This is a genomic window from Candidatus Thiodiazotropha endoloripes (genome assembly GCF_001708965.1).
In the GTDB taxonomy this organism is placed as follows: Bacteria; Pseudomonadota; Gammaproteobacteria; order Chromatiales; family Chromatiaceae; genus Thiodiazotropha; species Thiodiazotropha endoloripes.
The window spans coordinates 1,529,970-1,587,640 of the sequence record NZ_LVJW01000006.1 but is presented as its reverse complement, the minus strand read 5'-3'; the positions used below and the strand labels follow the sequence as shown (position 1 = coordinate 1,587,640).

At 53.9% G+C, this 57,671-nt stretch carries 49 protein-coding genes, 1 pseudogene and 1 riboswitch (1 of these 51 only partly in view); of the genes and pseudogenes, 23 read left to right on the top strand and 27 right to left on the bottom strand.

Annotated features, from left to right (window positions below; translation table 11 throughout):
• The 5 genes and pseudogenes from A3193_RS17810 to A3193_RS21155 all read left to right on the top strand — a co-directional run.
• Positions 1 to 818, top strand: the 3' portion of a protein-coding gene (locus A3193_RS17810; protein WP_069015420.1) for a ThiF family adenylyltransferase. It extends 70 nt beyond the left edge of the window; the window shows 818 of its 888 coding nt (coding positions 71-888); its start codon lies off the left edge, out of view; it ends in the stop codon at positions 816 to 818.
• Positions 819 to 903: 85 nt separating this feature from the next.
• Entirely contained in the window at positions 904 to 1,614 is a 711-nt protein-coding gene (locus A3193_RS17805) for an SIMPL domain-containing protein (RefSeq protein WP_083218110.1), read from the top strand.
• Between the two features lie 340 nt (positions 1,615 to 1,954).
• The gene (locus tag A3193_RS17800; protein ID WP_069015419.1) at positions 1,955 to 4,285 is read left to right on the top strand and encodes a PhnD/SsuA/transferrin family substrate-binding protein; all 2,331 of its coding nucleotides are present in this window, start codon (positions 1,955 to 1,957) and stop codon (positions 4,283 to 4,285) included.
• A 152-nt stretch (positions 4,286 to 4,437) separates the two neighbouring features.
• Positions 4,438 to 5,100: pseudogene (locus A3193_RS21160) on the top strand (methyl-accepting chemotaxis protein); the annotation flags it as partial.
• Entirely contained in the window at positions 5,074 to 5,565 is a 492-nt protein-coding gene (locus A3193_RS21155) for a CZB domain-containing protein (protein WP_479686397.1), read from the top strand. The pseudogene A3193_RS21160 and the gene A3193_RS21155, both read left to right, overlap by 27 nt.
• 98 nt (positions 5,566 to 5,663) lie before the next feature.
• Here A3193_RS21155 and A3193_RS17790 read toward each other — a convergent pair whose 3' ends face one another.
• From A3193_RS17790 to A3193_RS17755, 9 genes are all read right to left on the bottom strand, one after another.
• Complete coding sequence (locus A3193_RS17790) at positions 5,664 to 6,104, bottom strand: SufE family protein (protein WP_069002926.1); 441 nt, start codon at positions 6,102 to 6,104, stop codon at positions 5,664 to 5,666.
• A 104-nt stretch (positions 6,105 to 6,208) separates the two neighbouring features.
• Complete coding sequence (locus A3193_RS17785; RefSeq protein WP_069015417.1) at positions 6,209 to 6,535, bottom strand: HesB/IscA family protein; 327 nt, start codon at positions 6,533 to 6,535, stop codon at positions 6,209 to 6,211.
• Positions 6,536 to 6,604: 69 nt separating this feature from the next.
• On the bottom strand, positions 6,605 to 6,964 hold the full coding sequence (locus A3193_RS17780; RefSeq protein ID WP_069002928.1) for an SUF system Fe-S cluster assembly protein: 360 nt from the start codon (positions 6,962 to 6,964) through the stop codon (positions 6,605 to 6,607).
• Positions 6,948 to 8,285 (bottom strand): Fe-S cluster assembly protein SufD, encoded by a 1,338-nt coding sequence (gene sufD / locus A3193_RS17775; RefSeq protein WP_083218836.1) that lies wholly within the window; start codon positions 8,283 to 8,285, stop codon positions 6,948 to 6,950. Before sufD ends, A3193_RS17780 begins: the two co-directional genes overlap by 17 nt.
• Positions 8,282 to 9,034, bottom strand: a complete 753-nt coding sequence (gene sufC, locus A3193_RS17770) for a Fe-S cluster assembly ATPase SufC (RefSeq protein ID WP_069002929.1) — start codon at positions 9,032 to 9,034, stop codon at positions 8,282 to 8,284. Before sufC ends, sufD begins: the two co-directional genes overlap by 4 nt.
• Positions 9,035 to 9,099: 65 nt before the next feature.
• The gene (gene sufB, locus A3193_RS17765; RefSeq protein WP_069002930.1) at positions 9,100 to 10,545 is read right to left on the bottom strand and encodes a Fe-S cluster assembly protein SufB; all 1,446 of its coding nucleotides are present in this window, start codon (positions 10,543 to 10,545) and stop codon (positions 9,100 to 9,102) included.
• A gap of 12 nt (positions 10,546 to 10,557) precedes the next feature.
• Entirely contained in the window at positions 10,558 to 10,737 is a 180-nt protein-coding gene (locus A3193_RS20475; RefSeq protein WP_139116864.1) for a hypothetical protein, read from the bottom strand.
• 303 nt (positions 10,738 to 11,040) lie between these two features.
• Positions 11,041 to 11,796 carry a hypothetical protein gene (locus A3193_RS17760; RefSeq protein WP_069015416.1) on the bottom strand — a complete coding sequence of 252 codons (756 nt, stop codon included), beginning with the start codon at positions 11,794 to 11,796 and terminating at the stop codon, positions 11,041 to 11,043.
• A 132-nt stretch (positions 11,797 to 11,928) separates the two neighbouring features.
• Positions 11,929 to 13,305 carry an L-serine ammonia-lyase gene (locus tag A3193_RS17755; protein WP_069015415.1) on the bottom strand — a complete coding sequence of 459 codons (1,377 nt, stop codon included), beginning with the start codon at positions 13,303 to 13,305 and terminating at the stop codon, positions 11,929 to 11,931.
• A 263-nt stretch (positions 13,306 to 13,568) separates the two neighbouring features.
• Between A3193_RS17755 and A3193_RS17750 the strand changes: the two genes are divergently transcribed.
• Entirely contained in the window at positions 13,569 to 14,264 is a 696-nt protein-coding gene (locus A3193_RS17750; protein WP_069015414.1) for an HAD family hydrolase, read from the top strand.
• A 195-nt stretch (positions 14,265 to 14,459) separates the two neighbouring features.
• On the opposite strand, the gene A3193_RS17745 is transcribed toward A3193_RS17750, so the two are convergent.
• The 3 genes from A3193_RS17745 to A3193_RS17740 all read right to left on the bottom strand — a co-directional run bounded on the left by A3193_RS17745 (position 14,460) and on the right by A3193_RS17740 (position 16,008).
• Positions 14,460 to 14,900, bottom strand: coding sequence for a Spy/CpxP family protein refolding chaperone (locus tag A3193_RS17745; protein WP_139116865.1), 441 nt, complete (start codon positions 14,898 to 14,900; stop codon positions 14,460 to 14,462).
• A 255-nt stretch (positions 14,901 to 15,155) separates the two neighbouring features.
• Positions 15,156 to 15,527, bottom strand: coding sequence for a hypothetical protein (locus A3193_RS20190; RefSeq protein WP_139116866.1), 372 nt, complete (start codon positions 15,525 to 15,527; stop codon positions 15,156 to 15,158).
• 70 nt (positions 15,528 to 15,597) lie between these two features.
• A complete protein-coding gene (locus tag A3193_RS17740; RefSeq protein ID WP_069002935.1) occupies positions 15,598 to 16,008 on the bottom strand; it encodes a hypothetical protein in 411 nt (136 codons plus the stop codon).
• 223 nt (positions 16,009 to 16,231) lie between these two features.
• On the opposite strand from A3193_RS17740, the gene A3193_RS17735 reads away from it, so the two are divergent.
• Both A3193_RS17735 and A3193_RS17725 read left to right on the top strand, forming a co-directional pair.
• Entirely contained in the window at positions 16,232 to 17,035 is an 804-nt protein-coding gene (locus A3193_RS17735) for a peptidoglycan-binding domain-containing protein (RefSeq protein WP_162272424.1), read from the top strand.
• Between the two features lie 337 nt (positions 17,036 to 17,372).
• On the top strand, positions 17,373 to 17,900 hold the full coding sequence (locus A3193_RS17725; RefSeq protein ID WP_069015411.1) for a DVUA0089 family protein: 528 nt from the start codon (positions 17,373 to 17,375) through the stop codon (positions 17,898 to 17,900).
• Between the two features lie 231 nt (positions 17,901 to 18,131).
• Here the strand turns inward: A3193_RS17725 and A3193_RS17720 are convergent, their stop codons facing one another.
• Positions 18,132 to 19,028 carry a LysR family transcriptional regulator gene (locus A3193_RS17720; RefSeq protein WP_069015410.1) on the bottom strand — a complete coding sequence of 299 codons (897 nt, stop codon included), beginning with the start codon at positions 19,026 to 19,028 and terminating at the stop codon, positions 18,132 to 18,134.
• A gap of 103 nt (positions 19,029 to 19,131) precedes the next feature.
• Here A3193_RS17720 and metE point away from each other — a divergent pair, with 103 nt between their 5' ends.
• Positions 19,132 to 21,429 carry a 5-methyltetrahydropteroyltriglutamate--homocysteine S-methyltransferase gene (gene metE, locus A3193_RS17715; RefSeq protein WP_069015409.1) on the top strand — a complete coding sequence of 766 codons (2,298 nt, stop codon included), beginning with the start codon at positions 19,132 to 19,134 and terminating at the stop codon, positions 21,427 to 21,429.
• 229 nt (positions 21,430 to 21,658) lie between these two features.
• Positions 21,659 to 22,618, top strand: coding sequence for an aldolase catalytic domain-containing protein (locus tag A3193_RS17710; RefSeq protein ID WP_069015408.1), 960 nt, complete (start codon positions 21,659 to 21,661; stop codon positions 22,616 to 22,618).
• A 32-nt stretch (positions 22,619 to 22,650) separates the two neighbouring features.
• On the opposite strand, the gene A3193_RS17705 is transcribed toward A3193_RS17710, so the two are convergent.
• Both A3193_RS17705 and A3193_RS17700 read right to left on the bottom strand, forming a co-directional pair.
• Positions 22,651 to 23,226 (bottom strand): DUF2057 domain-containing protein, encoded by a 576-nt coding sequence (locus A3193_RS17705; protein WP_069002942.1) that lies wholly within the window; start codon positions 23,224 to 23,226, stop codon positions 22,651 to 22,653.
• Positions 23,227 to 23,331: 105 nt separating this feature from the next.
• Positions 23,332 to 24,495, bottom strand: coding sequence for a DcaP family trimeric outer membrane transporter (locus A3193_RS17700; protein ID WP_083218113.1), 1,164 nt, complete (start codon positions 24,493 to 24,495; stop codon positions 23,332 to 23,334).
• A gap of 736 nt (positions 24,496 to 25,231) precedes the next feature.
• Here A3193_RS17700 and A3193_RS17695 point away from each other — a divergent pair.
• From A3193_RS17695 to A3193_RS17685, 3 genes are all read left to right on the top strand, one after another.
• Positions 25,232 to 27,823 carry an EAL domain-containing protein gene (locus A3193_RS17695; RefSeq protein ID WP_162272425.1) on the top strand — a complete coding sequence of 864 codons (2,592 nt, stop codon included), beginning with the start codon at positions 25,232 to 25,234 and terminating at the stop codon, positions 27,821 to 27,823.
• 532 nt (positions 27,824 to 28,355) lie between these two features.
• Positions 28,356 to 29,180, top strand: coding sequence for an HAD-IIB family hydrolase (locus tag A3193_RS17690; protein WP_162272426.1), 825 nt, complete (start codon positions 28,356 to 28,358; stop codon positions 29,178 to 29,180).
• A complete protein-coding gene (locus A3193_RS17685) occupies positions 29,180 to 30,391 on the top strand; it encodes a glycosyltransferase family protein (protein WP_069015406.1) in 1,212 nt (403 codons plus the stop codon). The genes A3193_RS17690 and A3193_RS17685 overlap by 1 nt, the downstream gene beginning before the upstream one ends.
• 119 nt (positions 30,392 to 30,510) lie before the next feature.
• Here A3193_RS17685 and A3193_RS17680 read toward each other — a convergent pair whose 3' ends face one another.
• Entirely contained in the window at positions 30,511 to 32,247 is a 1,737-nt protein-coding gene (locus tag A3193_RS17680; RefSeq protein ID WP_069002945.1) for a sugar phosphorylase, read from the bottom strand.
• A gap of 382 nt (positions 32,248 to 32,629) precedes the next feature.
• Between A3193_RS17680 and A3193_RS17675 the strand changes: the two genes are divergently transcribed.
• From A3193_RS17675 to A3193_RS17665, 3 genes are all read left to right on the top strand, one after another.
• A complete protein-coding gene (locus tag A3193_RS17675; protein WP_069002946.1) occupies positions 32,630 to 33,019 on the top strand; it encodes a TusE/DsrC/DsvC family sulfur relay protein in 390 nt (129 codons plus the stop codon).
• Positions 33,020 to 33,335: 316 nt separating this feature from the next.
• Positions 33,336 to 33,836 carry a CreA family protein gene (locus A3193_RS17670; RefSeq protein WP_069002947.1) on the top strand — a complete coding sequence of 167 codons (501 nt, stop codon included), beginning with the start codon at positions 33,336 to 33,338 and terminating at the stop codon, positions 33,834 to 33,836.
• Positions 33,833 to 34,384: a hypothetical protein gene (locus A3193_RS17665; RefSeq protein WP_235615034.1), complete on the top strand. Its 552-nt coding sequence runs from the start codon at positions 33,833 to 33,835 to the stop codon at positions 34,382 to 34,384. Before A3193_RS17670 ends, A3193_RS17665 begins: the two co-directional genes overlap by 4 nt.
• A gap of 307 nt (positions 34,385 to 34,691) precedes the next feature.
• Here the strand turns inward: A3193_RS17665 and A3193_RS17660 are convergent, their stop codons facing one another.
• From A3193_RS17660 to A3193_RS17650, 3 genes are all read right to left on the bottom strand, one after another.
• Positions 34,692 to 36,230, bottom strand: coding sequence for a GGDEF domain-containing protein (locus tag A3193_RS17660; RefSeq protein ID WP_069002948.1), 1,539 nt, complete (start codon positions 36,228 to 36,230; stop codon positions 34,692 to 34,694).
• Between the two features lie 30 nt (positions 36,231 to 36,260).
• A complete protein-coding gene (locus A3193_RS17655; protein ID WP_069002949.1) occupies positions 36,261 to 37,064 on the bottom strand; it encodes an endonuclease/exonuclease/phosphatase family protein in 804 nt (267 codons plus the stop codon).
• Positions 37,065 to 37,343: 279 nt separating this feature from the next.
• Positions 37,344 to 37,955, bottom strand: coding sequence for a c-type cytochrome (locus A3193_RS17650; protein ID WP_069002950.1), 612 nt, complete (start codon positions 37,953 to 37,955; stop codon positions 37,344 to 37,346).
• Between the two features lie 393 nt (positions 37,956 to 38,348).
• Here A3193_RS17650 and A3193_RS17645 point away from each other — a divergent pair, with 393 nt between their 5' ends.
• Complete coding sequence (locus A3193_RS17645; protein ID WP_069002951.1) at positions 38,349 to 38,579, top strand: hypothetical protein; 231 nt, start codon at positions 38,349 to 38,351, stop codon at positions 38,577 to 38,579.
• 9 nt (positions 38,580 to 38,588) lie between these two features.
• Here A3193_RS17645 and A3193_RS17640 read toward each other — a convergent pair whose 3' ends face one another.
• The 5 genes from A3193_RS17640 to A3193_RS17620 form a co-directional block, all read right to left on the bottom strand.
• Positions 38,589 to 39,620 (bottom strand): GDP-D-glucose phosphorylase 1 family protein, encoded by a 1,032-nt coding sequence (locus tag A3193_RS17640; protein ID WP_069015405.1) that lies wholly within the window; start codon positions 39,618 to 39,620, stop codon positions 38,589 to 38,591.
• 190 nt (positions 39,621 to 39,810) lie between these two features.
• The gene (locus tag A3193_RS17635) at positions 39,811 to 40,287 is read right to left on the bottom strand and encodes a copper chaperone PCu(A)C (protein WP_235615033.1); all 477 of its coding nucleotides are present in this window, start codon (positions 40,285 to 40,287) and stop codon (positions 39,811 to 39,813) included.
• A gap of 322 nt (positions 40,288 to 40,609) precedes the next feature.
• Positions 40,610 to 40,933: a c-type cytochrome gene (locus tag A3193_RS17630; RefSeq protein ID WP_305782050.1), complete on the bottom strand. Its 324-nt coding sequence runs from the start codon at positions 40,931 to 40,933 to the stop codon at positions 40,610 to 40,612.
• Between the two features lie 130 nt (positions 40,934 to 41,063).
• The gene (locus A3193_RS17625; RefSeq protein WP_162272427.1) at positions 41,064 to 41,480 is read right to left on the bottom strand and encodes a GIY-YIG nuclease family protein; all 417 of its coding nucleotides are present in this window, start codon (positions 41,478 to 41,480) and stop codon (positions 41,064 to 41,066) included.
• A 113-nt stretch (positions 41,481 to 41,593) separates the two neighbouring features.
• On the bottom strand, positions 41,594 to 42,118 hold the full coding sequence (locus A3193_RS17620; RefSeq protein WP_083218116.1) for a YqhA family protein: 525 nt from the start codon (positions 42,116 to 42,118) through the stop codon (positions 41,594 to 41,596).
• 145 nt (positions 42,119 to 42,263) lie between these two features.
• On the opposite strand from A3193_RS17620, the gene rapA reads away from it, so the two are divergent.
• Complete coding sequence (rapA, locus tag A3193_RS17615; protein WP_069015403.1) at positions 42,264 to 45,143, top strand: RNA polymerase-associated protein RapA; 2,880 nt, start codon at positions 42,264 to 42,266, stop codon at positions 45,141 to 45,143.
• Positions 45,144 to 45,181: 38 nt separating this feature from the next.
• Here the strand turns inward: rapA and A3193_RS17610 are convergent, their stop codons facing one another.
• The 3 genes from A3193_RS17610 to thiC all read right to left on the bottom strand — a co-directional run bounded on the left by A3193_RS17610 (position 45,182) and on the right by thiC (position 50,273).
• The gene (locus A3193_RS17610; RefSeq protein ID WP_083218832.1) at positions 45,182 to 47,317 is read right to left on the bottom strand and encodes an EAL domain-containing protein; all 2,136 of its coding nucleotides are present in this window, start codon (positions 47,315 to 47,317) and stop codon (positions 45,182 to 45,184) included.
• A gap of 380 nt (positions 47,318 to 47,697) precedes the next feature.
• Positions 47,698 to 48,387: a 16S rRNA pseudouridine(516) synthase RsuA gene (gene rsuA / locus A3193_RS17605; protein WP_069015402.1), complete on the bottom strand. Its 690-nt coding sequence runs from the start codon at positions 48,385 to 48,387 to the stop codon at positions 47,698 to 47,700.
• Positions 48,384 to 50,273: a phosphomethylpyrimidine synthase ThiC gene (gene thiC / locus A3193_RS17600; RefSeq protein WP_069002957.1), complete on the bottom strand. Its 1,890-nt coding sequence runs from the start codon at positions 50,271 to 50,273 to the stop codon at positions 48,384 to 48,386. Before thiC ends, rsuA begins: the two co-directional genes overlap by 4 nt.
• Before the next feature lie 37 nt (positions 50,274 to 50,310).
• Positions 50,311 to 50,412, bottom strand: a riboswitch (TPP riboswitch).
• A gap of 343 nt (positions 50,413 to 50,755) precedes the next feature.
• Here thiC and A3193_RS17595 point away from each other — a divergent pair.
• From A3193_RS17595 to A3193_RS17575, 5 genes are all read left to right on the top strand, one after another.
• Positions 50,756 to 51,424 carry a protein-L-isoaspartate O-methyltransferase family protein gene (locus tag A3193_RS17595; protein ID WP_069002958.1) on the top strand — a complete coding sequence of 223 codons (669 nt, stop codon included), beginning with the start codon at positions 50,756 to 50,758 and terminating at the stop codon, positions 51,422 to 51,424.
• Between the two features lie 202 nt (positions 51,425 to 51,626).
• Complete coding sequence (locus A3193_RS17590; RefSeq protein ID WP_069004043.1) at positions 51,627 to 52,205, top strand: isochorismatase family protein; 579 nt, start codon at positions 51,627 to 51,629, stop codon at positions 52,203 to 52,205.
• Positions 52,206 to 52,549: 344 nt separating this feature from the next.
• Positions 52,550 to 54,205, top strand: coding sequence for a HAMP domain-containing methyl-accepting chemotaxis protein (locus tag A3193_RS17585; RefSeq protein ID WP_162273754.1), 1,656 nt, complete (start codon positions 52,550 to 52,552; stop codon positions 54,203 to 54,205).
• Between the two features lie 235 nt (positions 54,206 to 54,440).
• Positions 54,441 to 56,378 carry a propionyl-CoA synthetase gene (locus tag A3193_RS17580; RefSeq protein ID WP_083218118.1) on the top strand — a complete coding sequence of 646 codons (1,938 nt, stop codon included), beginning with the start codon at positions 54,441 to 54,443 and terminating at the stop codon, positions 56,376 to 56,378.
• Positions 56,379 to 56,537: 159 nt separating this feature from the next.
• Complete coding sequence (locus A3193_RS17575) at positions 56,538 to 57,227, top strand: GntR family transcriptional regulator (RefSeq protein ID WP_069002961.1); 690 nt, start codon at positions 56,538 to 56,540, stop codon at positions 57,225 to 57,227.
• Positions 57,228 to 57,671 lie beyond the last annotated feature (444 nt).

The window sequence follows — 57,671 nt, the reverse complement described above, 5'->3', positions numbered from 1 at the left end:
AACTCGGCAAAGCCCGTGTTGCCATAGCAGGCTTGGGGGGTGTGGGCGGCAGCCACCTACTTACCCTGACCCGACTTGGAATAGGTCAATTCAATCTGGCCGATTTCGATCATTTTGCAGTTGAAAACTTCAATCGCCAATCAGGAGCAAATCTCAACACAATTGGTAAACCTAAGCTCGACACCATGATTGATGCTGCCCTGGCAATCAATCCGCAGCTTGATATCAAGCCTTTTCCCCGAGGTGTGAAAGCGGATCAGGCAGAAGCGTTTTTACAGGATTGTGACATCTACCTGGATGGCCTCGATTTCTTTGCCATGACAGCAAGACGGGCTGTGTTTGCCGCCTGTTATGAGATGGGTCTGCCTGGGGTAACAGCAGCACCATTGGGAATGGGTTCGGCTCTGCTCTGCTTCTTGCCCGGCGAGATGAGTTTCGAATCCTACTTCCAGCTTCAGGATGTCGATGAGTATCAGCAATATCTGCGATTCCTGGTCGGCCTGGCCCCGGCGAGATTGCACCAGGCTTACCTGGTTGAACCACAGCGCATCGATCTGCTGGCAAAGCGTGGCCCCTCTACCGCCATGGGCTGCGAAATCTGCGCTGGATTCGCCGCCAGTCAGGTATTGAAACTGCTGCTCGGACGAGGAGCCGTTACGGCGGCCCCTTGGGGATTGCAGTTCGATGCCTACCAAAACCGGCTCGCCAAAACCTGGAGACCCGGCGGGAATCGTCATCCTCTGCAGCGTCTGGCAATCTGGTTCGGCAGCCGCCAATTAATCGCTGCCGCGAAACAGGCTGAAACCAGCACCACCTAAACCCTGCAAACAGTGATCTTCGAATTGCCGTAACAATAAGCTGGAGATTGATAACTATACTGAAAGGTTAATCCCCGGAGGACTCATGCACCATACAGATTTTCGCCAAAATCTATACTTAGCCCTGATCGTCATGCTGATCTCGATCAGCCCACTTAAAGCGGAGGAATCAGCCCTTCACTACGACCTGGTAGAGTTGAATGCCTACGCTACCATGGAGGTGGATAACGACACCCAGACTGCCGTCCTCTACGCACAAAGGGAAGGTACCGACCTGAAGCAGCTTACTGACCAGATCAACCGTCTGATCGCGGAAGCTGTAAAAACAGCAAAACAGCGCAATGAAATCAAGGTCAGCACGCTGGGCTATCGAACCTCCCCCCGCTATCAACAGCAACAGCTTATCGGCTGGAGGGTTCGCCAATCGATTCGGCTGGAGAGCCAAAACAACCATGCGATGAGCAATCTGTTGGGCAGTCTGCAATCCAAATTGGCTCTGGAATCCCTCAGCTACTCCATCTCTGCAAATCAGCGTCAGACCGCTGAGGAGACCCTTACCGCACAGGCGATCAGCGCTTTTCGCAAACGAGCCGAACAGATCACTGAGCATATGGGGCGCAGCAGGTATCGCCTGGTTGAGTTGACGCTTCAAACCATTGATCACTCCCCTGGGCCCTACCCGATGCGCGCCAACATGATGGCCATCGAGGGACGGGCATCCTCCCCCACTCTCGAAGGAGGCAGCCAGACTCTGAGAGTGGATGCGAATGGAAAGATCGAACTACAACTGGAGTAACTATCGACTCAACAGGGGTAGGAAAAAATCAGTCCTTTGTATCCTACATGAGGTTACCGGCAGCCCCACTGCCTCAAAAAATAGGAATGGCAATCACAGAGAACACCCTGAGCAGTAAAAAAAACCACACCGACGACGCTACATTATTTAGCAACACCGCAAAGCAGCGTTCAAACTCTATCTATCAGTGGCAATATACGTGAGTTAAGAGTCATCCTGTCAACGCCGTTCTCCCTATGAACCCTTTGCTGACTGCTTGTGGATGACAGATATTAATTACGTGATACAAACACAGATTTAAACTCTTGAAGAGCCTATGGGTATCCAATCCAGGGCAAGGATGCTATCAGTACTGCTGATCTTGGTCTTAAGCGGTCAATTGACTGCTGGCACTGCAGAAGAGGGGTCAACATACGCTATCGGTGTTCTGGCCAAACGGGGGGAGTCGATCACCCTGCAGCGCTGGTCAGAAACCGCAGACTACCTGACACAGAAGATAACCGATGCCCGGTTTCGAATCGTGCCTCTGCCGTTTGAAGAGATCGAACCGGCAATCCAATCCAAACAGATCGATTTTTTACTCGCCAACTCCGGAATCTACATCAAAGCCGAACATGATTTCCGAGCCTTCCGCATTGCCACCCTGATCAACAAAGTCGGCGGTCATGCCGAGGAGCGTTTTGGCGGTGTCATTTTCACCCGCAAGGACAACCAGACAATCCAGGCTTTATCTGATCTGAATGGCATAACATTCGGCGCAGTCAATCCGACCTCGCTTGGCGGTTTTTTAATGGCCAAACGAGAACTGCAACGCCATAATATCGACTTGGACAAGCAGACAACACTGCACTTCTTCAATACCCATGACGCCGTGGTCGATGCCGTGATAAACGGTAAGGTAGATGCTGGAACGGTACGCAGTGATACCCTGGAAAAGATGTCAGCCAGTGGAATGGTTAAATTACATGAGATCAAGGTACTCAACTTACAGACAAACCAGGGCTTCCCCTATCTGCTCAGTAGCCAGCTCTATCCGGAATGGCCGATAGCAGCCCTACCTCATACACCCAAAACGATTGGCGAGAAGGTCTCCATTGCCCTGCTGAATATGCCAAAGGATCATCCTGCAGCCGTGAGCAGCGGTACTTTTGGCTGGACGGTACCGGCAAACTATGAGTCTGTGCATGAACTCTACAAAAGTTTGAACATTCCACCGCACAAGCGTCTCCCTCCCACGTTGATTGAATGGACCGATCACCATCCAATTGCAACAATCATGACAGTGGCGTCTTTGCTGTTGATCGTAATCTCATTGGTGCTGCTCACTGAAAATAACCGTCGGCTGCGGAGTACCCAACGCCGGCTCTCCGACACGATCGGCAAGTTACAGTCAACCGAGGCGAAACTGAAACACAATCTTTCCCAGCTACAAGAGAGTGAAAACAAGTTCACCCAGTTGGCCGAATCCGCACTGGATGCAATCATCATGCTCGATCCTCAGGGAAAAATTGAGTTCTGGAATCCAGCGGCAAGTAAAATATTCGGCTATACAGCAGAACAGGCGGCAACCCTGACTATCGACCAATGGCTATCAACAGACCAGCAGTCAAATCCGATTCTTGAGCATATCGGCCGGTGTGACAAGCCTCTATCCGGCACCCTATTGGAACTCGATGCAATACGACAATCCGCCGAGACCTTTCCAATCGAAGCTGCCATATCTTCAGTCACCCTGGACAAGGGATGCCATGTCATCTGTTTGATACGGGACATTACCCAAAGAAAGGTCATGGAGACAGAGCGGGAGCAGCTTGCCCTGCAACGCACGCAGCACCACAAAATGTCGGCTTTGGCCCAACTGGCGGATGGCATCGCCCATGAGATCAATACCCCCATACAGACTATCAACAACAATCTGAGTTTCATTGAAGAGGCCCATCAGGATACCCATGACCTGATATCGACCTACCTGGCGCTGATTGCGGCTATCGAGAACAAATCCGATCTCTCGACGAAGCTGGAGGCCTGCAATGAGAAGCGGGAGGAGATCGACCTGGAGTATCTCAATGAAGAGGTCGCAACCACCATCCGCCAGTGCCACCAGGGCACTGAGCAGGTCTCCAGAATTGTTCGCTCAATGCGTATTTTTACCTCCGACAACGCCGTCCATGAGCCTACCGACCTGAATAAACTGATCAAGGATATCGTAGGGATCAGCCGCTATCAGTGGGAACAGATTGCTGAGCTGGAGACAGACCTGGATGAATCCCTGCCACTGGTGACCTGTTCACCCAGCGAGATGCATCAGGCCCTGATCAATATCCTGATGAATGCGGTCCAGGCATTGGAAGAGAATGCAAAACAGCAAACCGGGAAGATCACCATCTCCAGCCGCCAGCAGGGCCGGTTTGCCCAACTTGCCATCTCGGATAACGGTGACGGTATTCCCGAATCAGCGCAGGATCAGATCTTCAATCCATTCTTCACGACAAGGGATGTGGGTGAAGGAACCGGGCAGGGGCTCACACTAAGCCACGATATCGTGGTACGAAAACACAAAGGGAAGCTGAACTTCAACACAGAAGCCGGCGTCGGTACGACTTTCCTGCTTCAATTGCCATTGGATCAAACCGATCAACCCATTGACAAGCCTATGAAAACCTTGAATTAATCCGAGCTGCACCAGCCTCTCCATGGAATCGACTCTGAAAGGAATTCAGTTTTATTAGTTAATCATTATATTACTTAAAAAAAAGTAACTCCCGCCGATATCCTATTTACCTGTAATCAATAACTCCTGCAGTTCCCTGCGAGGATCACATCATGTTTGGCTTAAGTAATAAAAAGACCCTCACCCTTCAAGCAGAACAAATCTCTCAGCAGGACGCTAGGATTCAGGCACTGGAACATGAACTGGCCGCTGTCAAAGGGGACAACGACACACTCCGGCAGGAAAAGGAGAAACTGCAGAGTAAAGGAGAACTCGATCAACAACTGTTTGCAAATTTATCCAGCTTTGGTGAGTCATTCAGCCAACTGCAACACTCCCTGAACCACACCGCAAACTCGATGAAGGAAGAGAAGCAGAGCGCCATCAAAGGTTCAGAGATCTCCTCCCAGGCCATCTCCGGAGTTGAGGTGATGAGCAGCGAAATCGATAACGTAACCACCATCTCCCGGGAAAGCTCCGACAGCGTGGTGAAACTCAGCACCATCGCGGACAGTATCAGCAACTTTGTCAGTATCATTCAGGGAATTTCCGAACAGACCAATCTGTTGGCACTCAACGCTGCGATTGAAGCGGCCAGAGCCGGTGAGATGGGACGGGGTTTTGCGGTGGTAGCCGATGAGGTACGCAATCTGGCTGGCAGAACCCGAGAGGCAACCACAGAAATTGCCGCGCTGGTAGATACCATCACCCAGGAGACAAAAAAATCTGTCGAGACCATGTCATCGGTAATGGATGTCACAGAAAGTTTCCAGAGTCAGGTGACCGAATCCATACAGATGATCAAGAAGCAGTTCGAGCTATCCAAGGAGATGGAGAGTGCCATCGCCTCGACGTCACTGCGAACTTTTGTCGAGTTGGCCAAACTCGACCATCTGATCTTTAAGTTCGGCATCTATAAATCATTCATGGGACTCACAGAGCCGGAACCCAATCAGTTAACAGATCACAGAAACTGTCGTCTGGGCAACTGGTACTACAACGGGGAAGGTCAGGATTGCTTCTCCCAGCTCAGTGGTTACCGCGAGATCGAGGCACCCCACCTTGATGTGCACAAGAATGGCAAGTTGGCGATGGAATATGTCAAGGCTGGTGACCACAAAAATGGCCTCGGCGCGATATCCAAGATGGAAGAGGCCAGCCTGCTGGTACTGTCAAGTCTGGAAGATCTGGCCCGCGCCGGTGAGAGCAATTCCAGCATCCTCTGCACCAGCGACCATTAAGCGCCTCATCGACTGCCGATTCTCAACAGAATCGGCTGGATAACCAATAACCCGCTGACCCGAGTGGTCAGTGGGTTGGTCTCAATTACAACACATTATTACTGACCATCAACCAGAGCTGTGGCGCGTTCAACCATTTTATCGACGATGGCGTAGATTCCCACATGCCTGCTGGGACTGAGATGCTCTTCCAGCCGCAGACGTTTAAACAGACTATCCACATCCATATTGCTGATCTCCTCCAGACTGCGATAGGAGAGCAGATCGATCAGTACCGCCAACACACCTTTGATGATAGCGGTATCACAGTCCCCCTGAAAACGGATCAAACCCGACTGACCGGGATCCAGCTGAGCCGCCACGTGCACGGTACTCATGCAGGGCTTAACCCAATTCTCCTCAGTCTTAAGGGCAGCCGGCATCGGCGGCAGGTTTTCACCCAACTCGATCAGGTATTGATATCGGGTATCCCAATCATCAAGAAACTCGAAGGTTTCGACGATTTGCTCAATGCTTTCTGCTTCAGACAGAGTGGCCATATCCGCTCCTCTCCATGCACAATATAGAGCCGACGCCCGAATCGGTTGCATCCAGATTTTTAACCATGCTGCTGATCAAGGCGGAACTGTCAGGATTGAATATTTCACACGCTGAATGATTCACCACAACCACAACTCTGTTTCACATTGGGGTTGATAAACTCAAAGCCCTCGTTGAGCATATTCTCTTTGACAAAATCGATGGTCATCCCATCCAGCATGGGCAGACTCTGATGATTCACCACAATCTTCACTCCATGACTTTCAAATACATGGTCATCCGTATCGACCTGCTCCGCATAATCCACCACATAGGCAAAACCGGAACAGCCGCTCTTTTTCGTTGCCAGGCGCAGCCCGATGCCCGAGCCGTGGCTGGATAACATCTTGCTGACATGTTCAGCCGCTCTGTCAGTCAACTGTATGGACATTTCGACACCTCTTCGATCCCGGTCATGCAATAGCCATACTGCCTGCCAGGAATCAAATTATTACAAACACTACAGCAGCCCGAGCTTCATCTGTGCCTCTTCACTCATCCGCTCCTTGCTCCAGGGTGGACTCCAGACCAGATGAATGACCGCATCCTCAACACCAGGTACCGCATCGATCACACGCCCCACCTCATGGGGTAGGGTTCCAGCCACAGGACAGGCTGGTGCGGTCAAGGTCATATCGATCTCCACCCGACCCTGATCGTCAACCTCCAGTCGATAGATCAAACCCAGATCATAAATATTGACAGGAATCTCCGGGTCATGAACCGTGCGCAGAGCTTCAATCAATTGATCCCTGCTCGGAGCACGGCGCTTCCCCTGACCAGGCAGCAGTGACTTTACAACCTCAACCAAGCGACTCATGACTCGTCTCCGGCTCCGTAAAACCGACAAAGTTCATGCGTCTGTTGAGCAGCTCGATCAAAGCCTGGTGTTCAAACTTGTCGACGACTTCCGCCAGGAATCCCTGACACAACAGAGCCCGGGCCTGCTCCTCATCGAGCCCCCGGGAGCGCAGATAGAAGATCGCCTGATCATCCAGCTGCCCGACGGAGGTGCCATGACTGCAGACCACATCATCAGCCAAAATCATCAACTGGGGTTTGGTATCCACCTCTGCCTGTCTCGACAACATCAGATTGGCATTATGCAGATGGGCTTCACTTTTCTGCGCCCCCTTACCGACCTGTATCAAACCATCGAATACCGCTCTGCCGGAACCACGCAAGATCCCTTTGAAGTTCTCCCGGCTGCTGCAGTTTGCCAACTGGTGGTCTATATCGAGATGAAAATCGGCCAACTGCCCATCATCCACACAATAGAGACCATCCAGTTCACAATGGGCATCGGGTTGTTGAAAACGATTTGATATAAAGGTGCGTGACCAGCAGCCACCAATCGCTGCCATTACTCCGTAGTAGGCCGCCTGGCGCTGCAGTGCGATATGCAGATCACTCAGATGATAGGCCTGACCACTCTCCATCTGAATGCGCTTGTGATTCAGGCTGGCCTGTTCAGCCAGGCTGATCTCAACCACCTGATGGTTAAAGTAGCTACTCTGTTGATCCTCTGAGACAAAGCGTTCGATCAACTCAGCCTGGCTGCCCCGCTCCATCAGGATCAGATGACGGGTAGATAATTTACGCCCTTCTGCACTGGCCGTGCTCAAGTGAAGCAACTCCATTGGCCCATCCAGCCTGACATCCTGGGCGATCTGTATCACTACCCCATCTTGAAAACCGGCCAGATTCAACGCGGCAAATCCATCATCACCCAAGCCTGACAGACTGCCCACCGCCTCCAACACCTGGCGATCACCTTTAGCCATGGCCGCTTTGAGGCTGGTCACCCTGACCCCTTGCGAGGGATAAACAGAGTGTTCGTCAATGAACTGGCCATCGATAAACACCAACCGCCCCAGCGTGGCAAGTGGTAACAGATGGCTTTGAATCCCATCGTCCCGATCCCTTTGCGAAACCTTGGCCGGAGCAATAAAGCCCTGCTTTAGCAGCCCCTCCACACTGGTGTAACGCCAGGCTTCCGAGCGTCGATCGGGAAAGCCCAGCGTTTCAAACCGTTCCAGGGCGGCCAGACGCCGGTCTATCATCCAATCACCGGAACTCATGGGCAGAGTTTCGATACCCTGCAGTGTCCCACTCTTGTAGTCACTCAGGGAGGGGGTCATGCCGCGGCCTCCTCGAGTAACCAGCCATAGCCTCTGGCTTCAAGCTCTAAGGCCAGATCCTTACCACCACTGCGTACAATCCGACCATTCGCCAACACATGCACCTTGTCCGGTTGAATATAGTCGAGCAGCCGTTGATAGTGGGTCACCACAATCATGCCCCGCTCCGCTGTACGCAACCGATTGACGCCGTCCGCCACCGTCCTTAAGGCATCGATATCGAGCCCTGAGTCGGTCTCATCGAGGATCGCCAGTTTTGGTTCGAGCATCGCCATCTGCAGAATTTCGTTGCGTTTCTTCTCACCTCCGGAGAAACCTGCATTGACGGATCGTTTCAACAATTTTTCATCGAGCTTCACCTGTTTGGCCTTCTCTTTCACCTGCTTCATGAAACTCAGGGTATCGATCTCAGGTTCACCCCGTGCTCTACGCAATGCATTCATGGATTCGCGCAGAAAACTCATATTATTCACTCCGGGCAACTCCACCGGATACTGCATTGCCAGAAACAGACCTTGCTGGGCCCGCTCTTCCACTTCCAGTTGCAACAGGTCTTCACCCAGATAGCGGACCTCACCGCCGGTTACAGAATAACCGTCACGACCGGCCAGAATGTGCGCCAACGTACTCTTGCCTGAACCGTTCGGTCCCATGATGGCATGCAACTCTCCAGGCTCCACCTGAAGGTCCACACCTCTGAGGATCGCTTTCCCGTCCACGCTGGCTGTTAAATTCTTAATGGCTAACATCTCATTACCTCATAAATACTGTAGAGAATCGCATCATCCACAGCTCTGATGATTCCGTTACCAAGCTAACCGACCGCCCCTTCGAGACTCACGGCGAGCAGTTTCTGAGCCTCGACTGCAAACTCCATCGGCAATTCCTGGAAGACCTCTTTACAGAATCCGTTGATGATCATCGACACCGCATCCTCTTCCGTGAGTCCTCTTTGCCGACAATAGAAGAGCTGGTCCTCACTGACCTTGGAGGTGGTGGCTTCATGTTCCACCTTGGCGGTTGGATTCTTCACCTCGATATAGGGAAAGGTGTGGGCGGCGCAGCGGTCACCGATCAACAGAGAGTCACAACGGGTGTGGTTACGCGCGTTCTCCGCTTTACCGGCAACTCTCACCAGACCTCGATAGGCGTTACTGCCCTGCATCGCGGAGATACCCTTGGAGACAATCGTGCTACGGCTGTTTTCACCGATATGAATCATCTTGGTGCCGGTATCGGCCTGTTGATAACCCTTGGTTACAGCAACCGAGTAAAACTCACCCACGCTATCCCGGCCACGCAGAATGCAACTGGGATATTTCCAGGTGACCGCGGATCCTGTCTCAACCTGTGTCCAGGAGATGTGCGACCGATCCCCGCGGCAATCTCCCCGTTTGGTGACAAAGTTGTAGATTCCCCCCTTGCCCTCCAGATCCCCCGGGTACCAGTTCTGCACGGTTGAATACTTGATCTTTGCATCCTCCATCGCCACCAGTTCAACGACCGCAGCATGGAGTTGGTTCTCATCCCGCATCGGCGCAGTACAGCCCTCCAGATAACTCACCTCACTACCCGCTTCTGCAATGATCAGGGTACGTTCGAACTGACCGGTTTTCGCTTCATTGATGCGAAAATAGGTGGAGAGCTCCATCGGGCATTTCACCCCTTTTGGTACATAGACAAAGGTTCCATCACTGAACACGGCGCTATTGAGTGCGGCGAAAAAGTTATCCTTATGGGGCACGACAGAGCCCATATATTGACGCACCAGTTCCGGATAATCCCGTAACGCTTCGGAGATTGCGCAGAAAATCACACCCGCTTCAGCGAGCGTCTCTCGAAAGGTGGTAGCCACGGAGACACTGTCGAACACCGCATCCACAGCTACGCCGGCCAACGCCTTTTGCTCGTCGATCGAGATTCCGAGCTTTTCATAGGTGGCAAGAATTTCCGGATCGACTTGATCCAGACTCTCAAGCTTCGGAGACTGCTTCGGCGAGGAGTAGTATGAGATCTGCTGAAAATCGATTGGCGGATGGTTGATCACTGCCCAATCGGGTTGATCCATTGTCAACCAGTGCCGGTAGGCTTCGAGACGTTTTTGCAACATCCAATCGGGCTCCCCCTTACGCTCTGAAATGGCACCTACCACCGCTTCATTCAGACCAGGTGGAAAGGTGTCCGAATCAATCTGAGTGACGAAACCCTGGGCATATTCACCCGCAATCAATGCCTCCATTTCGCTGTTTGTCTGGCCCATTTATCGACTCCTTTAATGCTGACTGTGAAGAGAACGGGTGGTACAGATAGCTCCACAGCGCCTGCTGCCGAGGTAGAGACAGGATAGAGTCGCAACGCTACCGGCCAGCATGAAAACCACTGCCAACTCTGTAGCGGAAAGCAGCAGAAACAGCAGGCCGAAGCCGATACTGAGAAGGGTTAAGAAAACCACCGGCCCACCACAACAGCGGACAGAAAAGAGAGGTAAGAGAGTAACCATCCAAACACATCCCAGCCTTTCAAAAACAAGGCGATCAAAGTAATAACTTAGTAATATAGTCAGGTATTATGGTTTGCAAGTGCAAAACACAATCCAATTTCAGGGGAATAGTGGGACCAGTTACATATAAGTCTAGATATTCACTTAATTATCAACAGCATAGAACGACCTAAGCCAGTCGATAAAAAAGCCTATACCCTAATAGGTTAAGGGTTACACAAGCGCCGGGGCTGCAGGCTCAAGCGATGAATCGAGCTACTCTTCCAGGATCGATTTGACACCCTTTGATATCAGGCGCTCATAGAGAAATTTCTTTTTGCCGTCCACATCGACGCCCAGACCATCCAGCATGGTAAACAGATCGTCAATGATGATTTCGGAGATATGCTGACCATCACGCAGTGACTCTTCAAGATCACTGTTCATCGCCAGCATGCAGGCCAGTGCGCCAATCAGATTCAACTCATCGAGGGAGTTTTCGGAGGTTTCCAAAGGTAGACTGTCAGAGGATGGAATCAGCGGTTGACTTTCGGAGGGAGGAGTCAGCGATTGAGTGTCTGGTGACGGATCGACCGGAACACCTGGCTTGATGCCGAACCTGTCGCATATTTGGTGCAGATCTTCATGATAAAAACTGATATCCGAAGGGTAATTGTAGGCACTACTACCCTTGTTGACAGAAAGGCCGATGAGCAACTCATCATCAAATACCAAAAATTTCTGAAACAGCTCTTCTCTGACAACCCCGTTGATACTCATGTGGTGATCGATCAGTGCGCTGCTGCAGGTCACCGGCAAGCCCCGTTTCAGTTCATTGACATCCGTTGGATAGAGTCTGAGATGGCCATCCACATAGACCCTCTCGTAAGAACGCTCCTCTACCTCGACCGAGGCAAACCCGGCAAAATGAAGATAGAGTTCCTCGATCTCACGCAGAATTTTTTCATCACCAACAAAACGGCAGGCATCCTCCCAGGATAAAAATGTTTCATCATCATTGGCAATGGTCATGGTGCATCCTTCTCCTAAACATCTGCGGCCCCGGCAGCATGACCATTGATTCTAATCCCTTAGCTGTACCAAGCAAAATCAGATTTCAACCAACCCCTGTTGCACCATCCGACTGTTGTCTCTCCATGCCGATCAACACTCAACCAGATTCACCGCCAGACCTCCACGTGAGGTCTCTTTATATTTGGTCTGCATATCGGCACCGGTCTCCTGCATGGTCTTGATCACCTTGTCGAGGGAGACGAAATGGGAACCATCCCCTCTCAATGCCATACGGGCTGCATTGATCGCTTTCACTGCACCCATGGCATTACGTTCGATACACGGCACCTGCACCAATCCGCCCACCGGATCACAGGTCAGGCCCAGATTGTGTTCCATTCCGATCTCGGCTGCATTCTCAACCTGCTGGGGGGTGCCTCCCAGAACTTCGGTCAACGCCCCGGCCGCCATTGAGCAGGCCGAGCCCACTTCTCCCTGACAACCCACCTCGGCACCGGATATCGAGGCGTTCTCCTTGTAGAGAATGCCGATCGCGCCGGCACATAACAGAAAACGCACAACACCCTCTTCATTGGCACCCGGAGAGTATCGCCAGTAGTAGTGCAGTACCGATGGGATGATTCCAGCCGCCCCATTGGTTGGCGCGGTGACGACTCGGCCACCGGCGGCATTCTCTTCATTCACCGCCAGCGCGAACAGGTTGACCCAGTCCATGGTGCCCAGGGGTACGGTACTCAGCTCGGCATCGTTGCTCAGTTGCCGGAAAAGTCTTGGTGCTCTGCGCTTGACCTTAAGGCCGCCCGGCAAGAGACCCTCCGTTTCACACCCCTTCTCGACACAACGCTGCATCACATGCCAGATTCTCAAAAGCTGCTGGTTGATCTCTGTTTTATCCCGCCAGGCCAACTCATTTTCAAGCATCAACTGACTGATGGAGAGGCCGTTGGCCTCACACTGATCGAGTAACTCCCTTCCGCTTTTGAAAGGATATTTCAGTTCAGTCTGCTGCTCGACAATCTGCGGTTCGCCCTGCTCATCGGTCTGTACCACGAATCCGCCACCAACCGAGTAGAACTCACCACGCTTCACAGGTTCTCCCGCCTCATCCAATGCAGTGAACAGCATCCCGTTGGGATGCAGACCCAGCTGTTTGCGGCGATAGAAGACCATATCCCGATCGGGGTCCAGCTCGATCACCTGCCCTCCATGGAGCTTGATCTGCCGCTCCACCCGTACCCGATCCATGCGCAACGAGATCGCGTCCACTTCAACCTCTTCAGGTGTCTCACCCTGTAACCCGAGGATCACCGCCTTATCCGTACCATGCCCCTTACCGGTTGCACCGAGTGAACCGTAGAGCTCGATCTTAAGCCTGCTTGTGCCGGCCAACAGACCGGCCTCATCGAGCTGCTCGATAAAGCGTTTTGCGGCCAGCATCGGTCCTACCGTATGGGAACTCGATGGTCCGATGCCGATTTTGAAAAGATCGAACACACTGACCGACATATCATTCTCCTTTCACTTCTAGAGTCGATAAGATCTCACAACCAGCACCGACAATATACCTACACTGTACGCAGTTTGGCACTCTCCCCCACTCGCCATGAGTTACCAGCGACAGGCTTTAAACCTCTTCAATCTGACAATCAGCAAGTCTTGGAGTGACTACTCAATCACCGACAGATTCGGCACAATCCATGTTTTCCATCATCGCTTGTAGGTAAAATAGACCACTCGCCAAAGATCCTTCACAATTCTGTGCCCTGAATATGAAAACCACCTACAAAGCAATCCTGTTTGACCTGTTCGGCACACTGCTGAGCGTCTCCAAGGCGGCAAAGGGGCAAGGGCAATATACCGCAGACATACTCGGATTGGATCGCAAAGCCTGGAATCAGGCCTGTTTCGGGAAGCACCATGACATTGTCACTCGAACCGATCATCTGGAGACCGTCAGACGCATTGCCCACAGTCTCGATCCATCAATCCCACTCCACAAAGTCCGTCAGGCTGCCGAGGCGCGACAGTTACGTTTCGATACCGCCTTGCTCGAAATCGAACCCGGGATCCTGTCGATTCTGCAGAACTTGAAGCAACAGGGATTCATTCTGGGGCTGATCTCGAATGCATCCACTGGTGAGGTAAGAGCCTGGCCTGAGTCCCCCCTTGCACCCCTGTTCACCAGCGTCCACTTCAGCTGTCAGCAGGGAGTGCAGAAACCGGACCCGGAAATCTATTGTATGGCCTTGGCCGAAATGACAATCTCGGCCGATGCGGCACTGTTCATCGGCGATGGCAGCAGCGAGGAACACATGGGCGCCGAAGCCTGTAACATCGACAGCCTGCTGGTGACCTATTTTCTCGATGCGAGCGATACCCAGGAGCTCAATAGAAGAGGGAAAGGGTCCAAAGGTCGTATTGGGCATATTCGGGAACTGCTGAAAATGATCTCTCCTGAAATCTGATATTAATATTTTCGAACCTATGGGATGTATGGCATCTATTCGCGACCAATACTACTCACCGTATACAACGACGAAAACGCATACGACTTCATTTCAATCCATTCCTGAGAATAGTGGCCCGCCTGTTCGTTTCCATACACCCGCAATAAAAAAGGCAGCGCTTTGGCTGCCTTTTCAATCTCATTGTTAAAGGTCTTATTTCGCGGCCACCATGGCGGTCAACTTATCCCACTGCGCATCATCGAGGATTTCCATCATCCGATCACGGCAACGGGTTTTACCGACAATGATCTGCATACGGGCTTTACTTACCGTTTCGGCCATACTGTTGATCTCATCCGCACTGACCCCATCCAGCGATGCCTGGGCCATCTTCTTTTCGCCTTCGATGATTGACATCACCATACCATGCATCTTTGTACGGTTTTGCTCCTTCCACTCCATGACCTGCGCCATCTGAACATCACTGAGTTTCAGCTCCTGGGAGTTTTTACTAATAAAAGAGACATAGTTGGGCACGGGGTTGACATGTGCCATATATTTCATGAACTGACCTTTACCACCCATGGTTTCAGCCGTTACGCCAGAGACTGTAAAAAGCAGAACGACCAGTAACAAAACAGTAATTTTTCTCATTGATTCCCTCTCATAAACAATACAGAAGTAAAGCTATCGCCTATCAACACTATCCTCTAAAAAACTCCTGAGCATTGTTATTTATCAATCAAACTCCAATCCGATTCATGACAGCAAAAACGGAGCTTGCCTTTATGAAACCAACGGCTGGCAATCAAAGGTCAAAAATAAAACAAAAAATAGATTATCAATGTCCCAACCATCAAGACAGGAAGCTACCACGGCTTCGACTGAAAACCTGTCGACTACGTGGTCTTAACGGTATCGACGGTTTGGCGATGCCCCGGGACCTCCCCGTGGACCGGGTGGATTCTCCCAATTGGTGCCTGACCCACCCCTGGGCCCGGGAGGATTGTTGTCACGATCGTAACGATAGCGGGGATAGGCACGTTTGTAGTACCAGTTGGATCCGGGGCCGCCTATCGGTCCAGGTGGGTTCGATCGATAGGGGTAACGGCGATCAGGAGAGGCACCCGGCCCACCCTCTGGACCCGGAGGATTCTCCCAATTGGTGCCTGGCCCACCTACCGGGCCAGGGGGATTATTATCCAAATCCTTTGCCAAACCCGAGGAGGCTGAAAAGACAAACACAACCGCCACTGCAAACGTTTTGTCATACCTGATCACTCTATATCCCCTATCCTTAAATAGCTTTTCCAAGTCAAAGCATAGACGATAGTTTCTCAGGCACTCGTATTCACTCCGGTACGCCCTGCCACAACATCTCATAACCCACTTCATAGGTATCGTCACAAAAATCGGCCAGGGCAGAGAACTTCTCTTTGAACAATTGATCAGCATGGGAGCGTTCGTGCTGTTCGAAAGATTGCCAGAAAGTGACAATCACAATATCACCCATGTTCTGATTGACCCGTTTGTTCTTATGGCTGTCATCCGAACCGACACTTCCCTCTTCAGAGATAAAACCGGCATTGCGATAGACCTGGCCACCTATGAATCCACCGTTATCATCGCCATAGTTATTTTTTACCACATTGCACATCTCCCCAAGCAGCAGTTCCACATCCTCAACAGTGACGCCGGGCTTGAGATCAACCACATTGAATAACATGACACAACCAAATGGAATTTCTATTGGATGAAACATCTCTACTCCTCTCTCTGCATACGCTTTGGAACAGGCAGCATAAGCGACTCTTCTTCGATAATTAACACCGCTCTGGGTAAGTTAACTAAGTTTCACTTTGTCAATGTTGATCGACCGCTTCCTTGGTGACTTAAAAAACCACCCACAAAATAATGTTACTGCAAACACAGCAACCCCCTTCTATACTTTCGAAATATCCCTATTTGTTGCCTCGGAGAGACTGATGGAACCCACACTGAAAAGGCTGATCAAGTATGGCTCGAGGGGCGATGATGTGGTGCAGGTTCAGCAAAGCCTGAATCGCGCTGTTTCAACCAAGCCGGAATTGATCCCTGATGGAATCTTTGGCGCCAAATCAACCGCCAGAGCCGAACAATTCCAACGTAGCAATCAACTGGCTGCTGACGGCATTATCGGTCCAAAGACCTGGGAAAAGCTGATTGCCTTCCTGAAAAACATCGTCGATACACCGCCAACCGATAAAGACAAGCACAAGGAGATTCGCAAAAGGGTCCTGATGGAAGCGGGAAAACTTGTCGGCACAGTCGACTTTACACAGCTTATCGGTGGCAGACCGAAAGGTATCGATATTGTTAAAACCATCTTTAAGGAAGCCGCGAATGTCACCCTGCAGGATGATAACTTCAAAGATCCTTTCAGTAAGGTATGGAGTCCACAGCCTTTTATCAGTGGTCAGAAAAAGAGCTGGTGTGGGATTTTCTGTGTCTACTGTTATCGAAAAGCGGGCATAACAACCGTCAGGTGGAACCTGAATATCGGTGCCCCGGTCGGTAACATTGGTTTGAACAGCTGGAGCACACAGTTCGTCCAGGCGATCAAACTGGCAGACATCGGCGCCGTCGCCACCCGCCAGCACCATTTCCTCATCGAAAAGGTCGACCCTGGCAACCCATTCACACCACGGCTGAATACCATAGACGGTAATCTTCTGGCGGGAAAGATCCAGCGACGCAGCGGCTATCATCAGGTAGGCAAGGACAATTTCAACTACTACTCATTGAAGTAGCGGTCGAGCCCAGCAAGCCAGAAAAAATAACATCAATCCATTACAACCAGCGGCAAGAAACTGGACAGCACCTCTTCGACATCCTTCATAACAATCATCTCAGGCCTGTTGAGCACCCGGCGATCCCCATGCCGATTATTACAACAGTGTCGAATTTTTTTACAGACCATTGGTAATTTTACCTTGCCATCCCAGATCAAAATACATAACCGGTTGTTATTCCGAAACAAAAAAATTTCTGGCATCAATCATGCACTAATCAAATCCGTACAGGAGTTGATCCTGAAACACTTAATTTAAATGCGCTTATTTAACAACTATCCATAAGGATATAACGATGAAGAAATCACTCTTTTTTCTGGCTTGTTTAGTGATACTTCTGCCCTTGAATAGTCAGGCAAATGTGATCAGAACCACTGGCTCCATCACGGACGGGGGACCTGGATCTGTCTCTTATGTACTGTTCGATCAGGATGCCGCTGCAAGAACCAGAATTGCCGTCAACTCGGATGATTTCGACACAGAGATCTTTCTCTTCGAGAATGACGGTACATTGAACAGAAATGACCGGATTGCCCACAATGACGACCGTAACTTTCCGATCAATCTGAATTCATTGATCAACCGGGTATTACAGGCAGGGAGCTATATCGTAGCCATTTCCGCTTACGACCTGACCCGCGGTGAAGCTGTCAGGGGTGTGAACAGAGGCGGCGATCAGTCCGGCTATGGTGACTACAGCATCAGAATCGCATCGGATGCCAATGTCAGATTCAGCAATGTCCCGGAACCTGCCACACTCTCGCTGCTTGGCCTTGGTTTGGTAGGCATGGGTTTTGCCCGGCGCGCCAAGCAAAAAACCTGATAACTGTGCCATTTGATTAACACCAGGGGATTGAGACTCTCCTGGTGTTTTTTTATGACTGATCCACAGTAGATAGTCTTCGTTGAGCAACCCTCTTTCTGTCTCTCAAAGGCCTTTACAAATCGATGTTCTTAATTATCAAAAAAAAGAATATTGTCTAAATATAAGGACTCATATCCTTACTTGTTTAAGGCAACGATCTCCTTCTAAGCGATACCAATCACGCCAATGTCACACCACCATGTGAGACATACTCCCCGCCACAGTTATGAAAGCCTGCTGATAACTCAACTGCTGATCCTCGGTTCGATAGGCAGCATAGAGCTTGCGCTGCATGCCCTGGCGCCCCAAGCGCAAACTCTTCAATGGCAATGAGCCACAGGCCCGCTCGATCAACCAGTCCGGAATCACGGTTACCCCGCGCGACAGAGCCACCAGTTGCAACATGATCTCGATCGATTCGATCTGTTTGTGCTGCTGTGGCCTGACTCCGGCAGGCCAGAGAAAACCGTTAAGCACATCCAGTCTCTCTTCATCGACCGGGAAGGTGATCAATACTTCCTTAGCCAGCTGCTCCGGGGTTACCCAATCCTTTTCAGCCAGTGGATGGGTCTGAGGTACCAGCAATTTCAGTTCATACTCAAACAGCGCCTCATAATGCAATCCTGGATGATCGACACGGTCGGGGGTTATCAGCATATCGATATGAAAGTTCAGCACACCCTCAAAACCGCTGAAGCGGAATCGCTGAAATATGTCCACATCCACTTGCGGATTGGACTTCAGATAGGCGGCCATGACCCCGGTCAGCCACTCATAACAGGGATAACACTCCACCCCGAGACGCAACACACCCTTTTGACCATCCGCATAGGCCTTCAAGGTACGTTGACTCTGCTGCACTAAGGGTAGAACCTTTTCCGCCGTCTCCAATAACAGGTTGCCTGCACGGGTCAGACGCAATCTGCGCCCCTCTTTTACCCAGATCTCAACACCCAGTTTCTGTTCCAGATAGCGTATCTGATGAGAGAGCGCCGATTGACTCAAGCAGAGTGCATTGGCCGCCTTGGTCAGGGTTCCATGTTGTTGTAACGCGGCAACGATCCGCAGATGGGTAAGCTCAATCATCTATGTAATTTTCTCATGTATATGGATACAAATATCATTATATATTCATAATATAAAATCCTACAATTTCGCCATCAGAGTCACAGGAACAAGGTCAGGGATCATGGTCACAACTCACAATCTCGGTCTGCCGCGCATCGGCAGCAAACGTCAACTCAAATTCAGCCTGGAAGCCTATTGGCGTGGTGAAATCGATGCCCATCAATTGATGACTGCCGGAGAGCGGATTCGTGCGCAAAACCACCAGCACCAACAGCTTCTGGATTGGATCAGCGTCGGGGACTTCTCCCTCTACGATCATGTTCTCGATACCAGCATCCTGTTGGGAAATCTGCCGCGCCGCTTTGCACAGCAGCAGCTCACGCCCCTGGACCGCTACTTTCAGGTAGCCCGCGGACGTTCGACAGATGTCAGTACGCCACTGGCCGCAGCTGAAATGACCAAGTGGTTCGATACCAACTACCACTACCTGGTGCCTGAATTTGACCGGGAGACCCGCTTCGAGCTGCATCCTCAGCAGCTGTTGAGGCAGATTGAAGAGTGCCAGTCGAAAAACCTCAAACCGGTGATCATCGGCCCGGTCACCTATCTCTGGCTGGGCAAAAGCAAGGACGAAAGCAATCCGCTTGATCTGCTGGAACCGCTGCTGCCGGTCTATCAGCAACTGCTGCAGCAACTGGCTGAGGCTGGGATCGAATGGCTGCAGATCGATGAACCCATTCTGGTCACTGAACTGGATCAGAGCTGGCGTCACGCCTTGAGAAACACCTACTTCCGGCTGCAGACAAAAGCCATCAAGCTGCTGCTGACAACCTACTTCGGCAGTCTGAAAGAGAACCTGCAACTGGCCTGTGAACTGCCGGTTGCCGGTCTGCATATCGATGCCACCCGGGCCAGGGATGAGATTGATCGGATCATCGACTGGCTGCCGCAGCATAAGATACTCTCACTTGGGGTAATCGACGGACGGAATATCTGGAAGTGTGATCTCAACTCACAGCTGGATTGGCTGGAACCGATCCACCAGCGACTTGGTGAAAGGCTCTGGCTGGCCCCCTCCTGCTCACTGCTTCACGTGCCGGTGGATATCGAGAGTGAAACCGATCTCGATGGAGCGCTGAAATCCTGGCTCAGTTTTGCACTGCAGAAGCTGTCAGAGTTAAAGACTCTGGCCAAAGCGCTGAACAACGGACGTCAATCGGTAGCCCGGCAATTGAATGATAACGCCGAAGCCATCCGGCGACGCTCGGGATCACAACAGATTCATATCCCGGCCGTCATTCAACGGACGGCCGAGATCACAGCAGAGATGGGGCAGCGCAAAAACAGCTTTACCACCCGTCGCACCATTCAGCAGCGGAGCCTGAATCTACCCCTCTATCCGACCACAACCATCGGCTCGTTTCCGCAAACCAATACCATACGCCAGAGTAGAAAAGCCTACCGGGAAGGCCAGCTCTGCGGAGCCGACTATCGTGCCGCGATGGAGAAGGAGATCGCACAGGCGATCCGCCAGCAGGAGGATGTCGGCCTGGATGTACTGGTACACGGTGAGGCGGAGCGCAATGACATGGTTGAGTACTTCGCTGAATTTCTCAGCGGTTTTGCCTTCACCCGCTTCGGTTGGGTTCAGTCGTATGGATCACGCTGCGTCAAACCGCCGATCATCTATGGTGACATTCAACGGCAATCTGACATCACCACACACTGGACCAGTTATGCCCAGTCACTCACCAGCAAACCGGTAAAGGGGATGTTGACCGGCCCGGTCACCATGCTCAACTGGTCATTCGTGCGGAACGACCAACCGCTTGCCCTGACCTGCAATCAACTGGCGCTCGCCCTGCGTGACGAGGTATTGGCACTGGAACGGGCGGGTACCGCCATTATCCAGATCGATGAGGCGGCGCTGCGTGAAGGTCTGCCACTACGACGCAAACAGTGGCCCGACTATCTCGACTGGGCACTCAGCGCCTTCCGTCTGACCGCCAACGGTGTACAGGACGATACCCAGATCCATACCCACATGTGCTACTCCGAGTTCAACGACATCATCGAATCGATCGCCGCCATGGATGCGGATGTCATCACCATCGAGACCTCCCGTTCCGACATGGAGCTGCTCGATGTATTCGAGTCGTATGAATACCCCAATGCGATCGGCCCGGGGGTGTATGACATCCACACCCCCAACATACCGAGCATAGGGAGTATGGTTAAGCTGATTCAGCTGGCCCAACAGCGCATACCCGCGGAACGATTGTGGATCAATCCGGATTGTGGCCTGAAGACCCGCCAATGGCAGGAGGTCATTCCGGCCCTGAAGAACATGCAGCAGGCGGCACGGCAGCTACGTGAGGCTGCGAGACTCGACAGCCAACGAACCTCAAATGCCGGATAGGATACGCCTGACAGATGAAATCAGACCGATTCAGCGGCAGGGCAAACTCTCTTGCCGCCGAATCGTAACTGGAACCCAACCGGATCCGGGGCCTCGCCAAAACTCAGATCGCGAGATGACAAATACAAACTATAGATAAATTCATACTTAAATACCCATGCAAGCCATAGTTCACCCAGAGGCTATCCGCTAAAATGGCGGGTTTAACCCGCCTACGAGGAAATCCGACGTGTTTCGCAAAGAGCTGAAAGTCCTGGACTGCACCATTCGCGATGGTGGATTGATCAACAACTACCATTTCACCGATGATTTCGTGAAGTCAGTCTATCGGGCGGCTTGCGAATCCGGCGTGGATGTCATCGAACTGGGTAAGAAGCTGATGGTCAGCGAAGAGTATACCCGCGAGGCCTATGGCAAATGGAACTTCTGTGATGACGACGATCTGAAGATGATCATCGACTCCCATGAGTGTGAGAATCGGCCACTGGTGGCGGTGATGTTCGATATCGGCCGGGTCGACATCAACAGTCTGCAGCCACGGGATCAAAGCCCCTTCGACATGGCCCGGGTTGCCTGCTACGTACCGGACATCGACAAGGGCCTGGATCTGGTGAAACGCTCCAAGGACCTGGGTTATGAAACCACCATCAACATCATGGCCTGCTCCGCCGCCATCCGCACCGATCTGATCGAGGCCCTGAATCAGGTTGAAGAGACTGCGGAGCTCGATTACCTCTACCTGGTGGACAGCTATGGCGCCTTCTACTCGGAGCAGGTTACCGACTATCTGGAGCTCTACAAGAAGTATGCACCGAGCAAGGAGCTGGGCTTCCATGCGCACAACAATCAGCAGCTTGCCTTTGCCAATACCCAGCAGGCGATCATCGACGGCGTCAACCTGCTCGACGCCACCATCAACGGCATCGGCCGGGGTGCCGGCAACTGCAATCTGGAGCTGCTACTCAACTTCCTGAAAAACCCCAAGTTCGATGTTCGTCCCATCTACAAGGCGATCCAGGAACAATTCGTACCACTGCGTGAAGAGATCGAATGGGGTTTCAACGATATCTACGGTATCAGCGGCCACCTCAACCATCACCCCCGCGCTGCCATGAAGTGCCGTTCGGATAAAGAGATTCGTGACCTCTGTTACGACTTCTTCATCGAACAGACCCAGCTCAACGCTTAAAACGTCATTGCCGACGGGGCCTGTTGCAGGCCCTATTGGCTGACGATCCAGCTCATGAAGGATTGACGGGTATCCTGATCCGCTTTGAGCCACCAGTAGCGTAACTGCTTCCCTGCATCCTCAGGCAACTCGTCCGCTTGCACAATCTTCGTGAGGGCCAGCGGCTCCTTTCGGGGTTTCGCATTCACCCCAGCAGCCTCAACAGGCTTAGGCAAGGGCTCCAGCTCACTGCTGATCGTAACCTGGGGATTTTTTGCAAACGCCTGTTTATTCTTAAACGCTGCAGGCTCCGGGACCAGTCGATAGTGGACACCGGATTTGGCATTCAGGCTGATCACAAAGGGCCTTGAATTGATGACCGCTTCGTAACCCAGATCCGGATCGATGATCACATCCTTGTATCGAAGGGTGATTTCACGCTCCCCTTCCGGCAGTTCGAGCTGCGCTTGATGAGAGAGCAGCGAACCGCTCACTGCCTGACCATCCAGAGCCAGAAACTCGAAACTGTCAGGAATGGTAATTCGTGCCGCCTGTACGGAGCAGCCGCTCAGACTCAGCCAGACCAGCAGCACTCCACTGATCGACAGCTTTGCATAAAACTTCGCCATCACATCATCTCCTGTCAGGGCCGATTGAAACTCAACTGACCCATTACATAAAAACAGACCTTGCAGCGTCCGCTGCAAGGTCTGTCAATTGTGGGAAGTTTCTGATCAGAAGGCGTATTTGGCGGCAAATTGCAGCCGGTCCAACTCACCCTCGTCACCACTCTCTTTCTCCAGCTGGCCATGCAGATACATGACACCGAGGGTAACCGGTTTGATCGGGTTGTACATCAGGTTGACCTGGATGCTGTTGGCGCTCTCATTGAGACTGCCCGGAGCGGAAGAAGGGTTATCCACCTCAACCAGACTTAGAATCACATTCGAACGCCACTTGCTGTTCCACATATGCCGATAGGCGACAAAGCCGGCGAGAGATTCCACCGCCTCGAGACTGCCATCACCCGGATCGACCACCGCATCCCTGACCACACCCAGACTGGTGTAGCGGCCCATGCCGTCGCCGTAGTTGACCGCAAAGCGGATATCATCCGTATCGAGGATTTTGATCTTGCCGCTGACGCCAAGACCCCAGCCGGTGGTGGTCTCTTCCGAGCCACCATCCTCAACTTTCAGTTGACGCAACAGACCGTTGACCCGCAGGTGTCCCCAGCCCATTTTCATACTGTAGTTGGCCGCCAGATCAGGCAGAGCATTATCGTCACTGATGCCGGCATCGGTAAAAGTTTCCGGATTCTCCAGAGCCAGTTGGACATTGCCCAGGCTATAGCGAATCATCGGCTGTCGGACAAATACCGTACCTTCCGGTGCCCCCAGAAAGTCCAAGGCATCGGGCAGCGCGCCGGTATCCATGAAGGTCGACCAGGTTTGGCCGAACAACCAGTTGTCGAAGGTGAAGAGGTAGTGTCTCAAGCGAGGTGAGTAACTGTTACTCACCGCCTCATTACCGAAACCGGTGGTCAAGAAATCCATCTCCATCACCACGCCAAGCGTATGATCACCAGCCTTTGTCTTGGCCTTGAAATTGATGCGGGACTCCCGCGCAGTCATGTCATAAACCGCATCACCGTCATCACCACCCGTCGGGATGGAAGAGGGCAGATAGAAAGTCCTGCCTGCACCACCGGCTCCACCAGCGATGGTTCCGCTGTCGGTATCGGTCCACATGGCACTCAATTTTGCGTAGCCACCAATGCTGACATCCACGTCACCACCGAAAACATCACTGAAATTGTAGGCGGATGCGGTAGCTGGCAGCATCATGCAGGCACCGAATAGAGCAATCCCTGGCAGCTTCTGTTTCATTTGATTCATCGTGTGATTCTCCACAGTATCAATTGAATTCAGCTGTTATGGTTTTTTAGTGCTGAGTTGTTTTATTGCCGATATGGCGACTGCCCTACGTGAAATTTTTTATATCCTCACTAACGACTGCTGAGGATGATTCGCCGGACTGTATCGACTATTTCTGATTCGACGAAAGCCCAGGATCGGAAAATCGGGGATAGGGATATTTATTACATTTTTATGAACCTATCCTAGGTTGCAGATACTACACCATTATCCATAGAAAGAAACCGTTCCGGTTCAGCCCGGTTGATCAAGTATCTTGGATCGACTTCCCCTCTGGGAGCGAACGATACGCTTTATCAGTTGTGCAATAAATGCACACCAGAGTGCAGATGGATCCAGTCACCCTACTTTTAATATCTGGCCCAGCTGAGATTCTGGTCATAGTTTGGCTGGCGTCGAACGACCAATGGGCAGCCTAGCCGGATGACTATCGCCAATCCTCAGCAGGTTCCGACTCGACCACCGAGGCTATCCGAAGAGCGACACCTGCCCTTCTGCAGGATGCTTCTTGTTATTTAACTGAATCCATACCCTCCTGCCATGAGGGCTCTTTTAGCGATTCCCACACCCCCAAATAAAGAACAAAAGTCCTATATGTTACTGAATTTCCAAAATGTTTAAAGTTACAGCCCACCCTCCCGATAACACTACAATAATTATGGTTATTGACTGATTGATGGTCTTCGAGGTAGCGGTTTTGCCGAGAGTTTTACTGATTGAGCACTCCCCAACCATCCGTCATATCCAGAGAAATCTCTTGATCAAGGCGGGTTATGAGGTCGAGATCGATAGCGACCATAAATCCGCGATTCCACGTATTCGCTCCAGCGCCGATGATGGCGTGAACTATGATGCGGTTATGCTGGGCTGGCCCGCCGATACCACAATCGAGACCGCTTCGTTCTGCAAGATGCTGGAGCGGCAGGCTTATGCCTCACAGGTGATTTTGGTGTTTGCCCATGAAGAAAATGATGCGGTTGCCGACTGGTCCAAAACAAGACCCAACACGGCATTCCTGTTTTGGGCAGACTACAAACGGAGCACCAATCTGCTTTCGCAAATGTTGGCAGATACCAGTAAGAGGACGGCAAACCAGGCCGAGAACCTGGCATCGGTACAACCGATACGGGTATTGTTTGTTGATGACTCCAGAACTGTCAGGGTTAAGTATAAGCGCCTCTTGAATGCCAATGGCTATGCGACTGAGGTTGCCGGCAATGTTGGCGAAGGCTTTGAAAAGGCCCTGGCCTCGCCCTACGACATTGCCATCATCGATTACTTCATGCCGGATGCCACTGGCGACGTGTTGTGTCAGAAACTGCGTGAAAACGAGACCACCGCATCAATAACCTCTGCCATCATTACCGGCTCCTACCTCGACAAGGCGATCAAGGAATCCCTTGAAGCCGGTGCCGTCGAGTGTATGTTCAAGAACGAAAGTGATGACCTTTTTCTTACCCGTATCGATGCGATGAGTCGCCACATTCGAGCCCATCAGGCGATTGAGAAGGAGCGCAAAAGGCTTGGTGGGATTCTCAGGTCGGTGGGGGATGGTGTCTACGGGGTCGATCCCAATGGCCATATCTCATTCGTCAATCCAGCCTGTCGCCAGATATTGGGCTATGACTCCGATGCGCGATTGATCGGAAAGTCGGCACATCAACTCTTCCACTTCGCCGATGGTGAGGGCAATCACGTTTTACAGCAAGCCTGCTTTCTGCAGGAGAGCTATGCCAATGGCGACAAGGTCCAGGCCAGGGAGACCATCTTCTGGCACAGATCGGGCAAGCCCATCCCGGTGGAGTGCACTGTCTACCCACTCACCATTGAGGATAAGCGAGAGGGTTCGGTTGTCGCATTTCGTGACATCTCTGAGCACAAACTGCTTGAAGCAGAGCTACGTTGGCAGGCAGGCCATGACGCATTGACCAAGCTGCACAACCGGCGCTATTTCGAAGAGCAGTTGAACCTGGAGGTTGATCGGCTGAAGCGCAGCAATGAGATCAGTGCGCTGCTCTACCTCGATCTCGACCGATTTAAGTACATCAACGACACGGCAGGGCATGCTGCAGGAGACCGTCTGCTGGTGGAGATCGCTCAGCAGATGAACCAGCGTCTGCGTAAATCGGACTTGCTCGCCCGCCTGGGTGGCGACGAGTTCGCGGTGATTCTGAGGAACGTTACCAAGAAGAGCGTTGTGCACGTCGCTGAAGACTATCGTGAAATGCTCGACCACTACATGTTTGTCTATAAGGACAATCAGTACAAGATCAACGGTACCATCGGTATTGCCCTGATCGACAAAGCGTCGGTATCTTCCAGCGAAGTGTTAGCGAATGCGGATATCGCCTGTCATATCGCGAAAGGCGAGGGGCGCAATCGCACTCACCTGTTCGTCCAGGAGAACGATAACAAACAGGCGATGGACAAAGATCTTGGCTGGTCGTCGCGGCTGCACAAGGCGCTGGAGTCAGGCCACCTGATCCTCCACTACCAGCCGATTATTCCGGTCGAATATATCCCGACCTCACTGATGTCCGGCAGTGACGGGCCGATCTACAAGCAACTGCTTCCCATGGTGCCTGAGTCATCGATGATCAACGAGGCATTACTGCGCTTGGATGATCCCTCCTGGGGCATGGTGCTTCCCGGCGCCTTTCTGCCAACCGCAGAACGCTTCAACATGATGGACAAGATCGATGGTTGGGTCGTGAACGCCGCCCTCAGACAACTCGCCCAGTTGCAGCAGCACGGATATACCGGCACATTCACCATCAATCTGTCGGGACAGACAATCACCAATATGGCGCTGATCGAGACCATAGAGGAGCTGGTGATCTCCCTGGGGATCGACCCCAGTAAAATGATTCTTGAGATTACCGAGACCTCAGCCGTCTCCAATCTCATCTCCGCCAATCAGCTGATTACCAGACTCAGCGCTCTGGGCTGTCGCTTTGCGCTGGACGATTTCGGCAGCGGCTTCTCCTCCTTCTCCCATTTAAAGAATCTACCGGTGGATTACGTCAAGATCGACGGCCTGTTTGTCAGGGGCGTTGCCGCGGATACAGGGGACAGGGCCATCGTCCAGTCGATCAACGATATCGCCCATTCGCTGGGTAAGATGACGGTGGCTGAGTATGTGGAGGATGCTGAGATACTCAGTTTTCTGCACCAGATTGGTGTGGATTATGTGCAGGGACACTACCTGGCCCATGCCATGGATATCTCCGACCTGCCACTGGGTGACAACGCCAACCGGGCCAACAATCCGTCACAATCGCAAGCCTAGCGGGCGATGGGGCAAACAGGGCAGTGACCAGCCGGAACAACAGACGAAGCTGTTTTCTGTCAGCCCTATCATGACGCAGCAAAGGTTAGACGACCAGCAACACGCACCATTTTGGAGCATTACCTGCCGCTGAGAGAAAATCAGCCCGACCAGGTGTCGCTGGATCCAAGCGTGAGATCCACTCTCTACCTCAAACTCCGCCGATGCTGTCAATCCTGACCCGATTGGTCCTGGTAAACCGAACCGGATGCCCAGCCTGCAGAGCGCTTCAACCTTGCCAGCAGCCTGGATTTGGCACAGAACCTGCTCTTGAAATGCAACGTTTACAGAGCATGCCAGTTCTTTGGTGCCATGAAGAAAACAGACCTTTTCAGGAGAGGCAGATCAAATCCCGAACATCGACAACCGCCGTTGCCCACGCCATGAACGGAAATTCAACTTGCAAAATCATGATACGACCTGTCTCAGGTCATTCTGTTTTGACCCTGCAGCGCTATGCTGAGCCATCAGACCAATAGAGCTGGAATATCAAGTGTCGATCATACCCATATCAGGCCATAAAAGAGCACAGAGTCCAATCGACGGATGGCTGGTCTTCACCGATCTCGACGGTACCCTGCTCGATCACCACAGCTACGACTTCAGTCCGGCGCTGCCTGCCCTCAGGTTACTGAAAGAGAACCGGATCCCGGTGATCCCGGTCTCAAGCAAAACCCATGCGGAGTTGAACGTCTATAAAGCGCAACTTGAGCTGGATGGACCGATGGTGGCGGAGAACGGTAGCGTCATCATCTACCCGAATGAGGAACCCCAGATTGCCCCCCCCGGCTATCTGATGAAGCGCGACTTTTTAGTCGAATGCCGCACCGACCCTGACTTTGACTTCATCGGTTTCGGTGACATGAGCGACCAGCAGGTGATGGATGAAACCGGCCTGGATCGAGACTCTGCGCAACTGGCTCGACAACGACTGGCAACGGAACCTCTGCTCTGGCGCGGCGACCGGGAGAGCCTGAAACGCTTTCAACGCAAGGCTGAATCTGCCGGCATGAAACTTCTGCAGGGTGGACGTTTTCTGCATCTGTTGAGCGATACCGACAAAGGCCAGGCAGTCACCCATATCGTCAACCATCTGCGCAGCAGGGGTAAGCAGATCAACCGAACCATCGCCTTGGGGGACAGTGATAACGATCGAGCAATGTTATTGGTGGCAGACACCCCAATCATTGTGCGCAAGCATGATGGCAGCCATATGACGCTGCCGGAACGACCCGATACCAAAGTGACCGAAGAACCTGGACCCGCCGGATGGAACCAGGCGCTTCTGGACCTGATACAACAATTTGAGGAGCGATAATGGCCGACTTTTTCCAGCATGGGGATATCACAACGCTACACAAACTCACTGAGCGCCCCCTCGAAGAGATGGAGCAGGAGCTCTCCAGCTTTGCCAGTAAGAAGCCGATCGGACTGATTCTTCCCAGTCTCTATTCGGAACTCACCGGCCCCGCTCTCAGCCATATCATCGATGAGCTGCAGCATGCCAGCTACATCTCCCACATCATCATCGGACTTGACCGGGCCACTGAAAGTGAATTCAAACAGGCCCAGGATTTTTTTGCCCGGCTACCCCAAAGTACCCACCTGCTGTGGCAGGATGGACCAAGATTGAGAAGCCTGGATGCAGAACTTCAGGAGCGGGATCTCTCCCCGCCAGAGCCGGGCAAGGGACGCAATGTCTGGTTCTGCATGGGCTATGCCCTGGCAATCGAAGAGCTGCAGGCGATTGGACTGCATGATTGCGATATCGTCACCTACTCGAGGGAGCTGCCGGCCCGACTGCTCTATCCCCTGGCCCACCCCAACTTCAGTTTTGAATATGCCAAGGGCTACTACGCCCGGGTCAATGAGAACAAACTCAGTGGACGGGTCACCCGCCTGTTTGTCACACCGATGTTAAGGGCTCTGAGACTGATGGTCGGTCCACTCGACTATCTGGAGTATATGGACAGTTTTCGTTATCCACTTTCAGGTGAGTTCGCCATGAGTCGGGATCTCGCCTCCCAGGTTCGAATACCCAGCGACTGGGGATTGGAAGTGGGCCTGTTATCGGAGGTCTACCGCAATATCTCCCACCATCAGATCTGCCAGGTCGATATCGCCGACCAATACGACCACAAGCATCAGGATCTCTCCGCCGAGGATCGCACCGGCGGACTGGCGAAGATGAGCCGGGACATCGCCAAATCCTTCTACCGCAAACTCGCCACCGAAGGCATTCAGATGAACCAGGCCTTCTTTCGCAGCCTGAAGGCCGCCTATCTGCGTAAAGCTCTGGATATGGTGGAGATGTACTACCACGATGCGAAGATCAATGCCCTGGCCTTCAACCGCCATGCGGAAGAGGAAGCGATCGAGGTGTTTCAGCAGAGCATCGTCGAAGCGGGCCAGGCGTTTCTCGACAACCCGCTGGAGGCCCCGTTCATCCCCAACTGGAAGCGGGTACTCTCAGCAATGCCCGACTTCACCGACCGGCTCTCCCAGGCCGTGGCTGAGGATAACCGTTGAAAAAGGTTACGTCGCAAATAGAACCGTTTAAGGGTAAGGCTGATAACGCCACAATGTCACCGCTAAAAGACCAAGGCCTGTTAACACGAACCCAACAGCCCCTAGAGAGGCGGTGATTATCACCCCTTGGCCATCAGCCAGACGGTCTGATAGGGTCGAAATCGCACCTCGTCACCATCCATGTCCGGCACCACCTGATGCAGGGCATCGAACCAGCGATGGTTCGTTCCGCCCAGTGCGGATATATCCACCGATCTCAAATCACCGGTCATGTTATGGATGGCGTAGACCCGCTGTTCCCCATCCAGACTGATCCGCTCCAGACCGAGAACCCCGTCCGGCATATCCAACACCCGCTGTGGCGCATCGGGATGAAACGCCTTGATCCCACTGCGGATGCGCAGCCGACGAATGTATTCTGGGAATACCTGCCCCGCATCGGTCAACGGCAGATCGATCAACCGTTCGAGCTCGGCACCGTCCCACTTGCGCCGATTGATACTGCGGGTCATGCCAGTACGTTCCACCCCCAATGGATCATTCGGCGTTGCTCCCAGAGCGTTGATGTAGACCGCCGGTATACCCCGAAACGAGAGCGGCAGCGTCTGGGAGAGCATGTAGCGGGCGATGTGCCAGGGATCCACATCATCATCCTCGGCCGCAAAGGCATCGAAATAGCTGATATTCAATTCATAGGGCCGGTCCCGCCCCTCGGTAGTGGCACGCATCGAGACATAGCCGCCCCGTCTGCGCATCATATCGAGCAACTCATCCAGATCTTCATCCGGCACCAGACCCTCAAGCGGTCGCAGTCCCACCCCATCGTGGGAGGCGGTGAAATTCAGATAAGTACACCCTTCAGGCAGCGTCTCCTGCTCCAGAGAGCGGGCCCAGGGCACCAGGAACTCGGTGGTCTGACACATGATGGCGTGCAGGATCAGCGGCGGCAGACTGAACTGATAGACCATGTTGGCCTCATCGCCCTGATCGAAGTAGCTGATATTCTCCTGATGGGGGACATTGGTCTCCGTCAACAGAATCGCCCCGGGTTCAAGCACATCAAGCAGTGTCCTGAAGAGTTTGATCACTTCATGGGTCTGCGGCAGATGGATACAGCTGCTACCGATCTCCTTCCACAGAAAGGCAACGGCATCCAGTCGCACTGCCCGTGCGCCACGCCGGATATAGTCGAGCAGGATATCGATGAACTCGAGCAGCACTTGCGGATTGGCGTAGTTGAGGTCGATCTGATCATTGCTGAATGTCGCCCACACATCGAGCATTCCACGGGGCGTACGAACCCGGCTCAACAGGGGGGTACTGCGAGGCCGCACCACCATGGAGAGATTCTCATCCGGCGACACCTGGATCACATAGTCGCGCCCGGGTTCCTCGTCATGCACAAAGTTGACGAACCAGAGGTGCTCCCGGGACATGTGGTTGAGCACCAGGTCGAACAGCAGGGAGAAGTTCTCACCCAGCTCTCGAATATCCTGCCAATCCCCGAGCTGGGGATTGACGGCACGGAAGTCGGAGACCGAAAAACCGTCGTCTGAACTGTAGGGGAAGAAGGGCAGGAGATGCACCATGCTGAAGACACCATTCAGGCGTTTGTCCAAAAACTGTTTCAGGGAGGCCAGCGGGGTCATCCCCGGATACTGAATACTGTCCCCATAGCAGATCAGCACACTGTCCTTCTCATCCCAACGGGGTATTTCGAGGCGCTTGCCCTGCCGCACCTCGATATGCCGACCGATCAACTCATGCACTTTTGGCAACAGCGTCGCAGCCTGCTGCTCCCCATACAATTGACTCAAATGGCCCAGCAGCCTGGTATCCAATTCATCGACGCTCATGAAAACTCTCTCATCAATGACTCCAGGGCCAAATAATTTACCCAAATTGATCGGTAGAAGTTAATAAAATATGACTATATTCAATATCTCTTAAGTATAAAAGAGTTGATCCAGATCAACCGATATGCGAAACCATGAATTATCTGCTGCTATTGTTTAGTAAGCAGTACCTAAAAACCCGAATCCATGGGTTTATGACGGCACAGACCGCAAGCTATTGCTTCCCCGGCGGTTAGTATCAAGCCCGCTCGACTCATGGGCGAAGCTAAGGTTCGCTTATTCCACTGGAAAACCAATAGCTTACGCTTTGCGACCGTCACCAAATCACGGATTCTGGTTAAAACAGATTAAAACTACCTGCATTCACCAAAGGAGATCCACTATGAGGTTAGAACACTCAGCGTCCCGCACCTCTCCTGAAAATCTGAGAGCTACCCGTCCTATTGAAGTGGAAGGACGTCTGATCGCAATCGATGATGAAGGCTATCTGCAAACGCTTGATGATTGGACCCCGGCCGTTGCAGAGGCACTCGCAGATGCCGATGGCGTAACCCTGACAGAAGAACACTGGTTGCTGATCGATTTTCTGCATCGCTTCTATGCAGAGTATGGCATTGCTCCTGAAATGCCTATCCTGGCCAGAAATCTGTGCAAGGATAAAGATGATTGCCGCTGGAACAAGCGTTATATCGAAGGCCTGTTTCCGGGTGGCGCCAAGATGGCCTGCCGCTATGCCGGACTCAGCAGACCGGTAGGGCGCAGCTGCCTGTAAGGGGGATAAAAACTCACTAAGATCACGATTTGATGGGGTATCTATCACGTGCCTATCCTATGATCCCGGTAGGCACGTCACTTTTTTCAAACCACTTCCCTGCCAAAGTTCATCAAGCTGAAACCCTGCCATTACCAGCGGCCTGTCAGCCATAAAGTCCCCAAATAGATAAACAGTGTTTGCGTCTATTTGCGCAGCGGATAATAAAAACCTCCAAACAGTCTGTTGAAAAATGCGTATCATATCGGCAACCGAATAACAGAACGGCTGCGGTTGAAAAGCATCGGCTAGCAGTCAATTCATCAGTAACAGCACCATGAACTCGAAATTTCTATGGACTCTAGGATTGATCCTATTCTGTCTGAATCCACTGCAGGCAGAACAGCTGGGCGAGGTCAGCACCAAATTCCGCATGCTCGGCCCGAATGACAAGGTGGTCATCGAAGCCTTTGACGACCCGGCGGTTCCAGGCGTCACCTGTTATTTGAGTCGGGCCAAGACCGGCGGCATGGGCGGTGCCATGGGAATTGCCGAGGACACTTCCGATGCCTCGATCGCCTGCCGACAGACCGGATTGGTGAACCTTCCCGGTGACATTCTGAATCAGTCGAGGGATGGGGAGGAGGTCTTTAAACAGCGCACATCGATTCTGTTCAAGACCATGCAGGTGGTACGCTTCTACGATGCCAAGCGCAACACCCTGGTGTATATGACCTACAGCGATAAACTGGTGGATGGATCACCGAAAAACAGTATTACCGCAGTACCCCTGTTCCGGCCCCAGAGCCCGCAACTTCCCGGCCCCAAAGAGCAGTGAGCCAGCGACTGCATACCGGGCGGCTGGTGCTGACACCCCAGGACCCCTATCTTGTGCCGGAAGATCCTGCCAGCCTGTTTGATGCATTGAGGGATATCGGCCTGATCACTTCACCCCTCGAAGCGGAGCAAGGCTATCTGCTGGGTGAGGCGTTCATGCAGCTGATTACCTTCATGGGCTGCTCACCCTTCATCCGACTTGAACCGGATCAGAGCGGAGAACCCTTTTGCCATCTGCGGGTGGATGGCCCTCATTCGGAACCGATACTGCTGACCGGTAAAAACAGTCTCCCACCCCGCTGTAAGGCCTGCCGAAAGCGCATCAGCGACTGGCAGAGCGAGCCTCAACAACTGGCTGAATGCCCCCACTGCGGACACCGGCAGGACCCGGCCAGCTATGACTTTAAACAGAGTGCGGGGTTTGGCCGGTTTCTACTTAAGATCGAGAATATCTTCCCTCAGGAGGCGATCCCCTCGCCACGCCTGCTCGAGTTCCTGCAACAGGCCAGTAACGGCGCACCATGGCACCATTTCTATCAACAGGATTGATTGGCATTGCGGTGCGAGCAGACTGATCCTCTGGTTAAGTCGGCAAATCACACAAATGGTGCTGTGTGGCTGAATTACACCCTATCCTGCCCAGATTGGAGTGGCGCTGACTTAAGCAGCATTTGGTGGGGCATGGCCCCACCCTAGGTCCCGAATTTTAAGGTAGGGTGGGGCCATGCCCCACCAGGACATTACGTCTTGCAGCATCCCATCAGAATATGATGATTCAGTTACTACTGCCGGGATAATCCACAACATGTGCGTCTATTCGCATTGATTTGCGGACTTTTAATAAACGGGCCGGAGGTCAGACCAGTTCGCAGCGATTCTTGCCTTTGCGCTTTGCCTGGTAGAGGGCCTTGTCGGCCCGCGAGAACACCTGGTCAACCCCATCCCCCTTAGTGAAGCTTGTCAGTCCACAGGAGATGGTGACGACGACCGGCTTACCGTGGGAATGGAAACCATTACTCTCGACCGATTGACGCATCTCTTCAGCGACACTCAGCGCCTCCTCGCCCTCGGCCCCGCAGAGCAGACAGACAAACTCTTCGCCACCGAAGCGGGCGATGAAATCGGTTTCCCGTAAGCGGGCTCTGAGACTCTGAGCGATCACCCTGAGCGCCTTGTCACCGGCCTGGTGTCCATAGCGATCATTGATCTTCTTGAAATCATCCACATCCCAGACCAACATGGTCAGTGGACTGTCAAAGCGCTTCCAGCGGGCCACCTCCTGCTCGATCCGCTCTTCGTAGGCCAGCCGGTTGGGCAGGCCGGTGACAGCATCCAACAAAGCCATGTGGTGCGCCTCAACCATGCGGGATCGCAGTTCGGTGGACTCCTTTTCCAGCTGGGTGAGGCGTTCGCGTAGTGCCTGCTCCCCTTCCTCGGCCTGCTGATGAAAACTTTGCTCCTCTTCCAGATAGGTGTCGATACTCTGTTGTATCAGAGTGATCCGCTGACTGACCGCATCTTTCAACTGCTGCAGATCGGTGGCCTGGGCAACGTGAGTACCAATATCCCCAACCTGACCGTGTACCTGTTCACTCAGGGTGCGCCCATGCTGTGCGATCTTATCCCGACCTTCATGGGCCGTCTGCAGATGCAGACCCAGGTCCTGCAGGCGCTGGGTCAGCTCTTCAAGAAAATCCTCGGCCTCCTGTATCTCCGACTGGATCTCACCAAACGACTTGGCCGACAAATCGAGCAGGTCATCCAATACACCGACCCAGGCATCCGCCGCCGCGTCCTTCAGAAGACGATGCTTGAAACTGCTGATCGGTTCACCCCAATGACCGGGCCAGGAGGCCTGTTCAAGCAGATTCAGCAGGATCTGATTCGGTTTGGGTCCCGACTCTTCGCTATGCCCCAGCAGCCGTCCGAACAGGCCCGAGGTTTTTTTTTCACCGGCGGCCTCGTTACCCTGCCCCAGCAGACGAACCAGCCGGGCGAAGGCTTTCTCCTCCATCTCCGATGGATCACTTACCAGCTGTTCAAGCAGATCTGTGGTTTCGGCCAGGGCCTTCTTGGAGAGTTTGAACGGGCTGAGCAGCTTTTGATAGAGATCACCCTCATCCGCAGCCGCACTATCCTGCTGTTCGGCAAAATGGAGCAGTCCCTCGGTGATCTCATTCAGTTTATCCTGGGAGATCGAACCACCCCCACCACGGACCGCATCGCGTACCGACTTCAGGTGGGGCTCAAGCCGGCTATCCAGGCCACTGGCGGCAATGGTCAAACGGATGACGGTCCTCGTCAGCAGCTCCTCCAGAGCCTTGTTAGCCTCGTCTTCAGATTCGGATTGACGCAGCAGATCATCGTAACGTTTTTTCCAGTCGGTATCGTTCATAGGTCCCGTCTCGGATCGGTAGCCGGACTATCAGGCGGCAGCTGGCAAAACCACATTTTCAGGCAACTCAATCTCCAGACTGATCGGCAGGTGATCAGAGTGGGCATAGTTGAGGACCTCCGATTTTGACACTCTCAAACTGGGTGAGGCCAGAATATGGTCCAGCTTCTTGCTGGGGCGCCAGCTGGGGAAGGTCATCATGTCACAGGTACTGCCCTGCAGATTGGTATTCTCCATCAGATACTGGAACTCTGTGGAGCTGCAACCACAATTGAAATCCCCCATCAGAACCAGATGGGAGTAGTGGGAGACCAGCTCGCTGATGTAGGAGAACTGACGCAGTCTGGCACGCCGGCCCAGGGCAAGATGCATCATGCAGATTCCCAGGGGTTTCTCAGTGGTCTGAAACTCCATCAGCACCGCTCCCCGGCCTGGCAGACCAGGCAGCCGATGTTCGGCAATCATGCTCGGTTGTACCCGGCTCAGCACCCCGTTGCTGTACTGCGCCAGCTTACCCAGTTTACGGTTGACCTGGCGATACCAGTAGGGAAATCCTGCCAACTCCGCGAGATAGGCGGTCTGATCGATGAAACCGCTGCGAAAGCTGCCTGAGTCGACCTCCTGAAGCCCCACCACGTCGAAGTCCTTCAACAGATGGGAGATACGATTCAGATTGTGTCGTTTGTCTTTGTGGGGAAGAACCTGTTTCCAGCCGCGGGTGACATACTCCCGGTAACGACGGGTGTCTGCACCGGCCTGAATGTTGTAACTGAGCAGGCGCAACCGGTGGTTATCATCCAGCGTGGCTTGATTCTCTATGATTTGCTTATTCATTCGTTCTGCGACGCTTTTTTCTTTTCTGATATCACTTTGTATGGCGGATAAAGACAAAAAAACTTAAGTTACAACCGTCACTTTAGACAAAAAGCAAAAACTGTTCAGGAACCAGGTTCAATCTCGGAATAATAGTGTGACCCGGCAACTGTTTCCAGACCCCGGGCCCACGACCGTCCGGACCAGCCGGGTAGGACACCCTCACCAGCTTGATGATTTCCCGAAAAAAAAAGGCGGTACGCCTGGTACCGCCTTTTTCGATCGGAACAGCCGGGCTGCTTAACGACTGAGCCCCTGTATGTACTGGGCCACCTCGGCCATCTCTTCATCGGTCATTCTCTCGACCACACCCTGCATCATCTTGCTGGCGTCATTGGTCCGGGTGCCGGCACGAAAATCCTTCAGTGCCTTTTCCACATAGGTGGCGTGCTGACCGGCGATGGCCGGGAAGTTAGCCTGGGGGTTACCCGCACCGGATGGTCCGTGACAGGCCATGCAGGCGGCCACACCGGTATCGGCGTTTCCGGCCCGGTAGAGACGCTCACCCGCTTCAACCTTGTCTGCGGCAGCCACACCGGTCTTGATGGTCTGACTGGAGTAGTAGGCAGCAAGATCGGCGATATCCTGGTCGCTCAGAGGAGCAGCCATTGGTGACATCATCGGATCACTGCGCTTGTTCGCTTTGAAATCCTTGATCTGCTTCTCGATATACGCTGGATGCTGTCCGGCAATCTTTGGCCAGACCGGATTGAGAGGGCTATTGCCTTCAGCGCCATGACAACCGGCGCAGACAGCGGATTTGTTTTTACCATCTTCTGCATTGCCGGCAGCCTGTGCCAGGCCGACAGTGAAAGAGAGGGCTAGGGTTGCGGTTACGAGCCATTTATTCATAATCAATCCTGCTCTGAATTATGCTGGATATGTTAAAAATCCCGGATCTTCCGGTGACAGCCAGAGCATTGTCTGCCCACCCAAAGACCCTAAAAAAGCTGCGGAACTATACCAGAATTTCCTAATAAAGGTCAAAATCCATCGCCTCAGCTGCGGCCGGTCGACGCCTAAAACCCGCCTGGTCTGTAACATACCGGAGAGGAACATCCTCCCGCAAGGCATGCCACACATCAGCCTTCGATCACCAGCCATGCCCAGGGTTCCAGAACATGACCATCCCGCCAATCCGGGATTGCCACCATCAACCTCTCCGATCACCCAACGGTGGGTCAGTTTGTCTGCACAGCGGGTTACCGATAAACTCCAGGTTCCTATCCGCTCAGGCCCATCAAGATGCAGAAAGATCCGGACCACTCGATCGTGCGCACCAGTTATGCGGTCATCTACACCCCCAGCCGACGCCGGGACCGTTTTCCGGAGAATTGCGTCACCCTCGCCTCATCGGCGGAAGAGGCGATCCAGAAGGCCGGTGAACAGCAGAACCTCCACGCGGCACAGGTCAACGGCCCATCCCGCTCATCCGAGGGGTTTCGTCTCTACTATCTGGTCCACTGGCTGACCTGAACCGACAGATTACGGCCGCAGCTTGACAAGCTCATGGATGATTGCATCGGCGTCCAGGGTATCGAAATCAGACCGACTGAAGGTCGTGAACCCCCCGGCCAGCTCATACCAGGCAAATCCTCTGGTCCAGGGCTGGTGCTGATAACTCCCCTGACGTTTCCTGGGTATGCAGTAGAGCCGGCCGGGCTGGTAGATCAGGTTATAGCTGATCTCCGAGCGGTGCAGTGACTCAATCCGCTGCCAAGCCTCAGCGGCAGATTCATAGATTTCGCAATTCAGCGGGTAGTCCCGTTCTCCGCCATTGTGCCGCCAGTGATCGCCCATCAGCGGCAGCGGCTGGGGCCTGATGAAGAGCTGAAAGTGAAGATGATTGACCGAGGCAAAGGCGGCAAAACTGTTGTAGGCGATACCGACACCAGGCAGGCCGCTCCACAACCGTTCAGCCAGTTCCCAGACATAGTCGTGGTATTTGCGGGTCAACAGCTGGGGGAGGCGCCGGGTGCGATCCGGAACCAGCAGGCAGTGCATCGGCACAAAGGGGAACTTGTTATACATAAGCTCCACTTCCACACCGTGCAGATCGCCTCTCCAGAAGGCCTCTCTGCGCAGAAAGGGTTTATTGAAATGAAATCCGTTGGGATCGAAAGGACGGCTGATACCGAGCGCAGGCTCACTGGTCATTCGTGAGGGACGAAAGGCGCGGATATGGTTGAACTGCAGCTCCCAATCCGCCTCATTGCGGAATTCAGCCGCATGCACGCCCTCGAACCCGATAGCCATCAATTTCAGAAACACCAGATTGTCATCGGCAGCCCCGACCAACTCCCGTCCCTCACTCAGGGTCAGGCGGCAATATTCTGCGTGTTGATCAAAGCGACGACCAAGCTGGCTTTTCAGGGATTGATAGATCTCAGCATCGAAACTGGCATTGGCATGTACCAGGATATAGCTGCCGAGCCCAGGCTGTTGAAGCAGACGTTCGAGACCGGAAGCAAATGCCTGCTGCATAGCGGCGCGGGATTCCATGGGAGACTGTTTCATCCAAACAACCCCCGGTCAGACCCCATTGAGACTCTGCCGTCATAGGGTGACCTGGGCCAGATGGCCACACCCGGACAGCTGACGCCGTGGCTAGGGCCTGTTAACACGAATCCAATAGGCCCTGCTGAATTCACCTTCACTTTGGGATCTAAACCCGCAACAAACTCTAACCAGATCAACCCACTGCAGCTCAGTGGTTGTGACTGCCATGGTCGGAATGCTTCATCTTCATACGCAACTTGCGCACCGGGGCATCCAATTTGAGCTCCGATCCATCGTCAAAGTTGAGCGTCAGGCCGATCTTCTCACCCGGCACAAGTTTCTGCTTCAAGCCGATCAGCATGACATGCAGGCCACCCGGCTTCAGGCTGATTTTCTGGTCGGCAGGCAGATCGATCTTTTCCACTTTACGCATCCGCATCATGCCATCTTCCATGGTGTGGGTATGCAGCTCGACAACCTCAGCGGCACTGCTGCTGGCGCTAACCAGAGCAAGATCCTTTTTACCCATGTTATGCAGGGTCATGAATGAGGCGGAATTCGGCTGGCCGGGTGGTACAGCGCGGACATAGGGATCGTCAGCCATCACGGCGGAACCGGCCATCAGCTGCTGACTCATGAAAAACAGGCAAAAGCCAAGGATCGGAAGCAAACGTTGCAAGCTCATCTCTTTCTCCAGTGAACACAGTTTTTTATCAGGGAGGCTGACAGCCAGATTGCTGACAGGGTCAACCACCGAATTATTCAACAAGATTATATTCTCGTGGCCCGGGAGCATGGCATTAAAGAGATTATAAAGGCAATCCCGCGCAATCAATCCACAAGAAAAATTGAAAAAAAGTGTGTCAAATGGCCCATTCAGGGCATATGACCCTGCTATCGGGGCCAGCTGAGGGGTCAATTGAACCGAACAACAGGCAAAAAAAAGCGCCGGCATCTGCCAGGCGCTTTTTCTCTTAACGGCCGGGAGGGCCGTTAAGCAGCTCGAATCAGAGGCTCATGACCCACTCTACGATGACTTTGATGTCTTCGTCGCTGACATGGGCGTTAGGTGGCATGGGTACTGGGCCCCAGACACCGGAACCGCCGGCTTTGACCTTGGCAGAGAGTGCCGCTACAGCATCAGCCTGGCCTTTGTACTTTGCAGCCACTTCTTTGTAGGCAGGACCAACAACCTTGGTTTCAATCTGGTGGCATGCCATGCAGCCACGCTGGGTTGCCAGAGCAACAGGATCGGCAGATGCAGTCGCAACAGCACCAAGAGCAAGAACAGAAGCGCTGGTAGCCAGCAAATATGATTTCATCTTATTCATCAGGAGTTTATCCTCAATAGTTCGGTTAGATAAATACAGCTGCGGGGTTGATTTCACAGAGTCCGTTCCCACAAAAATGCTGGATTATACGTTAAACATAAGTAAATTGCCTATAAAGGATAATTGTCAATTAAACAATTTCACAATTAATCACCTGTTGATCGCTCAAACGTTCACCAGCAAGTACCGCAAATCTCTTCCAATCGGGTTTGACCGCAGAAATAAAGAGGTGACTCCCGCAGTCACAGTCAGATGAGCCGAATCCACCCATCGGCTGGGCAAATCCGAGCGGTTCGCCGAGCAGGGCTGCCCATTGATGTTCCCGCTGCCTGGGATCATTGCTATACCAGATCTGGCGCAGATTGGTCACCGCCCGTAAATAGTCGATATGCCAGCGGGGGCGCGGGCTGATCCGCCGGTGGTGAGCGCAGCGCGCAGCCACCCCGCCGGGGCCGAAAGCGCTGCCGACGTAGAGATACCAGCCGCGGATGAAATCGCACAGCCCCAGACGACCCACCTGGATCTGATGGCGCCTGGGATTATGCAAAAGCAACACATAGGTCCCGGGGGACTTTGCCTGGGCAAGTCCACAGCGTGAAGCCCTGCCAGGCGGCTTGGGGGAGATCCCGATGATCGCCAGAGCCTCAGCTGAGAGATCGCTCAGTGACCACTCTTATCCGCCATGTGGGACAGATAGAGGGCGAGCCCGAGCAGAGCGATTCCGCCAGCGAACTGCAGCAGGTCCAGCGGGGTGGTGAACTCCATACTGAGGGCGAATTCGAAATAACGTACCACCAGGATCATCATCACCACTTTGGCCAGGCGGCTCTTCAGGTCATCCAGGCTGGTGATCATCAACACGTTTGAGGCGCTGTCCGAACCCTCGGCATGATCGATCTTGCTGATGAACAGCTCATACAGACCCAATGAGAAGATCAACAGCACAGTCGCCAACAGATAGCCATCCACAATCTCCACCACATGGGTCACCGTGGTTGAACGCAGCGCCACCCGCTCCTCGCCCGTCAGGGCCGGCGAGGCGTAGTGACCTAAATGGCTGATCATGTAGAAGGCATCCACAGAGGCCATATAGAACATGGCAACGGCTGCTGCCAGGCTGGCAACCACAGCGGCCAGGACAATCAGCCGGCTGTTCCAGAGTAATTTTTCAAATATCGCTTCCACAACATCTATTCTCGTTATTCAGGGTGAGGCAATCATATCAGAGAAGACCAAACTGAGGCCTGACAACCGGGTTACCATTAACACCAGGGTGTTAAAGCATACCGATAGCCATTATCATCAGCCCCTTTTTTGCAGGACCATGACTATGCCATCTTTTCTGCCGGGTCAGCGCTGGATCAGTGACACGGAATCGGAACTCGGTCTGGGGGTAATTACCGGCTGCGAAGGCCGCCGGGTCACCATCCACTTCCCGGCCATCGACGAGAGCCGGGTCTACGCCATTGAGGGGGCCCCTCTGACCCGGGTGGCGTTTACCGCCGGCGACCAGATCGAGAGTCGTGAAGGCTGGCAGATGAGCATCCGTCAGACCCTGCTCAATGACGGCCTGATCACCTATCTGGGTGAACGACCCGATGGCAGTCAGGTACGTCTTGAAGAGCTGGAGTTGAGTGACACCCTGCGCATCGATCAGCCCAAACAGCGGCTGCTCACCGGTCAGATCGACCCCCCCCACTGGTTCAACCTGCGCCAGCAGACCCTCAGCCACCTGGGTAAACAGCAGCAATCCTCGCTGCTCGGCCTGGTCGGCCCGCGTATCGATCTGATCCCTCATCAGCTCTATATCGCCCATGAGGTGGCTGGACGACCGGTACCCAGGGTGCTGCTGGCTGACGAAGTGGGCCTGGGAAAAACCATCGAGGCCTGCCTGATTCTCCACCAGCAACTGCTGACCGGACGGGCCAGCAGGGTATTGATCCTGGTGCCGGACCCTCTGGTCCATCAGTGGCTGGTTGAGCTGTTGCGACGCTTCAATCTGAAATTCCGCATTCTCGATGAAGAGACCTGCCAGGCCATTCAGGACTCGGGGCAGGCGGACAACCCGTTCCATGCGGAACAGCTGGTGCTCTGCAGTCTGAATCTTTTTCACCACAACCCGGCCCGTCTCACCCAGGCACTGGATGGGGAGTGGGATCTGCTGATCGTCGATGAGGCACACCACCTGACCTGGTCGGAAGAGGATCCCAGTGCAGAGTATCTGCTGGTCGAAGCACTCTCATTGCGCACACCCGGGGTACTGCTGTTGACCGCCACCCCGGAACAGCTCGGTCAGGCCGGCCATTTTGCCCGGTTGCGCCTGCTCGACCCGGATCGCTACTACGATCTACAGAGCTTCCTCCAGGAAGAGCAGCACTATCAGCCGGTTGCGGAAGCCGTGGAGCATCTGTTGCGGGAGGAGCCACTGCCCGAGAAAGCCACTCAGGCGCTGTTGAGTAAACTGGATGAGTCCGAAAGCATGCCACTGCTGGGTCTGCTCAACGATCCGACCCGGGATCCGGCTGAACGAAACGAAGCGAGAGAGAGCCTGATCAACAGCCTGCTCGACCGACATGGCACCGGACGGGTACTGTTCCGCAATACCCGCGCCCGTATCAGCGGTTTTCCAACCAGAGAGCTGATCGCCTACCCGCTGCCGATGCCCGAAGAGTACGGGGTCGCACTGCAGCAGAGCGGAATCCCATCGGCCAACCTGCGACTCACCCCGGAACGCCTCTACAGCGAGCAGGGCCACCCTGACTGGTGGCAGCTGGACCCCAGGGTATCCTGGCTGATCGAGCTGCTACGCAAGCAGACCGACAACAAGTTCCTGTTGATCTGCAGCCATGATCAGAGCGCTGTGGAGCTGCAGCAGGCGGTTCGTAACCTGTCCGGTATCTCCGTCGGGGTTTTCCATCAGGATATGACGATTGTGGAGCGGGACCGGGCGGCCGCCTGGTTTGCCGACCCGCAAGGAGCCCGGCTGCTGATCTGTTCGGAAATCGGCAGCGAAGGACGTAATTTTCAATTTGCCCACCACCTGATTCTGTTCGACCTGCCAGCGGATCCCGATCTGCTGGAACAGCGCATCGGCCGTCTCGACCGGATCGGTCAGCAACAGACCGTCACCATCCATCAGCCCTACATGGAGCCTGGCCCCCAGTCGGTGATGCTGCACTGGTACCGGGATGGCCTGGACGCCTTTCGTCAGCATGTGCCCGGCGCTCAACAGATCAGCGAGCAGCTCGGCGGCGAACTCTGGCAACTGATCGAAGAGAAGCCGGAGCCAGCCCCTCTGGCGGATCTGATTCAACGCACCCGTGAGTTGAAACAGCAGATACAGCTGCGCCTGCAGCAGGGGCGCGACCACCTGCTTGAGCTTGGCGCCTGCCGGCAACCCATTGCCAGCCAGCTGGTCGAGCAGTTGTCCGAACAGGACGACTCGAAGCGGCTGCCAGACTATCTCCAACGGCTGTTTGACTGTTACAACATCGAAACGGAAGAGCTGGGAGAGGCGGGCCTGATCCTGCGTCCCGGCGAGCAGGTGATTGCCGGTTCGTTACCCGGTCTGCCCGCCGACGGTCTGACTGCCACCTACAGTCGGCGTGACGCCCTGAGCCATGAAGAGCGCCACTTTCTTACCTGGGAACACCCGCTGGTGCGTAACGCCATGGATCAGGTAGTCAGTATCCAGACCGGTAACAGCACGGCAATGGCCTGCAAACACCCGAAACTCAAAAAAGCACAGCTGCTGCTGGAGTGCCTGTTTGTGGTGGAGTGTCCGGCGCCCAGAAAGCTCCAGGTAGGCCGCTTTCTGCCAACCACTTCAAACCGCATCCTGATCGATGCCGAAGGCCGACGACTCGACCATCTGGCAGACTGCGACACACTGCTCGAACATGCCGAGGAGCTGGATCGCAAAGCCCTGCTGCCAGTGATCAACAGCTATCGGTCACAGTTGCGTTCGCTGATCGCGGCGGCGGAAGAGGCCGCGGCCAATCTGGTGGATGAGCAGGTGAAACAGTCAGCGGCAAAAATGATGAAATACTACACAACCGAGATTCAGCGCATGCAGGCATTGAAAAAACACAACCCTTCGGTGCGCGGTGAAGAGATCGAGATGCTGCAACAGCAGGGGATGGCGCTGCATCAACAGTTGCAGTCAACACGCCTGCGCCTGGATGCAGTACGACTGGTGGTTACGCTCTAGGGCCTGTTAAGCAGCCAGGTTAGCAGCTTGAAAGTGAACTATTCGGCTGCCTGAGTGGCTTCCAACAGGCGCTTGATGGGGAAGGGCCGGCAAACCCCATATCCCTGGACAAAGTCGACCCCGATCGCCTCGAGTCGCTGCAGAATCTCCCCGGTTTCGACAAACTCAGCGATGGTCTCCAGCCCCATGATGTGGCCGATGCGATTGATCGCCTCCACCATCGATTCGTCGATCGCATTCTCAAGCATGTCGTGAACGAAAGCGCCGTCGATTTTCAGATACTCTACCGGCAGATGCTTCAGATAACCGAAGGAGGAGAGGCCGCTGCCAAAATCGTCCAGGGCGAATTCACAGCCATAACGCTGCAGGGTGCGCATGAAATGTTCCGCCGAGGTGAGATTGGAGATGGCGGCGGTTTCGGTGACTTCGAAACAGAGCATGCCAGCGGGTATATCCCGCTCCCTGATGGTCAGCAGAATCCACTGCAGAAACTCATCATCACAGACTGAATGACCGGAGAGATTGACGAAAAAGCGACGTCCGGCCGTCAGACAGGAGTGGCGATTTTGGGTGATGAAGCGAGCCACCTGGTCCACCACCCAATGATCGACCGCAGGCATCAGACCGAATCGTTCTGCAGCGGGAATGAAGGCCCCTGGCGGTATCAGATTTTCATCCTCATCGAGCAGGCGGATCAGCACCTCCACATGCTCCTGCACCCCATCCTCACCACTGAGGGATGAAATCGGCTGCACATAGAGTGTAAAACGGTCCTCTTCCAGGGCGGTCCGAATCCGGGTCACCCACTGGGTCTCGCCATGACGTCTGGCTGCGGAGCTGTCCACCGAATCGTAGATATGGATTTTGTTACGCCCCTCCTCTTTCGCCGTGAGGCAGGCGATATCCGCATAGCCGAGAATCTGCTCAACACTCTCGCTATGTCTGTCGATCGGCACCATGCCGATGCTGAGACTCTGGGAAAAGGTCTTGCCCTCCCAGGCAAAGCGGAATGCCTGAACCTCCTGGCGGATCGTCTCGGCAATGCGCTCAGCCACTTCCAGTGTGCACTGACTGAGCAGAATACCGAACTCATCCCCGCCCAGACGGGCAATCAAATCACTGTTGCGGATTGAACGCTTGATCAGAGCGGCGAGCTGCCTCAGCAACTCGTCACCCGCCGCGTAACCGCAGTTATCGTTGACGATGATAAAGCGGTCGATGTCCAGATAGAGCAGACAGTGCCGCTCATCTTCAAACTGGGTCTCATCCAGCAGCAGCGAGAGTCGACGATCGAATTCGACCCGGTTATAGAGTCGGGTGACCGGATCATGGGTCGACTGCCAATTCAGCTGGGCCGCCAACTTGCGGGACTGGCTGGTATCCTTGAAAACCAGTACAAACCCTTCCAGTTGACCATCATCCCCCTTCAGGCGGGTGATCGTCTGCTGGATGGGTATCGTCAATCCCTCACGATGAACCAGTACCAGCTGCCGACTGTCATCGGCGAGGATCTGCTCGAGGGTCAGCAACGGTGCCGACTGAGTCATTTCATCGTAGACCTGATAGACCTCAGCCAGAGGACGGCCGGATATGCGTTGACTCTGGAAGCCGGTCATACTCTCGGCGGCCAGATTGACAAACTCCACCATTCCATCGGCATTGACCAGAATGACCGCATCCTCAACCGAGGAGAGTATCGCCTGGGTGCGATTTTCCGTGAGTCCGCGCAAGCCTGACGAACCGGGTGCTTTCTGCTCGGCCGCCAGTTCATTGATCTGTACCAGGCAGAAGCCCGGATGCATCATCATGGGCCGCACACTGACCCTTAAAAACTGACCATTCTCGAGACTGAAAAGATGACGCGACATTTGCGCCTGTTTTTTGCTCGCCTCCACGCTCTGCTTCTGCGACAGGGCGACTGCCAGGTGGACCATATAATCGAATCTCGGTCCCGACAGTGCCGGAATCAGGGTTTCGATGGTTGAGTGTTCAGCGAACTGTGGCGGATTACCAAGATAATCTGCCAGCCAGGGGTTCCAGATCAGTGCTCGCTTGTTGCGGTCGACCAGGCAGAGGCCCACATCGCAGGCATCGATCACTTCCCGCAGATGCAATATTTCATCTTCGGTAAGCCCGGACCATGGATCAGTCGCCGCTGAGACCTTCCCCTGCACAATAAGTACCCTAAAATCGCCCCAAGATAGTGATTATGAGCCTGCAGACCTTTCAATGGTCTGTCTGCTGAAACACCCAACCCTCTCTTCCATGATGACAGCTCTACTCAGCCGCTCATCCACCTTGGATAACATTAGGCCTGCAAATAGTTTTAGTGCACGCGCGATCCAGCTTGCCCAGCACCGACATTTATCTGGCGACTGAATAGCTCGCACTCAGACACAGGCTTGCTGCCTGCAATCCAAATGCGAAAACTTCAAAAATATCCTAGTGGCCAGTTAGATAATAGTTCGGCGATTTGCGAAAGAACTTTAACAATCAGCTTGATTTAACGGAAATTAACAAACTAATCGCACAAGCACCCAAGCCATCTGCATTTTTAAAAGATTTCGATCTCGCTTTGGGTTAACGCTCGGTAATCTCCAACTGCGAGGCTCTCATCCAGACTCAGGGGACCGATGGATTGGCGATGCAGTCCAGCCACCCGATTACCCACTGCGGCAAACATCCGCTTGACCTGATGATAGCGGCCTTCGGTGATGGTCAGCCGCAACTGGGTTTCGTCCAGCTGCTGCAGCTCCGCAGGCCGGGTCGGCTTGCTCTCATTACGCAGCGGGATCCCTTGACGAATGGCTGCTGCCTGGGCTTCTTTCAATGGATGCTTCAACGCCACCAGATAGGTCTTTCCGCAGCTCCTGCCCGGGGAAGTGATACGGTGTGACCACCGACCATCATCGGTAACCAAAACCAGACCGGTGGCATCGATATCGAGCCGTCCCGCGATATGCAGCGTCTCCGGCCGGCTCAGATCCAACAGCTCCAGGATTGTACGATGGCTGGGATCCCGGGTGGCACAGACCACACCCACCGGTTTGTGGACCATGTAGTAGCGGGGCAAGGGTCTGTCCAGCAGACGATCATCCAAGTGGACCTGCGTCGTGCTGTCGACCTGATGGGCCGGTTGGGTGATCGCCAGGCCATCGACACTCACCCGCCCGGCGCGGATCATTTGGCGTGATTCCGAGCGACTCAGTTCAGTGACCTGACTGAGATACCGATCCAGCCTCATAACGCTTTGTAGAGCTTACTCCCCTGCTGCTTGAACTCCACGGCCTTCTCTTCCATGCCCTGTTGCAGTGCTTCACCGTCACTCATGCCGTGGCTCTTGGCGTACTCCCGGACATCCTGGGTGATCTTCATGGAGCAGAAGTGGGGCCCACACATGGAGCAGAAGTGGGCGACTTTGTGGGCCTGATGAGGCAGTGTCTCATCGTGGAACTCGATTGCCCGCTGGGGATCGAGACTGAGCGCGAACTGATCCTCCCAGCGAAATTCGAAGCGCGCCTTGGACATCGCATTGTCCTGCAGCTGAGCGCCGGGAAACCCTTTCGCCAGATCGGCGGCATGGGCGGCAACCTTATAGGTAATGATACCCTCACGAACATCCTCTTTGTTCGGCAGGCCAAGGTGTTCCTTGGGGGTTACATAACAGAGCATGGCCGTACCGTACCAACCGATCTGCGCCGCGCCGATACCGGAACTGAAGTGGTCATAGCCAGGGGAGATATCGGTCACCAGTGGCCCCAGGGTATAGAAGGGCGCCTCGAAACAGTCCTCCAGCTCCTTCTCCATATTCTCTTTGATCATCTGCATCGGCACATGACCCGGCCCTTCGATCATCACCTGAACGTCGTGCTCCCAGGCCACCTTGGTCAATTCACCCAGGGTTTCCAACTCACCGAACTGGGCCGCATCATTGGCATCGGCCAGCGATCCGGGGCGTAAGCCGTCACCCAGAGAGAAGGCCACATCGTAGGCCTTCATGATTTCGCAGATCTCCTCGAAATGGGTGTAGAGGAAATTCTCCTGATGGTGTGCCAGACACCACTTCGCAAGAATGGAGCCGCCACGGGAGACGATGCCGGTAACCCGCTCCGCTGTCAGGGGAACGTAGCGCAGCAGCACACCGGCATGGATGGTGAAGTAGTCCACCCCCTGCTCCGCCTGCTCGATCAGGGTGTCGCGCATGATCTCCCAGCTGAGCTCCTCCGCCTTGCCATCGACCTTTTCCAGGGCCTGATAGATCGGCACGGTACCGATCGGCATCGGCGCATTGCGCAGGATCCACTCCCGGGTCTCATGGATATTGTTGCCGGTTGAGAGATCCATCAGGGTATCTCCACCCCAGCGGGCGGACCAGGCCATCTTCTCCACCTCTTCACCGATCGAAGAGGTGATCGCACTGTTGCCGATATTGGTGTTGATCTTGACCCTGAAATTCCGCCCGATGATCATCGGTTCCAATTCCGGGTGGTTGATATTGGCGGGGATGATTGCCCGGCCGGCGGCCAGTTCGGAGCGGACAAACTCCGCAGTGATCTCATCGGGTATGTTGGCGCCGAAGCCCTCACCGGCATGCTGGCGCAGCAGCTTGGCGTAGCGGGGATCCTCGCGCAGCTCCTGCAGGCGGCAGTTTTCCCGGATCGCCACGAACTCCATCTCCGGGGTGATGATACCCTGCCGGGCATAGTGCATCTGGGTCACATTGGCACCCGCTTTGGCGCGTCGTGGCGCACGGATATGTTCGAAGCGCAAATGGGCAAGCTCCGGGTCATTCTGTCGGCTCTGGCCATACTCGGATGTTGGACCGTCGAGCAGCTGCGTATCCGCTCGTGCCTCGATCCAGGGGGTACGCAGATCGGGCATCCCCTGCATCAGATCGATCGACTGCTGTGGATCGGTAAAGGGGCCGGAAGTATCGTAGATCGGGATCGGAGGATTCTCTTCAGCGCCGAAACTGGCCGAGGTGGCCTCCTGCTCGACCTCCCGCATCGGCACCCGGATATCCGCAGTCGAACCCTCCACATAGATCTTGCGTGATTTGTAGAAGGGACGGGTAACCTCCTCTGAAAGCGTGGCGGTCTTTTTGATGAAATCTTCTGGAATGGCGCTCATGGTGGAAACCTCGTTTGGGCAGAGAGCGCGAACACCCCAGTGGGCTACACAGCTTCCCTCCGCCGGTATGATCCGGATCAGGTGATTAAGGGTCTATCTCAGCCCGTGAACGCGCCACAGGACACCCCTAGCCTTTGATTCGCAGGAGTATAACCCGAAACAGCTCGCTTCGCGCACCTGCACAAACTGATCCAGTCCGGGGAGTGGATAGGGTTAGAGCTGCCGATCGTTTGCCTCAAAAAGGAGCAAATCACCAAAACCTTTACTTTACAGCCACTTGGGTCAATTTAAATACTAATTTGAGGGATTATTGAGAATAACCCAGACCCATAAAATTCAAGGAATTATTCCCATAAACTGTTGATTAGGCAGGGTCACCCATACAACGAACTACCCCCTTGGAAATCTTGCCCAAGCGGTTTAAAAAACGTAGGCTAATGCCTCTGCCAGACTAAACCATAAAAAAATTCAGGATATTTCGTATGATGGCAAACCAGTTTGAAAAAGCCCGATTCAACATGGTGGAACAGCAGATTCGTCCATGGGAAGTGATCAACCCAAGAGTTCTGACACTCATGGAGACCCTGCCGAGAGAGGCCTTTGTTCCGGACACCTACCAGGATCTTGCCTATGCGGATATCGAAATTCCCATCGGCCAGGGACAGAGCATGATGTTCCCACGAATCGAAGGCCGGTTGATGCAGGCGCTCGACGTGCAACCCGGGGATAAGGTCCTGGAGGTAGGTACCGGTAGCGGCTACCTCACAGCCTGCCTGGCAGGCCTGGCCAACAAGGTGGTCAGCATCGACATCCATCGGGAGTTTTCCGATGCCGCGGCAAGCAAGCTTGAGCAGCAGGGGGTGAACAATGTGATGCTGCTGACCGGCGATGCACTGGCGGGGCCTGTACAGGGAGCCCCATTCAATGCCATTGCGATAACCGGATCCCTGCCCACCAGCCAGCAGGCAGAGATATTTCGCCAACAGTTGGCGCCGGGCGGGCGGATGTTCGTCATCATCGGCCAGGCTCCAGTGATGATCTGCCAGCTGATCACGCGACACGATGAGAAAATATTCCAGGAAGAGAGCATTTTCGAAACCGAGGTCTCTCCCCTGGAGAACGCACCGGCCCCGGTTGAATTCAATTTTTAAACCACAGATGTTGCTGCACTGACCTGGGCCTGCAGCAACACAAAAGAATAAACATAAGACTGATTGAAGTTTGCTTTGCGGGTCAGATTTGACCCGGCACCATACATAAAAATAATAATTCAGCCTGCAGATGGATGGACTGCAGCGACAACAACGCCGGTTGATAACGGCCATTGATTATTATGAAGAGCAGAGGGAGATCATGAGCATCAACAAAAGCACACTACCGCTGACCCATGCAGCAACCAGTCAATTATTGATCGTCAACGCCCAGGAGAGGCTGACCAAAGCGATGCCGGAACAGGACCTGCAAAAGATGGTCCCAAGCGTCATCCAATTGAGTAAGGCCGCCAGTCTGCTGGACATTCCGATCACCCTGTCGGAGCACTATGGACAGGGTTTGGGCAATACCCTGTCAGAAATCACCGAACACCTGCCCCACCACACCAAAGCCAAGGACAAACTGACCTTCTCCTGTTGTACCGCACCGGGGTTTGAAGAAGAGTTGGCCGAACACGGTTCGCGAAAGCAGATCGTGATGGTCGGCCTGGAAGCCCACATCTGCATTCTGCAGACTGCCGCCGGGCTGCAGCAATGGGGATATCAGGTATTTGTGGTGGAAGACGCCATCGCCTCCCGAAAAGCCATGCACCGGGAAAACGCCCTGATGCGGATGCGTCGCGGCGGTATCAATATCACCAACATGGAGTCTGTGATATTTGAGTGGATGGGCGATGCCAGCCACCCGAAATTCAAAGAGATTTCCCAGCTGATCCGCTGATCTGCAGAAACAGCCACCTGGCTGAACTGCAAACTCCACAGACCAAACGCTAGTTATTCCCACCCAACCCGGTGGGAATAACTACCCTTAACCCACTCCCGCAGAGAATGTCCCTCCTGCCCATAAGCACGACATATTCCATGATGAACGTGGAAATCACCAGATTTCGAACAGGTCGAATTAAAGCAGTTTAACTAAACGCCGATATATTCATTTGCAGTATTCCAGCCCTTAGAGGCTGATTCCCGCTCTGTAATACGGATTTTTGATCACCAGCCGGATATGAGCTTCAGCAGAGCAATCAAATCGCTTTTTCTGTAACTAAACTCGCTAAGGTCAGAATGATGTCATTCCTGAATAATCTCTCGATCAAATTACGCCTCTCACTCCTGGTTGGTATTTTACTGCTTAATACCATATTCGTCGGCCTGCTTGGACTGCGTGGCATGCAGCAGGCTGACCATGCCATCGACGAGCTTTATAACGTTGAGATGGCCCATATGGTTGGTCTCTCAACGGTGATTGAGAAGCTGGAGGACAGCCGGGTGCAGATACTGCTGGCGCTTCAGCACGATCCAGGCTCAGCCTTTGCTGCAATGCATGACCATAAACTGGATAAGCATATCCATCAGATCGAAGAGAACATCAAGATCATCGACAGCCGCTGGGAGGCGTTCACCAAATCCCAACTGGACAGTGAGGAGCAGCGACTGGTCGAGATATTCAGCAAAGACCTCAAACATTTGGAATATGATGGACTGATACCAGTCGACAAGCTGCTGGTGGATGGTCAATTCTATGAGGCTAACCAACTGTTACTCAGTCTCATCAATCCGGTACTGCAGAAGATCCAGGAGTCCACTGCCGAGCTGTTGAAGATTCAAGAGAACAAGGCCGCCCATGCCTTTGAGGAGACCCACGCCGCCTATAAAAGCATGCTCTCGCTCGTGATTGGCAGCCTGGTGGTTGGGGCCCTGTTCGGTATCCTGCTGGCCTACCTGATCATCAGTGAAATCAGCAAAGGTGTGAGCCAGATTGAAGAGAGCGCCCATCAGCTCGCAGACGGTCTACTGCTCACCCGGGTCGACTACAACAGCAAAGACGAAATCGGCAATATCGCCTTGGCCTTCAATCGCATGGCGCAACAGTTTCACGATGCGATAAACCAGGTCAAAGACTCCGTGGTCCAACTCGCCTCGGCCGCAGAAGAGACCTCGGTGGTCACCAACCAGACCACCGTCGGTATCAATCAGCAATTGAGCGAGACCAGCCAGGTTGCCACGGCCATCAATCAGATGAGCACCACGGTTCAGGAGGTGGCCAGAAACGCCGTCGATGCCGCTCACGCGGCCCGGGATGCGGATACCACATTCATCGAGGGTAAGAGAGTCATCGATCAGGTCATCAAGGGGATCAACAGCCTGGCCGGTGAAGTGGAGCAGGCCGCTGCGGTCATCCAGGAGCTTGAAACTGAGAGCCGCAATATCGGCTCGGTTCTGGATGTGATCAAAAGCATTGCGGAACAGACCAATCTGCTGGCCCTGAATGCCGCAATCGAGGCGGCCCGCGCCGGTGAGCAGGGTCGTGGATTCGCAGTGGTTGCCGATGAAGTTCGTACCCTGGCTGGCCGTACCCAGGATTCGACCCAGGAGATCGAGGAGATGATCAGCAAACTTCAGGAGGGTGCCGACAATGCGGTAAAGGTGATGGCGCGGGGCAATGAGATGACCCAATCCGGGGTTGAACAGGCCGCCTCAGCCGGCCAGGCTCTGGAGAAGATCAATACCGCCATGAGCGAAATTACCGAAATGAATACTCAGATCGCCAATGCAGCGGAAGAGCAGAGCTCGGTAACCGAAGAGATCAATCGCAGTATTGTCAGTATCAATGAAGTCTCGGAACAGTCCGCCACCGGAGCTCAACAGACCACCCAGGCCAGTGCGGATGTGGCAAAACTGGCAGAACAGCTGAAATCCCTTGTGGAGCGCTTCAAAGTCTAGCGCCAATCTGAAATCTGGCCGGTTTTCCACCGGTCAGATTGCCACCTCAGCAATCCCACCTAAAAACCCTACCCAGATGAATGTAGCCACTAAACTCGGTTGACCACCCGCAGCCTCCGATGGGCCGCAATCCATGCGGCGCAATCCGATAAAATCAGAAAAAAATAACAAAGTGTCGACATATTTGAATTTATTGTCTATAAAATAGGGACGATAAAGCTATTATTACTAAAATATGTCGACACATAATCGGCAACTAGCAACCAGAGGAACCAGAGAAATGTCCAAATATGCTGAGATCTACAACCACTCCTTGGATGACCCACAGGCCTTTTGGGGCGATGTTGCGAAGGGACTGCATTGGGACAAACCATGGGACCAGGTCTTGGATGAATCCGCCCAGCCCTCGCCACGCTGGTTCGTTGGCGGGCAGCTCAACACCTGCTTCAACGCTCTGGATCGACACATCGATGCCGGAAACGGGGATCGCCTGGCGCTGATCTACGACAGCCCAGTGACCGACAGCAAGCGAAGCTACACCTACACGGAACTGCGGGACGAGGTCGCCAGACTCGCCGGAGCACTGTCAGCCCAGGGAGTCTCCAAGGGTGACCGGGTGATCGTCTACATGCCGATGATTCCCGAAGCAGCCATCTCCATGCTGGCCTGCGCCCGAATCGGCGCAATCCACTCGGTGGTTTTCGGTGGTTTCGCCGCGAAAGAGCTGGCAACCCGGATCGATGACTCAAAACCGAAGATGGTGCTCTCCGCCTCCTGTGGCATCGAACCGAGCCGGGTAGTGGCCTACAAGCCGCTGCTGGATGAGGCGATCGAACTCTCCACCCACAAACCCCAGAGCTGCATCATCAAACAGCGCCCCCAGCTGGCGGCGGATATGATCGACGGCCGGGATCTGGACTGGGATCAGGCGATGAGCGATTCAGCCCCGGCCGAATGTGTTCCGGTTGAGGCGACCGATCCCCTCTACATCCTCTATACCTCCGGCACCACCGGCCAACCGAAAGGGGTGGTCAGGGACAATGGCGGCCACGCTGCAGCACTGCTCTGGTCGATGAAAAACATCTACAACGTGGAACCCGGGGATGTCTACTGGGCCGCCTCCGATGTCGGCTGGGTGGTAGGCCACAGCTACATCGTCTACGGCCCGCTGCTGGCCGGCTGCACCACGGTGATCTATGAAGGCAAACCGGTCGGCACACCCGATCCGGGCGCCTTCTGGCGGGTGATCAGCGAATATCAGGTGAAAGTCCTGTTTACCGCCCCCACCGCCTTTCGCGCGATCAAGAAAGAGGACCCCCAGGGCGCCTACATGTCCAAGTATGATCTCAGTTGCATGCAGACCCTCTATCTGGCCGGTGAACGCTGCGACCCTGACACCCTCCACTGGGCAGAGACGATGCTCGAAAAACCGGTCATCGACCATTGGTGGCAGACCGAGACCGGCTGGGCCATCGCGGCCAATCCAATGGGTGTTGAGCCGATGCCGGTGAAGGCCGGTTCACCAACCGTCGCCATGGTTGGCTATGACGTCAGAATCCTCGACGAGCAGGGTAACGAGAAACCGGATGGCGAGATGGGCGACATCGTCATCAAACAGCCTCTGCCACCCTCCTGCCTGCCCACCCTGTGGAACAACGAGGCACGTTTTGTCGACTCCTATCTGCGCGCCTATTCCGGCTACTACCTGACCGGTGATGCGGGTTACAAGGACGAAGATGGTTATCTGTGGATCATGAGCCGTACCGACGATGTGATCAATGTCGCCGGCCACCGTCTCTCCACCGGTCAGATGGAAGAGGTCCTGGCCGGTCATGCGGATGTGGCCGAATGTGCCGTGATCGGGGTGGCCGATGCCCTCAAGGGGCAGTTGCCGCTGGGTCTGGTGGTGCTGAAAAGCGGCGTCGACCGCCCTGCCGAGGAGCTCGGTGCGGAGCTGGTCAAACTGGTGCGCAACCAGATCGGGCCGGTTGCCGCCTTCAAACACATCTCGATCGTCAAACGGCTGCCGAAGACCCGTTCCGGCAAGATCCTGCGAGGCACCATGGTGAAGATCGCCGACGGCACTGAGTGGAACATGCCGGCCACCATCGATGATCCGGCCATCCTTGACGAAATTTCCACCTCCCTGCAGCAAATGGGATATGGAAAATAGCCCAGACGGGAACTGTGAAAGCGGATTCTTCACAGTTCCCAATAAGGAAATTAAAGACTATTTTTTATAAAAGTGTCGACACTTTGAAAAATATAGACTATAAAATAACCCATATATCACGGATAAAGACTAATTATGTCGACAATTCAAGATTCTGACATGCAAAACCAAGCAACGGCAACCGCCCTTGATACTGCCAATATCCCACTCACTGAGCGCCTTTTTGATGCTCTGCAGCGGGCTATTGTCGAGGGAGAGCTTCCCCAGGGCAGCAAGATCAGTGAACCGGAGCTGGCCCGTCAACACGGGGTAAGCCGAGGCTCCCTGCGGGAGGCGATGGCCCGCCTGGAGGCGCGCAAACTGGTTGAGCGCAAGCCGAATCTGGGGGCCCGGGTGGTTACCCTCTCCTACGAGCAGCTGATCGAGATCTTTCAACTGCGTGAGGCACTGGAGGGAATGGCGGCCAGACTGGCGGCGCAGAACATGTCCGAGAAGGAGATTGAAGAGCTGCAAAGTCTGTTGAATCAGCATGGCGAGCAGATTGCCGAACAACACGGCCAGGCCTACTTCCAGAAGCAGGGTGATCTCGATTTCCACTATCGCATTGTCCAGGGCAGCAAGAACAAACAGCTGATCGAACTGCTCTGCAACGACCTCTATCACCTGCTGCGCATGTACCGCTATCAGTTCGGCATGCGCAGTAAAAGATCCCAGCAGGCCTATGAGGAGCATCAGTACCTGATCAACGCCATCTCCGCACGGGATCCCGAGATGGCTGAGCTGCTGATGCGGCAGCACATCCGTTCCTCCCGCAGGAATGTGGAGGCGGTGTTTCTGGAGAAACTATGAGCGGGCGTTTTCAGGTTTGAATCGATGTTTTTTGAGCCCCCTCTCCCTGGCCCTCTCCCTCAAGGGGAGAGGGGATTCATTAAACAAGTGCAGGCGTGAACTGGCAGCCTGATTACCACCCGACTAACTGTCAAGGATGCATGCAATTAAGAACGTCCCCTCGCGGAAGAGGGAATGCATCGAGCAAGATCAGGAGGAAGAGAGAGTCTGTCTACTGCCCAACAAGCAGTTATCGATGCTCTCAATTAAGAGCATCCCCTCTCACCTCGCGGTAGAGAGAATGCATCGAGCAAGATCAGGAGTGAGAGAGAGTCTGTCCACTGCCCAACAAGCAGTTATCGATGCTCTCAATTACGAGCGTCCTCTATCCCCTCGCGGAAGAGGGAATGCATCGAGCAAGATCAGGAGGAAGAGAGAGTCTGTCTACTGCCCAACAAGCAGTTA

Bases quoted from the DNA above. Each gene is read 5' to 3' on its own strand.
- A3193_RS17805 (WP_083218110.1), top strand. From the start codon at position 904: ATGCACCATACAGATTTTCGCCAAAATCTATACTTAGCCCTGATCGTC.
- A3193_RS17800 (WP_069015419.1), top strand. From the start codon at position 1,955: ATGCTATCAGTACTGCTGATCTTGGTCTTAAGCGGTCAATTGACTGCT.
- A3193_RS21155 (WP_479686397.1), top strand. From the start codon at position 5,074: ATGGATGTCACAGAAAGTTTCCAGAGTCAGGTGACCGAATCCATACAG.
- A3193_RS17790 (WP_069002926.1), bottom strand. From the start codon at position 6,104: ATGGCCACTCTGTCTGAAGCAGAAAGCATTGAGCAAATCGTCGAAACC.
- A3193_RS17785 (WP_069015417.1), bottom strand. From the start codon at position 6,535: ATGTCCATACAGTTGACTGACAGAGCGGCTGAACATGTCAGCAAGATG.
- A3193_RS17780 (WP_069002928.1), bottom strand. From the start codon at position 6,964: ATGAGTCGCTTGGTTGAGGTTGTAAAGTCACTGCTGCCTGGTCAGGGG.
- sufD (WP_083218836.1), bottom strand. From the start codon at position 8,285: ATGACCCCCTCCCTGAGTGACTACAAGAGTGGGACACTGCAGGGTATC.
- sufC (WP_069002929.1), bottom strand. From the start codon at position 9,034: ATGTTAGCCATTAAGAATTTAACAGCCAGCGTGGACGGGAAAGCGATC.
- sufB (WP_069002930.1), bottom strand. From the start codon at position 10,545: ATGGGCCAGACAAACAGCGAAATGGAGGCATTGATTGCGGGTGAATAT.
- A3193_RS17760 (WP_069015416.1), bottom strand. From the start codon at position 11,796: ATGACCATTGCCAATGATGATGAAACATTTTTATCCTGGGAGGATGCC.
- A3193_RS17755 (WP_069015415.1), bottom strand. From the start codon at position 13,305: ATGTCGGTCAGTGTGTTCGATCTTTTCAAAATCGGCATCGGACCATCG.
- A3193_RS17750 (WP_069015414.1), top strand. From the start codon at position 13,569: ATGAAAACCACCTACAAAGCAATCCTGTTTGACCTGTTCGGCACACTG.
- A3193_RS17745 (WP_139116865.1), bottom strand. From the start codon at position 14,900: ATGAGAAAAATTACTGTTTTGTTACTGGTCGTTCTGCTTTTTACAGTC.
- A3193_RS17740 (WP_069002935.1), bottom strand. From the start codon at position 16,008: ATGTTTCATCCAATAGAAATTCCATTTGGTTGTGTCATGTTATTCAAT.
- A3193_RS17735 (WP_162272424.1), top strand. From the start codon at position 16,232: ATGGAACCCACACTGAAAAGGCTGATCAAGTATGGCTCGAGGGGCGAT.
- A3193_RS17725 (WP_069015411.1), top strand. From the start codon at position 17,373: ATGAAGAAATCACTCTTTTTTCTGGCTTGTTTAGTGATACTTCTGCCC.
- A3193_RS17720 (WP_069015410.1), bottom strand. From the start codon at position 19,028: ATGATTGAGCTTACCCATCTGCGGATCGTTGCCGCGTTACAACAACAT.
- metE (WP_069015409.1), top strand. From the start codon at position 19,132: ATGGTCACAACTCACAATCTCGGTCTGCCGCGCATCGGCAGCAAACGT.
- A3193_RS17705 (WP_069002942.1), bottom strand. From the start codon at position 23,226: ATGGCGAAGTTTTATGCAAAGCTGTCGATCAGTGGAGTGCTGCTGGTC.
- A3193_RS17700 (WP_083218113.1), bottom strand. From the start codon at position 24,495: ATGAATCAAATGAAACAGAAGCTGCCAGGGATTGCTCTATTCGGTGCC.
- A3193_RS17685 (WP_069015406.1), top strand. From the start codon at position 29,180: ATGGCCGACTTTTTCCAGCATGGGGATATCACAACGCTACACAAACTC.
- A3193_RS17680 (WP_069002945.1), bottom strand. From the start codon at position 32,247: ATGAGCGTCGATGAATTGGATACCAGGCTGCTGGGCCATTTGAGTCAA.
- A3193_RS17675 (WP_069002946.1), top strand. From the start codon at position 32,630: ATGAGGTTAGAACACTCAGCGTCCCGCACCTCTCCTGAAAATCTGAGA.
- A3193_RS17670 (WP_069002947.1), top strand. From the start codon at position 33,336: ATGAACTCGAAATTTCTATGGACTCTAGGATTGATCCTATTCTGTCTG.
- A3193_RS17660 (WP_069002948.1), bottom strand. From the start codon at position 36,230: ATGAACGATACCGACTGGAAAAAACGTTACGATGATCTGCTGCGTCAA.
- A3193_RS17655 (WP_069002949.1), bottom strand. From the start codon at position 37,064: ATGAATAAGCAAATCATAGAGAATCAAGCCACGCTGGATGATAACCAC.
- A3193_RS17650 (WP_069002950.1), bottom strand. From the start codon at position 37,955: ATGAATAAATGGCTCGTAACCGCAACCCTAGCCCTCTCTTTCACTGTC.
- A3193_RS17645 (WP_069002951.1), top strand. From the start codon at position 38,349: ATGCAGAAAGATCCGGACCACTCGATCGTGCGCACCAGTTATGCGGTC.
- A3193_RS17640 (WP_069015405.1), bottom strand. From the start codon at position 39,620: ATGAAACAGTCTCCCATGGAATCCCGCGCCGCTATGCAGCAGGCATTT.
- A3193_RS17635 (WP_235615033.1), bottom strand. From the start codon at position 40,287: ATGAGCTTGCAACGTTTGCTTCCGATCCTTGGCTTTTGCCTGTTTTTC.
- A3193_RS17630 (WP_305782050.1), bottom strand. From the start codon at position 40,933: ATGAATAAGATGAAATCATATTTGCTGGCTACCAGCGCTTCTGTTCTT.
- rapA (WP_069015403.1), top strand. From the start codon at position 42,264: ATGCCATCTTTTCTGCCGGGTCAGCGCTGGATCAGTGACACGGAATCG.
- rsuA (WP_069015402.1), bottom strand. From the start codon at position 48,387: ATGAGGCTGGATCGGTATCTCAGTCAGGTCACTGAACTGAGTCGCTCG.
- thiC (WP_069002957.1), bottom strand. From the start codon at position 50,273: ATGAGCGCCATTCCAGAAGATTTCATCAAAAAGACCGCCACGCTTTCA.
- A3193_RS17595 (WP_069002958.1), top strand. From the start codon at position 50,756: ATGATGGCAAACCAGTTTGAAAAAGCCCGATTCAACATGGTGGAACAG.
- A3193_RS17590 (WP_069004043.1), top strand. From the start codon at position 51,627: ATGAGCATCAACAAAAGCACACTACCGCTGACCCATGCAGCAACCAGT.
- A3193_RS17585 (WP_162273754.1), top strand. From the start codon at position 52,550: ATGTCATTCCTGAATAATCTCTCGATCAAATTACGCCTCTCACTCCTG.
- A3193_RS17580 (WP_083218118.1), top strand. From the start codon at position 54,441: ATGTCGACACATAATCGGCAACTAGCAACCAGAGGAACCAGAGAAATG.
- A3193_RS17575 (WP_069002961.1), top strand. From the start codon at position 56,538: ATGCAAAACCAAGCAACGGCAACCGCCCTTGATACTGCCAATATCCCA.